69 protein-coding genes and 2 tRNA genes (2 of these 71 cut by a window edge) are annotated in these 52,995 nt (G+C 64.8%); 51 read left to right on the top strand and 20 right to left on the bottom strand.

What is annotated here, in order from left to right; genetic code table 11:
- A protein-coding gene (locus E4191_RS07840) for a protein adenylyltransferase SelO (protein ID WP_135312919.1) crosses the window boundary here: on the bottom strand, positions 1–745 show its 5' portion. It extends 644 nt beyond the left edge of the window; only the first 745 of its 1,389 coding nucleotides appear in the window; the start codon lies at positions 743–745; the stop codon falls past the left edge of the window.
- Between the two features lie 110 nt (positions 746–855).
- Here E4191_RS07840 and obgE point away from each other — a divergent pair, with 110 nt between their 5' ends.
- From obgE to E4191_RS07815, 5 genes are all read left to right on the top strand, one after another.
- A complete protein-coding gene (gene obgE, locus E4191_RS07835; RefSeq protein WP_135312918.1) occupies positions 856–1,887 on the top strand; it encodes a GTPase ObgE in 1,032 nt (343 codons plus the stop codon).
- Entirely contained in the window at positions 1,875–2,999 is a 1,125-nt protein-coding gene (proB, locus tag E4191_RS07830; RefSeq protein WP_135312917.1) for a glutamate 5-kinase, read from the top strand. The genes obgE and proB overlap by 13 nt, the downstream gene beginning before the upstream one ends.
- A 133-nt stretch (positions 3,000–3,132) precedes the next feature.
- The gene (locus E4191_RS07825) at positions 3,133–3,531 is read left to right on the top strand and encodes a DUF1489 family protein (RefSeq protein ID WP_135314378.1); all 399 of its coding nucleotides are present in this window, start codon (positions 3,133–3,135) and stop codon (positions 3,529–3,531) included.
- A gap of 41 nt (positions 3,532–3,572) precedes the next feature.
- Positions 3,573–3,646 (top strand) — tRNA-Gly (locus E4191_RS07820).
- 132 nt (positions 3,647–3,778) lie between these two features.
- Positions 3,779–4,786: a zinc-dependent alcohol dehydrogenase family protein gene (locus tag E4191_RS07815; protein ID WP_135312916.1), complete on the top strand. Its 1,008-nt coding sequence runs from the start codon at positions 3,779–3,781 to the stop codon at positions 4,784–4,786.
- Positions 4,787–4,832: 46 nt separating this feature from the next.
- Here E4191_RS07815 and E4191_RS07810 read toward each other — a convergent pair whose 3' ends face one another.
- A complete protein-coding gene (locus E4191_RS07810; protein ID WP_135312915.1) occupies positions 4,833–5,438 on the bottom strand; it encodes an outer membrane protein in 606 nt (201 codons plus the stop codon).
- A 213-nt stretch (positions 5,439–5,651) separates the two neighbouring features.
- On the opposite strand from E4191_RS07810, the gene E4191_RS07805 reads away from it, so the two are divergent.
- Complete coding sequence (locus E4191_RS07805) at positions 5,652–6,293, top strand: histidine phosphatase family protein (protein WP_135312914.1); 642 nt, start codon at positions 5,652–5,654, stop codon at positions 6,291–6,293.
- Positions 6,294–6,368: 75 nt separating this feature from the next.
- A tRNA-Val gene (locus E4191_RS07800) sits at positions 6,369–6,443 on the top strand.
- An 85-nt stretch (positions 6,444–6,528) separates the two neighbouring features.
- Here the strand turns inward: E4191_RS07800 and E4191_RS07795 are convergent.
- The 14 genes from E4191_RS07795 to E4191_RS07740 form a co-directional block, all read right to left on the bottom strand.
- The gene (locus tag E4191_RS07795) at positions 6,529–7,503 is read right to left on the bottom strand and encodes a tyrosine-type recombinase/integrase (protein WP_407947061.1); all 975 of its coding nucleotides are present in this window, start codon (positions 7,501–7,503) and stop codon (positions 6,529–6,531) included.
- Entirely contained in the window at positions 7,386–7,679 is a 294-nt protein-coding gene (locus E4191_RS24820) for an excisionase family DNA-binding protein (RefSeq protein ID WP_407947055.1), read from the bottom strand. The genes E4191_RS07795 and E4191_RS24820 overlap by 118 nt, the downstream gene beginning before the upstream one ends.
- Before the next feature lie 123 nt (positions 7,680–7,802).
- On the bottom strand, positions 7,803–8,423 hold the full coding sequence (locus E4191_RS07785) for a helix-turn-helix domain-containing protein (RefSeq protein WP_135312911.1): 621 nt from the start codon (positions 8,421–8,423) through the stop codon (positions 7,803–7,805).
- On the bottom strand, positions 8,420–8,881 hold the full coding sequence (locus tag E4191_RS07780) for a hypothetical protein (protein WP_135312910.1): 462 nt from the start codon (positions 8,879–8,881) through the stop codon (positions 8,420–8,422). The genes E4191_RS07785 and E4191_RS07780 overlap by 4 nt, the downstream gene beginning before the upstream one ends.
- Complete coding sequence (locus E4191_RS07775) at positions 8,878–9,513, bottom strand: methyltransferase (protein ID WP_135312909.1); 636 nt, start codon at positions 9,511–9,513, stop codon at positions 8,878–8,880. The genes E4191_RS07780 and E4191_RS07775 overlap by 4 nt, the downstream gene beginning before the upstream one ends.
- A complete protein-coding gene (locus tag E4191_RS07770; protein WP_135312908.1) occupies positions 9,510–9,725 on the bottom strand; it encodes a hypothetical protein in 216 nt (71 codons plus the stop codon). The genes E4191_RS07775 and E4191_RS07770 overlap by 4 nt, the downstream gene beginning before the upstream one ends.
- A 98-nt stretch (positions 9,726–9,823) precedes the next feature.
- Positions 9,824–10,924 (bottom strand): AAA family ATPase, encoded by a 1,101-nt coding sequence (locus E4191_RS07765; RefSeq protein WP_135312907.1) that lies wholly within the window; start codon positions 10,922–10,924, stop codon positions 9,824–9,826.
- Complete coding sequence (locus E4191_RS07760) at positions 10,915–11,955, bottom strand: PD-(D/E)XK nuclease-like domain-containing protein (protein ID WP_135312906.1); 1,041 nt, start codon at positions 11,953–11,955, stop codon at positions 10,915–10,917. Before E4191_RS07760 ends, E4191_RS07765 begins: the two co-directional genes overlap by 10 nt.
- Before the next feature lies 1 nt (position 11,956).
- Positions 11,957–13,042: a hypothetical protein gene (locus tag E4191_RS07755; protein ID WP_135312905.1), complete on the bottom strand. Its 1,086-nt coding sequence runs from the start codon at positions 13,040–13,042 to the stop codon at positions 11,957–11,959.
- 11 nt (positions 13,043–13,053) lie between these two features.
- Positions 13,054–13,362 (bottom strand): hypothetical protein, encoded by a 309-nt coding sequence (locus E4191_RS07750; RefSeq protein WP_135312904.1) that lies wholly within the window; start codon positions 13,360–13,362, stop codon positions 13,054–13,056.
- On the bottom strand, positions 13,359–13,511 hold the full coding sequence (locus E4191_RS23715; protein WP_176562660.1) for a hypothetical protein: 153 nt from the start codon (positions 13,509–13,511) through the stop codon (positions 13,359–13,361). The genes E4191_RS07750 and E4191_RS23715 overlap by 4 nt, the downstream gene beginning before the upstream one ends.
- Complete coding sequence (locus E4191_RS07745) at positions 13,511–13,726, bottom strand: hypothetical protein (RefSeq protein ID WP_135312903.1); 216 nt, start codon at positions 13,724–13,726, stop codon at positions 13,511–13,513. The genes E4191_RS23715 and E4191_RS07745 overlap by 1 nt, the downstream gene beginning before the upstream one ends.
- Positions 13,723–13,890, bottom strand: coding sequence for a hypothetical protein (locus tag E4191_RS23710; RefSeq protein WP_176562659.1), 168 nt, complete (start codon positions 13,888–13,890; stop codon positions 13,723–13,725). The genes E4191_RS07745 and E4191_RS23710 overlap by 4 nt, the downstream gene beginning before the upstream one ends.
- A gap of 281 nt (positions 13,891–14,171) precedes the next feature.
- Positions 14,172–14,444: a helix-turn-helix domain-containing protein gene (locus E4191_RS07740; protein ID WP_135312902.1), complete on the bottom strand. Its 273-nt coding sequence runs from the start codon at positions 14,442–14,444 to the stop codon at positions 14,172–14,174.
- 121 nt (positions 14,445–14,565) lie between these two features.
- Here E4191_RS07740 and E4191_RS07735 point away from each other — a divergent pair, with 121 nt between their 5' ends.
- From E4191_RS07735 to E4191_RS07605, 28 genes are all read left to right on the top strand, one after another.
- Entirely contained in the window at positions 14,566–14,802 is a 237-nt protein-coding gene (locus tag E4191_RS07735) for a hypothetical protein (protein ID WP_135312901.1), read from the top strand.
- Positions 14,803–14,991: 189 nt separating this feature from the next.
- Positions 14,992–15,411 (top strand): hypothetical protein, encoded by a 420-nt coding sequence (locus tag E4191_RS07730; RefSeq protein WP_135312900.1) that lies wholly within the window; start codon positions 14,992–14,994, stop codon positions 15,409–15,411.
- Positions 15,412–15,496: 85 nt separating this feature from the next.
- Entirely contained in the window at positions 15,497–16,012 is a 516-nt protein-coding gene (locus tag E4191_RS07725) for a hypothetical protein (protein ID WP_135312899.1), read from the top strand.
- A complete protein-coding gene (locus E4191_RS07720) occupies positions 16,012–16,464 on the top strand; it encodes a RusA family crossover junction endodeoxyribonuclease (protein ID WP_135312898.1) in 453 nt (150 codons plus the stop codon). Before E4191_RS07725 ends, E4191_RS07720 begins: the two co-directional genes overlap by 1 nt.
- Positions 16,461–17,321, top strand: coding sequence for a YdaU family protein (locus E4191_RS07715; RefSeq protein ID WP_135312897.1), 861 nt, complete (start codon positions 16,461–16,463; stop codon positions 17,319–17,321). The genes E4191_RS07720 and E4191_RS07715 overlap by 4 nt, the downstream gene beginning before the upstream one ends.
- Positions 17,318–17,995, top strand: a complete 678-nt coding sequence (locus E4191_RS07710; RefSeq protein ID WP_135312896.1) for a hypothetical protein — start codon at positions 17,318–17,320, stop codon at positions 17,993–17,995. The genes E4191_RS07715 and E4191_RS07710 overlap by 4 nt, the downstream gene beginning before the upstream one ends.
- Positions 17,996–18,039: 44 nt before the next feature.
- The gene (locus tag E4191_RS07705) at positions 18,040–18,867 is read left to right on the top strand and encodes a hypothetical protein (RefSeq protein ID WP_135312895.1); all 828 of its coding nucleotides are present in this window, start codon (positions 18,040–18,042) and stop codon (positions 18,865–18,867) included.
- Positions 18,860–19,144 (top strand): hypothetical protein, encoded by a 285-nt coding sequence (locus tag E4191_RS07700; RefSeq protein WP_135312894.1) that lies wholly within the window; start codon positions 18,860–18,862, stop codon positions 19,142–19,144. The genes E4191_RS07705 and E4191_RS07700 overlap by 8 nt, the downstream gene beginning before the upstream one ends.
- Positions 19,141–19,836, top strand: coding sequence for a hypothetical protein (locus E4191_RS07695; RefSeq protein ID WP_135312893.1), 696 nt, complete (start codon positions 19,141–19,143; stop codon positions 19,834–19,836). The genes E4191_RS07700 and E4191_RS07695 overlap by 4 nt, the downstream gene beginning before the upstream one ends.
- Before the next feature lie 458 nt (positions 19,837–20,294).
- On the top strand, positions 20,295–21,020 hold the full coding sequence (locus E4191_RS07690) for a flagellar basal-body rod protein FlgG (RefSeq protein ID WP_135312892.1): 726 nt from the start codon (positions 20,295–20,297) through the stop codon (positions 21,018–21,020).
- Between the two features lie 326 nt (positions 21,021–21,346).
- Complete coding sequence (locus tag E4191_RS07685; protein WP_135312891.1) at positions 21,347–21,784, top strand: hypothetical protein; 438 nt, start codon at positions 21,347–21,349, stop codon at positions 21,782–21,784.
- Entirely contained in the window at positions 21,753–23,216 is a 1,464-nt protein-coding gene (terL, locus tag E4191_RS07680; protein ID WP_135312890.1) for a phage terminase large subunit, read from the top strand. The genes E4191_RS07685 and terL overlap by 32 nt, the downstream gene beginning before the upstream one ends.
- Before the next feature lie 10 nt (positions 23,217–23,226).
- Positions 23,227–24,531 (top strand): anti-CBASS protein Acb1 family protein, encoded by a 1,305-nt coding sequence (locus E4191_RS07675; protein WP_135312889.1) that lies wholly within the window; start codon positions 23,227–23,229, stop codon positions 24,529–24,531.
- The gene (locus tag E4191_RS07670) at positions 24,494–25,645 is read left to right on the top strand and encodes a hypothetical protein (protein ID WP_228461646.1); all 1,152 of its coding nucleotides are present in this window, start codon (positions 24,494–24,496) and stop codon (positions 25,643–25,645) included. The genes E4191_RS07675 and E4191_RS07670 overlap by 38 nt, the downstream gene beginning before the upstream one ends.
- Positions 25,646–26,095 (top strand): hypothetical protein, encoded by a 450-nt coding sequence (locus E4191_RS07665; RefSeq protein WP_135312888.1) that lies wholly within the window; start codon positions 25,646–25,648, stop codon positions 26,093–26,095.
- 12 nt (positions 26,096–26,107) lie between these two features.
- Positions 26,108–27,097, top strand: a complete 990-nt coding sequence (locus E4191_RS07660; protein ID WP_135312887.1) for a major capsid protein — start codon at positions 26,108–26,110, stop codon at positions 27,095–27,097.
- Between the two features lie 80 nt (positions 27,098–27,177).
- Positions 27,178–27,564 carry a hypothetical protein gene (locus E4191_RS07655; protein ID WP_135312886.1) on the top strand — a complete coding sequence of 129 codons (387 nt, stop codon included), beginning with the start codon at positions 27,178–27,180 and terminating at the stop codon, positions 27,562–27,564.
- Positions 27,565–27,567: 3 nt separating this feature from the next.
- A complete protein-coding gene (locus E4191_RS07650; RefSeq protein WP_135312885.1) occupies positions 27,568–28,032 on the top strand; it encodes a hypothetical protein in 465 nt (154 codons plus the stop codon).
- Complete coding sequence (locus E4191_RS07645) at positions 28,029–28,409, top strand: hypothetical protein (RefSeq protein ID WP_135312884.1); 381 nt, start codon at positions 28,029–28,031, stop codon at positions 28,407–28,409. Before E4191_RS07650 ends, E4191_RS07645 begins: the two co-directional genes overlap by 4 nt.
- 210 nt (positions 28,410–28,619) lie before the next feature.
- Positions 28,620–29,624: a phage minor head protein gene (locus E4191_RS07640; RefSeq protein WP_135312883.1), complete on the top strand. Its 1,005-nt coding sequence runs from the start codon at positions 28,620–28,622 to the stop codon at positions 29,622–29,624.
- Position 29,625: 1 nt separating this feature from the next.
- Positions 29,626–30,057, top strand: coding sequence for a hypothetical protein (locus E4191_RS23700; RefSeq protein WP_176562657.1), 432 nt, complete (start codon positions 29,626–29,628; stop codon positions 30,055–30,057).
- A complete protein-coding gene (locus E4191_RS07635; RefSeq protein ID WP_176562656.1) occupies positions 30,054–30,434 on the top strand; it encodes a phage tail terminator-like protein in 381 nt (126 codons plus the stop codon). Before E4191_RS23700 ends, E4191_RS07635 begins: the two co-directional genes overlap by 4 nt.
- A gap of 87 nt (positions 30,435–30,521) precedes the next feature.
- Positions 30,522–30,863, top strand: coding sequence for a hypothetical protein (locus E4191_RS07630; RefSeq protein WP_139615467.1), 342 nt, complete (start codon positions 30,522–30,524; stop codon positions 30,861–30,863).
- Between the two features lie 2 nt (positions 30,864–30,865).
- The gene (locus tag E4191_RS07625; RefSeq protein WP_135312880.1) at positions 30,866–31,168 is read left to right on the top strand and encodes a hypothetical protein; all 303 of its coding nucleotides are present in this window, start codon (positions 30,866–30,868) and stop codon (positions 31,166–31,168) included.
- Positions 31,169–31,170: 2 nt separating this feature from the next.
- Complete coding sequence (locus tag E4191_RS07620) at positions 31,171–31,605, top strand: hypothetical protein (protein WP_135312879.1); 435 nt, start codon at positions 31,171–31,173, stop codon at positions 31,603–31,605.
- A gap of 93 nt (positions 31,606–31,698) precedes the next feature.
- The gene (locus E4191_RS07615; protein ID WP_135312878.1) at positions 31,699–32,199 is read left to right on the top strand and encodes a hypothetical protein; all 501 of its coding nucleotides are present in this window, start codon (positions 31,699–31,701) and stop codon (positions 32,197–32,199) included.
- Between the two features lie 98 nt (positions 32,200–32,297).
- Positions 32,298–32,549 carry a hypothetical protein gene (locus tag E4191_RS07610; protein WP_135312877.1) on the top strand — a complete coding sequence of 84 codons (252 nt, stop codon included), beginning with the start codon at positions 32,298–32,300 and terminating at the stop codon, positions 32,547–32,549.
- A gap of 506 nt (positions 32,550–33,055) precedes the next feature.
- Positions 33,056–33,721: a hypothetical protein gene (locus E4191_RS07605; protein ID WP_135312876.1), complete on the top strand. Its 666-nt coding sequence runs from the start codon at positions 33,056–33,058 to the stop codon at positions 33,719–33,721.
- Positions 33,722–33,782: 61 nt separating this feature from the next.
- On the opposite strand, the gene E4191_RS07600 is transcribed toward E4191_RS07605, so the two are convergent.
- A complete protein-coding gene (locus E4191_RS07600; RefSeq protein ID WP_135312875.1) occupies positions 33,783–34,232 on the bottom strand; it encodes a hypothetical protein in 450 nt (149 codons plus the stop codon).
- A 159-nt stretch (positions 34,233–34,391) separates the two neighbouring features.
- Complete coding sequence (locus E4191_RS07595) at positions 34,392–34,913, bottom strand: YbjQ family protein (protein ID WP_331459639.1); 522 nt, start codon at positions 34,911–34,913, stop codon at positions 34,392–34,394.
- Positions 34,914–34,973: 60 nt separating this feature from the next.
- Here E4191_RS07595 and E4191_RS07590 point away from each other — a divergent pair, with 60 nt between their 5' ends.
- The 14 genes from E4191_RS07590 (at position 34,974) to E4191_RS07525 (ending at position 48,529) form a co-directional block, all read left to right on the top strand.
- A complete protein-coding gene (locus tag E4191_RS07590) occupies positions 34,974–39,848 on the top strand; it encodes a hypothetical protein (RefSeq protein ID WP_135312874.1) in 4,875 nt (1,624 codons plus the stop codon).
- A complete protein-coding gene (locus tag E4191_RS07585; RefSeq protein WP_135312873.1) occupies positions 39,845–40,738 on the top strand; it encodes a hypothetical protein in 894 nt (297 codons plus the stop codon). The genes E4191_RS07590 and E4191_RS07585 overlap by 4 nt, the downstream gene beginning before the upstream one ends.
- 47 nt (positions 40,739–40,785) lie before the next feature.
- Entirely contained in the window at positions 40,786–41,478 is a 693-nt protein-coding gene (locus tag E4191_RS07580) for a hypothetical protein (RefSeq protein WP_135312872.1), read from the top strand.
- Complete coding sequence (locus E4191_RS07575; protein WP_135312871.1) at positions 41,478–41,777, top strand: hypothetical protein; 300 nt, start codon at positions 41,478–41,480, stop codon at positions 41,775–41,777. The genes E4191_RS07580 and E4191_RS07575 overlap by 1 nt, the downstream gene beginning before the upstream one ends.
- An 83-nt stretch (positions 41,778–41,860) precedes the next feature.
- A complete protein-coding gene (locus E4191_RS07570) occupies positions 41,861–42,199 on the top strand; it encodes a hypothetical protein (RefSeq protein WP_135312870.1) in 339 nt (112 codons plus the stop codon).
- The gene (locus E4191_RS07565; RefSeq protein ID WP_135312869.1) at positions 42,199–44,403 is read left to right on the top strand and encodes a hypothetical protein; all 2,205 of its coding nucleotides are present in this window, start codon (positions 42,199–42,201) and stop codon (positions 44,401–44,403) included. The genes E4191_RS07570 and E4191_RS07565 overlap by 1 nt, the downstream gene beginning before the upstream one ends.
- Positions 44,403–45,230 carry a hypothetical protein gene (locus E4191_RS07560; RefSeq protein WP_135312868.1) on the top strand — a complete coding sequence of 276 codons (828 nt, stop codon included), beginning with the start codon at positions 44,403–44,405 and terminating at the stop codon, positions 45,228–45,230. Before E4191_RS07565 ends, E4191_RS07560 begins: the two co-directional genes overlap by 1 nt.
- A gap of 88 nt (positions 45,231–45,318) precedes the next feature.
- Positions 45,319–45,561, top strand: a complete 243-nt coding sequence (locus tag E4191_RS07555; protein WP_135312867.1) for a hypothetical protein — start codon at positions 45,319–45,321, stop codon at positions 45,559–45,561.
- The gene (locus tag E4191_RS07550) at positions 45,558–45,737 is read left to right on the top strand and encodes a hypothetical protein (RefSeq protein ID WP_135312866.1); all 180 of its coding nucleotides are present in this window, start codon (positions 45,558–45,560) and stop codon (positions 45,735–45,737) included. The genes E4191_RS07555 and E4191_RS07550 overlap by 4 nt, the downstream gene beginning before the upstream one ends.
- A complete protein-coding gene (locus E4191_RS07545) occupies positions 45,728–46,123 on the top strand; it encodes a hypothetical protein (protein ID WP_135312865.1) in 396 nt (131 codons plus the stop codon). Before E4191_RS07550 ends, E4191_RS07545 begins: the two co-directional genes overlap by 10 nt.
- Positions 46,124–46,452: 329 nt before the next feature.
- On the top strand, positions 46,453–47,289 hold the full coding sequence (locus tag E4191_RS07540) for an N-acetylmuramidase domain-containing protein (protein WP_228461644.1): 837 nt from the start codon (positions 46,453–46,455) through the stop codon (positions 47,287–47,289).
- A 3-nt stretch (positions 47,290–47,292) separates the two neighbouring features.
- Positions 47,293–47,799 carry a hypothetical protein gene (locus E4191_RS07535; protein ID WP_135312864.1) on the top strand — a complete coding sequence of 169 codons (507 nt, stop codon included), beginning with the start codon at positions 47,293–47,295 and terminating at the stop codon, positions 47,797–47,799.
- Between the two features lie 21 nt (positions 47,800–47,820).
- The gene (locus E4191_RS07530) at positions 47,821–48,231 is read left to right on the top strand and encodes a helix-turn-helix domain-containing protein (protein ID WP_176562655.1); all 411 of its coding nucleotides are present in this window, start codon (positions 47,821–47,823) and stop codon (positions 48,229–48,231) included.
- Positions 48,232–48,319: 88 nt separating this feature from the next.
- Positions 48,320–48,529, top strand: a complete 210-nt coding sequence (locus E4191_RS07525; RefSeq protein WP_139615466.1) for a hypothetical protein — start codon at positions 48,320–48,322, stop codon at positions 48,527–48,529.
- 119 nt (positions 48,530–48,648) lie between these two features.
- Here the strand turns inward: E4191_RS07525 and E4191_RS07520 are convergent, their stop codons facing one another.
- Together E4191_RS07520 and E4191_RS07515 are read right to left on the bottom strand one after the other, a co-directional pair.
- Positions 48,649–49,242 (bottom strand): sulfotransferase family 2 domain-containing protein, encoded by a 594-nt coding sequence (locus E4191_RS07520; protein WP_135312862.1) that lies wholly within the window; start codon positions 49,240–49,242, stop codon positions 48,649–48,651.
- Between the two features lie 99 nt (positions 49,243–49,341).
- A complete protein-coding gene (locus E4191_RS07515; RefSeq protein WP_135312861.1) occupies positions 49,342–50,262 on the bottom strand; it encodes a hypothetical protein in 921 nt (306 codons plus the stop codon).
- 501 nt (positions 50,263–50,763) lie between these two features.
- On the opposite strand from E4191_RS07515, the gene E4191_RS07510 reads away from it, so the two are divergent.
- On the top strand, positions 50,764–51,921 hold the full coding sequence (locus E4191_RS07510) for an efflux RND transporter periplasmic adaptor subunit (protein ID WP_176562654.1): 1,158 nt from the start codon (positions 50,764–50,766) through the stop codon (positions 51,919–51,921).
- Positions 51,922–51,946: 25 nt separating this feature from the next.
- Positions 51,947–52,995: the start of an efflux RND transporter permease subunit gene (locus tag E4191_RS07505; RefSeq protein WP_135312859.1), read on the top strand. The gene runs 2,080 nt beyond the window's last position; the window shows 1,049 of its 3,129 coding nt (coding positions 1–1,049); its start codon is at positions 51,947–51,949; the stop codon falls past the right edge of the window.

Here is a 52,995-nt window from a genome sequence, read left to right as displayed (position 1 = left end):
TCGTCTCGCCCGAGATCGCCATGTTGTCGGTGTTCATCACCCCGTGGATGAAGCCGAGCGACATCCACTGCGCGATGGTCTCGGCCTGGGCCGCGACCATCTGGTCCAGCAGCGCCAGCGGGCCGTCGGCCTGCGGGTAATGGCGCGCGATGACATGATCGGTCAGCGCCGCCAGATCCGTCTTGCGGTCGCGCACGGCGAAGAACTGGAAGGTGCCCACGCGGATATGGCTGGCCGCCACCCGGGTCAGCACCGCGCCGGGCAGCCCGCCCTGTTCGCGCCACACTTCCTCTCCGGTGGCGACCGCCGCCAGCGCGCGGGTGGTGGGGACGTCCATCGCGGCCATAAATTCGGACACCAGATATTCGCGCAGCACCGGCCCCATCCAGGCCCGCCCGTCACCGCGCCGCGAGAAGGGTGTGGGCCCCGAGCCCTTCAGCTGGATGTCGAAGCGCGCCCCGTCCGGCGCCGTGATCTCTCCCAGCAGGACCGCGCGCCCGTCGCCCAGCTGCGGGACGAAGCCGCCGAACTGGTGCCCCGCATAGGCCTGCGCCAGGGGGGCGGCGCCCTCGGGGACCGCATTGCCCGACAGCATGCCCACCGTCAGCGCGTCCCGGTCCAGCCCCAGCCTGTCAGCCAGCGGGCCGTTCAGCGCCAGAAGGCGCGGCGCGCTCACCGGGGTGGGGTCCACGCGGGCGAAGAAGCCCTCGGGCATCCGGGCATAGCTGTTGTCGAAACGGATCATCGCGGTCTCCTTTGCCCTTTACATAGGTGCGGGGCGCGGCTTTGCCAGCCCGCCGCCCTTGCGCGACGCCCCGCAAGGGCGTATCGCCGGGCGGCAAAAGGAGCCTGTTCATGAAATTTCTCGACCTCGCCAAAGTCTATATCCGCTCGGGCGGCGGCGGCGCGGGCTGCGTGTCCTTCCGGCGCGAGAAGTTCATCGAATATGGCGGCCCCGATGGCGGCGACGGCGGACGCGGCGGCGATGTCTGGGCCGTGGCGGTCGAGGGGCTGAACACGCTGATCGATTTCCGCTATCAGCAGCATTTCTTCGCGAAATCCGGCCAGCACGGCATGGGCAGCCAGATGACCGGCAAATCCGCCGATGACGTGGAGCTGCGCATCCCCGTGGGCACCGAGATCCTGGACGAGGACGAGGAAACCGTCATCGCCGACCTGACCGAGGTCGGCCAGCGCGTGCTGTTGGCCAAGGGCGGCAACGGGGGCTGGGGCAACCTGCATTTCAAATCCTCGACCAACCGCTCGCCCCGGACCGCCAATCCGGGGCTGGAGGGGGTCGAGCGCACCATCTGGCTGCGGCTGAAGCTGATCGCCGATGCGGGTCTGGTGGGCCTGCCCAATGCGGGCAAGTCGACATTCCTCGCCGCCGTCTCGAATGCGCGGCCCAAGATCGCCGATTATCCCTTCACCACGCTGCACCCGAACCTGGGCGTCGTCGGCGTGGACGGGCGCGAATTCGTGATGGCCGACATTCCGGGCCTGATCGAGGGCGCCTCCGAGGGCCGGGGTCTGGGCGACCAGTTCCTGGGCCATGTCGAACGTTCGAACGTGCTGCTGCATCTGGTGGACGGCACCTCCGAGACGCTGGCCGAGGACGCCCGCACGATCCTGACCGAGCTTGCGGCCTATTCCCCGATCCTGATGGAAAAGCCCCGCGTCACCGCGTTGAACAAGATCGACGCGCTGGACGATGATGTGCTGGAGGAACGCCGCGCCGCGCTGGAGGCCGAGCTGGGCCACCCGGTCCTGCTGATGTCCGGAGTCGCCCGGACCGGCGTGACCGAGGTTCTGCGCGCGCTGTGGACCCAGATCGAGCCGTCGCGCACGCCGCCCCCCGAACAGTCCGAGGCGGCATGGCAGCCCTGATCCCTCAGGCGGCGCCCGATCTGGCCGCCGCGCGCCGGCTGGTCGTCAAGATCGGCTCGGCGCTGCTGGTGGGCCCCGAGGGGCTGCGCGGCGACTGGCTGCGGGGCTTGTGCGACGATGTGGCCGCGTGGCGGGCGCGGGGCTGTGACGTGGTGCTGGTCAGTTCCGGGTCCATCGCGCTTGGGCGGCGGGTGCTGGGCCTGCCGGGCGGTGCGCTGCCGCTGGAACAGGCGCAGGCGGCGGCCGCCGTAGGCCAGATCCGCCTGGCCCGCGCCTATGAGGAGGCTCTGGCCCCGCATGGCGTCATCACCGCGCAGGTGCTGCTGACCCTGGAGGACAGCGCCGACCGCCGCCGCTATCTGAACAGCCGCGCCACGATGCAGACCCTGCTGGGCCTTGGCGTCGTGCCCATCGTGAACGAGAACGACACGGTCGCCACCGACGAGATCCGGTTTGGCGACAACGACCGTCTGGCCGCGCAGATCGCAGTGACTTGCGGCGCCGACCAGCTGCTGCTGCTGTCGGATGTGGACGGGCTTTATACTGCCAACCCCAAGACTGACCCGACCGCCCGCCACCTGCCCCTGATCGCGGCGATCACGCCCGAGATCGAGGCGATGGGCGGCGATCCGGTCTCGGGCCTGTCCAAGGGCGGGATGAAGACCAAGCTGATGGCCGCGCGCACCGCCGTGGCGGGCGGCTGCGCCATGGCCATCGCCGAGGGCTCGGTCCTGCGCCCGCTGACGGCGGTGGCCGAGGGCGCGCGGACCAGCTGGTTCCTGCCCGAGGCCGACCCGCAGCTGGCCCGCAAGCGCTGGATCGCGGCGATGAAGCCCAAGGGCACGGTCGGCATCGATGCGGGGGCCGCGCTGGCCCTGGGGCGCGGCAAGTCGCTACTGCCAGCGGGCGTAACCGGGGTCGAGGGCGCGTTCGGGCGCGGCGATCCGGTGGCCATCGTGGGCCCCGACGGCGGTCGGATGGCGGTCGGGCTGATCCGCTATACCGCCGACGAGGCACGGCTGATCGCGGGCCAGCACTCGGCGCGGATCGAGGCGATCCTGGGTTATCCGGGCCGCGCCGCGCTGGTTCATCGCGACGACATGGTGCTGTGATCCCGACGGGCGGGCCGGCGTCGCGGCCGGATGCCTCCGGCGGGGATATTTACGTGAAGAAGAAGCCGAAGGGCCGGTCTGCCGCGTTGGGCGGGGCAAGGACGGGGCGGGAGGGGTCGTGGTGCTGAACCTGATGAAGCTGTGCGTGGGCGCCGAGGGGCCCGAGGATCTGGCCGTCTGGCAGCGCCGGTTCGGGGACGCCCCCGCGATGCATGTCACCCGCATGTGGCCAAAGCGCGAGACCGAACTGCTGGAGGGCGGCTCGATCTATTGGGTGTTCAAGGGGGTGATGCTGGCCCGCCAGCGGATCCTGGCGCTGGACCGGGTCGAGGGCGCGGACGGAATCCTGCGCTGCGGCCTGGTGCTGGACCGCGATCTAGTGCGGGTGGCGGCGGTGCCGCGACGGCCCTTCCAGGGATGGCGCTATCTGGCCCCGGGCGATGCCCCGCCCGACCTGCCCGAGGGGCGCGCCAGCGAGGAGCCGCTGCCCCCCGCCATCGCCGCCGCCCTGGCGGAGATGGGCCTGCGCTGAGGCTTGACCTGTCCTGCGCCGTGCGGTAGGCGACAGGCAAGGCGGGTGTAGCTCAATGGTAGAGCAGAAGCTTCCCAAGCTTACGACGAGGGTTCGATTCCCTTCACCCGCTCCATCTCCTCGATTTCCAGAACACCGGGCTGCGGTAGGTCGCCCCTGAGCCCCTCTCGTCCGCAGGCCATCGAACCTGTGCGGCTTCGGTGATAGGGTCCGCCGACCGCCCGTTCCGGGCAGGAAAGGATCACCCATGAAAGCCGTCAAGATCGCAAGCCCCGGCGGGCTGGAGCGCCTGCAGGTCGTCGAGATCGCCGATCCGGGCCAGCCGCGCGCCGGAGAGATCCGGGTGCGCCTGCAGGCCTCGTCGCTCAATTTCCACGATTTCGGCGTCGTCTCGGGCCGGATGCCGACCGAGGATGGCCGCATCCCGATGTCGGACGGGGCGGGCGTGGTCGAGGCCGTGGGCGCGGGCGTCACCGAGTTCGGCGTGGGCGATCAGGTCGTCTCGTGCTTTTTCCCGCAATGGGCGGACGGGCCGCCGCCGGTCGCGGATTTCTCGGGCACGCCCGGCGACGGCACCGACGGCTATGCCTGCGAGGTGGCCGTGCGGCCGGTGTCCTGGTTCACCAGGGCGCCCAAGGGCTACAGCCCAGCCGAGGCCGCGACGCTGACCACCGCCGGGCTGACCGCGTGGCGGGCGCTGGTCGTCGATGGCGGGCTGAAGGCGGGCGACACGGTGCTGACCCTGGGCACGGGGGGCGTGTCGATCTTTGCGGTGCAGCTGGCCATCGCCATGGGTGCGCAGGTCATCGCGACCTCGTCCTCGGACGACAAGCTGTCGCGGCTGCGCGAGATGGGCGCGTCCCACACGATCAACTATCGGACCGAACCGGACTGGGGCGCCCGCGTGCGCGAGCTGACCGGGGGCCGGGGCGTGGATCACGTGGTCGAGGTCGGGGGTCCGGGCACCCTGCCGCAGTCGATCACCGCCTGCCGTGTCGGCGGGCATATCTCGCTGATCGGGGTGCTGACGGGCGCCTCGGGCGAGGTGCCGACGGCGGCGCTGATGGCGCGTCAACAGCGCCTGCAGGGGCTGATCGTGGGCAGCCGCGCCATGCAGATGGACTTCGTCCGCGCGCTGGAGGTCACGGGCATCCGCCCGCTGATCGACCGCAGCTTTGCGCTGGACCAGATCGCCGACGCCTTCCGCCACGAGGAATCCGGCGCGCATTTCGGCAAGATCGTGCTGGAGATCTGAAGCTTGGCCGACCGCACCCCCGGGGTTGCGGTCGGCCCTTCGTACCTCAGAAGCGGTAGCTGGCCCGGACCTGCACCAGGTCGGTGTCCAGATCGAGGCCCGAGATGCCGCTCAGGTCGTCCAGGATGTCCTTGAAGGTGTTGCGGGTGTATTCGACGCCGACGGTGAGGCGGTCGGTGACCAGGACATCGGCGCCGATCCCGTAGGTCAGCCCCGTATCGGCCAGGCGGTCGCCCGCGATGTCGCCATGCACGCCCGCGACGCCCAGGGTCAGATAGGGCATGACGCGGCCCGCGTCATAGCCCACCCGCGCGCGCAGGCGCAGCAGGTCCCCCTTCTCGTCGGCGCCTTCGAAATCGACGCTGTTATAGTCCAGATCGCCGCCCAGCACGACGCGGCCCATGTCCCGCTGATAGCCGACATGCAGGCCGTAGGCATCGAAATCGGCATCTCCCAAGGGGCCGTCCAGGGTCAGGTCGCCGCTGCCCTCGCCATATTGCAGGCCCGCATAGAAGCCCGACCAGTCGGTGCCCGCCGACGCGGAGCCCATCGGCCCGACGGCCACGGGCCCGAATCCCGGCGCGGTATAGCCGCCGGCGGCGGCCCCGGAGGCGGCAAAGATGGCGGCGACGGCAAGGTTGCAAAGTTTCATCTTCGATCTCCAAGAATTGAAAGTGAACTATGCGGTTCTCTTTGACGGCAAGCAATCGACGGCGATTGACGGCTGCCGACATGTTGCAAAACAGGTACGCCGGACGCAGTTGCAACCCTGCCGTGTGATGCGGGGGTCAGGAGCGGGGCATTGGCCTGCCCGCGCGGCGCTTCTATGATCGCGGGCGCGGCGGGACGGCCGGGCAGGGGGATCATGGGCGACGGGACGGACAAGGATCGACGGGGCGGCCTGCCGGACCTGTATCTGATGCGCCATGGCGAGACGGTCTGGAACGCCGAGGGGCGGCTACAGGGCGCCCTGCATGCGCCGCTGACGGCGCGGGGCCTGCGGCAGGCCGGATGGCAGGCCGCGCTGGTGGCCGGGGTGGCGGGGCGGCGCCTGTCCAGCCCGCAGGAAAGGGCGCGGCAGACCGCGCGGCTGGTCTTCGGCACGCAGCCGTTCCGCACCGAGCCGCTGCTGTCCGAGATCGGCATCGGGACCTTTGCCGGGCGCCTGCTGGCCGACCTGGAACGCGAACGGCCCGAGGTCTTCGCCGGCCCGCCGCTGGCCTGGTACGACCGCTGCCCGGGGGGCGAGGGGCTGGCGGCGCTGGCGGCGCGCTGCGGGCGGTTCCTGGGTCCGCTGGCCGGGACCTCCGTGCCGGTGCTGATCGTCAGCCACGGGATCACGCTGCGGATGCTGCGGGCGGCGGCGCTGGACATGAGCCCCGACCGATGCCCCCCCGCCCGATGGCCCCCGGACAAATGGGCCGAGGGCGAGATGCGGCAGGGCGCGGTGCATGTCGTCTCGAACGGCGCCTGCCGGACCCTGCGCCACCCCCGGGATCGCGACTGAGGGCGGCATTTTCGTCTTGCCAAACGCAGCCCCGGTCGGTCTTATGCGCCGCGTGTTCCCAAGCGGAAGACACAGGGCCCGTTAGCTCAGTGGTAGAGCGTCCCGTTTACACCGGGCCGGTCGGCAGTTCGAATCTGTCACGGGCCACCACTATTCCTCAGCAATTCAGCGAATATGGCAGCCATCGACTAAACGCTCCATTATTCATTGAACCTTGGGCGGATCACTTGGACCGCTAGAAATCCAAAACCCTCGAAGCTGCGCGCAGGTGTGAGGGGCTGAACCGGGCGTAGGTCTTGAAGGTGATCGAGCTGTTGCTGTGGCCCAGGTACTGCGCGACCTCATCCATCGACGTACCCGCCTCGACCATCATAACGGCGGCGCTGTGGCGCAGGGTGTGAATCGTCACGTCCTTCAGGCCGACGGATCGGACGGCCACGCCGAATCCCTTGCGGATCGATTGGACGGGCTTGCCGTTCCACTCGATCACATGGTCTGTCATGCCTTGGCCCTTCGCCTCGACCAGCGCCGCCAGCAGCGTGTCATTGATCGGCACCACAGCGCGACCCTTGCGCGGGCCGGTGCCCTCTGTGCGCAGGTTGATGACGCGCCGCTCAAGATCTACCCGATCCCATGTCAGGTCGAGGATGGCGCCCACGCGGGCGGCGGTGGACAGCATCAGGCGGATCGCCAGGATGATATGCGGCTGCGCTTCGGCGCGGATCAGTGCGCCGGCCTCGGCACGTGTCAGGTGCCGTTCGCGTGGTGCGGGCTTCTGCGGCAGCTCGATGAACGGCGCCCGCTCTATGAGCCCTTTTTTCACAGCCCAATTCACCACGATCCGCAGATGGCCCAGCTCGGTCCAGACGGTGCCCTGCTTGATGCCTGCAAGGCGGCGCCGGGCGTCATAGTCGCGGCAATGTTCGACGGTGATCTGGTCCGGCCGCAGCGCGCCGAAGAACGGCATCATGGCCTTGACCGTCGAGCTCATCGACTTGACGATAGCCCGGCCCTCGCGCTCGTTCAGATATAGCTTCCACAGGGCCTCGACAGTCTCGCCAGATGTTGTGATCGTTTCCCGGCGATAGACATCTATGGCCTCTGCTTCGGCTTCCTTTCGGCTGAGTGCTTCAAGACGAAATCGCTTCCGCCGACCATCATCTGATTTCCAGCTGACGACGAAACGGCCTTTGAGCCGTCCGATGCTGATTTGCCGCATTCGATATCCTCTACTGCCTGCGCGGGGATGCGGATACTGCGACCAACTCTGAAGCTGGGCAATTCGCCGCGATGTGTCATTTGTCGGATGGTCTCTGAGCTGACGCCCCACCGCTCGGCGAGGGTCTCGGGCGAGTAGGGCCCGCGGATTGTTTCATGGCGTCCCATTAGCCACCTCCATTTCTTGCAGGGCATGGCCGCCCCATTGATCGGCGCAGGCCTGAGCCACACCCTCGAACGTCCTGCTGCGCATCTTCCACCGATCCGGGCCGGGCGGCGCGCGGTGGACGGTCATCGCTGCGCTGCCCCATCTGCTATCGGCCATTTCCGGTTGCTCCATGTCGTTCCGTTAACGAGTCGGGTGACCGTTGACCGATCCACGCCGAACACCTCAGCAATCTCTCGCCGGGTCACTCCCATCCTGTGCATTTCCAGCACTTCAGCGCGGGCAGCGCGGTTCAGCTTCATTCGCGAAGTCCCGTATCGGCGCGTCCCGTGTTCGATCTTATCGGCCTCATTGTCCGCATAGGTGCCCCACGCGAGATTGCCGGCCGAGTTGTGCGACCTGTCTCCATCGCGATGCCGAACAAGCGGCAGCCCTTGCGGGTTTGGCAGGAATTCTTTCGCAACAAGTCGGTGGACAGTGGTCGTCGTGCGTCGCTCCCGATTGCAGAGAGTGACTATTCTGTAGCCGCCTATGTGTGGCCGGGGCTTCATCACAATGGGCGCGCCTGATTGGAAGCTGATGACCCGGCCTAGATTTGTGACAAGGTAGAGCGGATAGTCTCCTATCTGTTTTGCGTCCTCGGCCGGAAGCAGGTCGCAGGACCAGACGTCGTGCCCACGGGCGGCGAAGGCCCGGCGCATGACGCTCGACGTCTCGCAGGCAATCAGGATGCGTAAGACGGTCATGCTGCGGCCTTTCTGGCTGGGTTCATATTCATCACCGCGCCGATCAGCGCGTTCATGTCGCCGCGCAGGATCCAGGCGCTGACCGTTCCGATGGGGACACCTAAGGCCCGGTCCAGCGCCGAGCGGGACGGCCATTCCTGCATGCCGACGCAGACCGGCTTGCATCGCCCCTTGCTGGGCCCGCCGCGCTTGCCTCCGAGGCGGTCAAGGTTGCCGTAGCGGTTCAGGTGATACGTGATCGCGCCCTTGGTCCGCCCGGCAGCGCGGGCAGCCTCCTGCTGTGTCGTGAAGACCTCAGTCCCGACCTTGCAGGCGTTCCCGGGGCTCAGGATGCCCTTCCGGCGCCGCTCGGTCTTGCAGGTCTCGGTATTGGCCCGGGTGCAGGGGTCACACCGGCAGCCGCGGCACTTGTAGGCATAGATCGTGCCGTGCTTGATGGGTTGGGGGCGCGGGCTCATGCCGCCACCTGATAATCGCTCGCCCGTTCCAGCTTCGATCGGCAGGGCTCGATCCAGTCGAAGATGGTGCAGCGCGGCGGAGAGCACTTGTCCCATACAAGCCAGCAGTAGGCGGTGGCAGTGCTGCCGCCTGGCACTAGACGGCCCTTGTGCATCACGACCCGCTCGCTGAACTGCAGAATGTCAGTAGGAGGCGTGATGCAGAACAGCCTATCATGCCTGCCGATCCCCTCCAGAAAGGCTGAACGAACAATGACAGCGACGCCAAGTTCAGAGGTGGCCAGCGCCCTCGAGATGAACTGCTCGGCGAGGCGAAAGGGCGGGTTTGTGATTGTCCAGTCCACGCGCTCGGGATTCGGGCCGAACAGATAGTCTTGCTGCGGGAAGCCGGCGCCGTAGTCGTGGATGTCCGCGGCCTCGACGCTGGCGAAGAACTCACGAAGCGGCCTGAACATGTGCCCACGGTTCGCAGCAGGCTCGCGACAGCTCATATCACTGAGCACACGACCAGTTGCTTCGCGCAGCCAGTGACACAAAGCCCGCGTGGCCCATGGTGGCGTCGGGAAATCGTCCAGGCTGTCATGCGGTTCGGACCGCCGCTGCATTACAGCGGTGCTGATGTTCTGGCTCATGCCGTCACCGCCGCCAGCTCATAGCCGCGCATGAACGCCGCGATCTCACCCAGCCCGTAATCCGCCCCCATCCGCATTGGGTCGGTCCCGGCGCAGTAGAAGTAATCGCCGAGGCGGGTGGCTTTCACCGGTTCGCGGTGGATCAGGTTCGCATCGGCGGGGTGCAAGATGACAACGACATCCTCGGGGATGTTCTCGAAGTCGTGGCGCATGTCTCGATCCTCGTGATGATGGGAAAAGGGCGGGGCCGGAATGGTGCATTGGCCCCGCCAGGTGCTGCCGTCACAGGCGACGGACGGCAGGGTGGGGGTCAGGCCGCAGCGCCGCTCAATGCGGCTATGGCTGCCTCGTACTCGGCGCGCTGCTCGGGGGTCATGCTGTCGGACGGTTCGTCGGGGTCAGCCTTGGGCACGTCGGCGAACGGGTCGTCGTCCGCAGCCTTCGCGTCGGCGTCCGCGGCCTCGGCCATGTCCTGCAGCTCGGCCAGGATCGTCTTGGCAATGGCTGCCTTCTGCGGGTTCGCCTGCCACCAGGAGCGCATCGCTGCGCGGCCCTTGCGCGCCTCGTCCCGCGCCTCGTCCAGGGCTGCCTTCTGCTCTTGGGCGTTGCCTTGGCCTCGGGCCCATTCGGCCATCTTGCGGCCCGTCTCGGTCCCCATCGGCTGGCGCGGGTCGAGGAGGGCCTTGAACTGGTCTGCCACTTTGATGCGGTGCACCGGGCAGCCGGGCGCGGAGGGGTCGAGGATCACCATCGTGGTCATCTCGAACATCAGGTCGCCGTCGCTCGCCGGATCCCACGGCACGTCATCGCGGCGGGTCTTGGTCTTGCGGGCGTTCTTGGCGTTGGCCCCGAAGCCGCTCTGCATGACCGGCTTGGCGCGGGTGCAGATGATGATGTTGCACTTTGCCCGCACGATCCGGTCGATCAGGCGGCGGTACCGCGGCTTGACCTCGGCCCACGCCAGCTGGCTGCGCTTGTCCGCCAGCTCGCTCTTGCCGCCGGTCAGTCGCTCCAGCGTGGTCGCGTGCAGGTCCAGTACCCCACCGACACCCTCCCAGGCATGCGAGAAGCTGTCCAGGATCAGCACCGGCAGCTTGGCTTCCTCGGCGGCGTCAATGACCTCGATCCAGCGTTCCGGCCCGAAGCCGACCAGGTCGCCCATTTCATCCAGGGCGGTGAAATCGAAGTGCATCATCTCGGGGAAAGCCGCCTTGTAGTGCAGGGCACGGCGGTTCTCGGTGTCGACGTACCCGATGGGCGCCCCGGCCTTCCCCGTAACGGTCTCAGCGATGCCCCGCGCCATCAGAAGCGCAGTGTAGGTCTTGCCCGTGCCCGATCCGCCGCTGAGGCCGATCGACAGGGTCAGGGGGTCGTGGATCTGCGTGACGGGAATGAAGCGGATCAGGCCCATGGGTTCACCTCGTGATTGTCAGGGGATTGTGCCGCATAGGCTGCGGCAAGGATGTCGCGGCCCGTATCGCGCTTGATCTGGGCCTCGTGGCTTTCACGCTCCAGCCAGCGCTCGATGGCCCAGGCAGGCAGGTCGACGCGATGGACGCCAAGGGGATAGCCCGGCCACTGGCCCGCCCGCAGGCAGAGCCCCCACATCTCGCGGGCCCGGGCGATCTTCTTGCGGGCGATCAGCAGGGTGTCGGCGCCCAGCTCGACCACGCAGACCTCGTGCGGGGCGCTCTTTTCCTGGAAGACGAACCGGAACACCCGATCCTCGCCCGTGGCGGCCTGCCAGACCTGCCGGTAATGCTCGGCCTGCACGTCATAGCCATAGTTCAGGATGGCCTTCTGGCAGGCTTCGGGGCTGGCGTTTTCGCAGGTCTTGAAGTCGTAGATCGGCAGGCGCGCATCCAGCGGCACGTTGTCGATCATAGCCCGGCACCAGACGCCATCGATCTGGGCGACGGCCACCATCTCCGATCGGGCAGGATCGAGGTCGATCTGCAGCGCCGTCAGCTTGTCATGAGCCTTGGCGCGCATGGCGTGGGTCTGGTCGACCTCGTCATCCTTGAGGGGCGTCTGACCCGAGGCACGGGCGTCCTCGATGAAGGCTTTGGCCTCCTTCGTGCTGGCCGCGCCGTTGCTGGCCAGCATGGCCTTGGGGATGGCGACATAGTCTCCGCCAGCGCCCAGGATCGCGCGGTGCGCGGCCCTGCCGATGTCGAAGGTCTTCTTGTTCATCGGCTCCCAGTCCGGGTTCAGCCGCGGGCTGGCCGTCCAGGCATGCAGCGGGGATTGCGCCAGCATGACCTTGGCCAGCGTCGAGGACAGGGACGCCTCGGGGCAGGGGTCGCGGTGGTAGTCCTCGCCGTCGACCTGGTGGACGCCAGCGCCGAGACGGAACTGTTCGCCGCGCTCCGGCTCAGGGGTTGCTGCACCCTTGCCCGCGTCGGGCTTGGGCGAGTCGTCAAAGGGCCATGCGCCATCCATGTCAGAACCTCACGGTGCAGTTCGGGACGCCGCCGGCCACCAGGGCCTCGGCAATCGCTTCGGGGGTCAGGGGCTGGGGCAGGGCTGCCAGGGCCGCGGCGATCTCGCGCTTGACCCGGTTACGGATGCGGGCGCTTTCCTCGCGCTTTCGCTGCGCTTCGGCCTCGGCGCGCTGCTCGGCGGCGATCCGGTCACGCTCACGCTGGGCGGCCTCTTCCTCGCGGCGCTTGGCGTCGGCCAGCTCGCGCTGGTGGCGGGCCTCGGCTTCGGCGGCAGCCTTCTCGGCGGCTTCCCTGCGGGCCTGCTCGATCCGGTCGGCCTCGGCCTTCTGGCGCGCCGCCTCTTCCTCCGCCTGGCGCGCAGCCCGCGCCGCCGCGTCCTTGCGGTCCAGCTCGGCACGCTCGGCGGCCAGTCTTTCGGCCTCGACCCGCTCGCGCTCGATCCGGGCGGCTTCATCCGCTGCCGCCCGTTCGGCCGCCTCCTTGCGCAGCTTCTCCAGCTCGGCAGCCTCGGTTTCGCGAACCTGCGCCGCGCTGAACATGTTGCGTAGCGCCTGCATGGTGGCAGTACGCGCGGCCTCGGCAACATCCCGGTCCCCACCGAAGTCCGGCGGCAGGGTGATGTCCCGGATCTTGCCCGCCTTCGCCACGATCGCCGCGGACGTCTCGTGCCCGGTCATGCCGTGGTTCGTCAGCTGGTCGAGGATCAGCAGATCGCGCGCCTGGCGCTCGGCCTCGGCCACCTCCCATGCGACCAGCGGGGCCCGGGCCTCGTCGCGCAGCGCGTCCAGCCGGTCGCGGATGTTCTTGCGCGCTGCGTCGACCAGGTTGATCTGCTTGCGGGCGTCCTCGTTCAGCGCCTTGCCAGCCTCGTCCAGCGCGGTCTTGGACCGGCTGACCTTGTAGGCCAGCGACTTGATCGCCTCGCGGCCCTTGTTGGTGCTGGTGTCGGGCACATGGGCGCGCACCTCGGTCTCGATCATGGCAATCAGCGGGTCGATCTTGGCGCCGTCCTTGAACAGGGCAGCAAGATCGGTTCCGGCAGGCAGCATCAGCCCCGTGCCGGGGGTGGGGGTCATATCGTTCATTTTGGGGTTCCTTACTCGGCGGCGAGTTTCAGGGCGGGGTTGTCTTCGATCCGGCGCACGGTGGGCCAATCCAGATCGCGGGCGATGCAGACCTCCTGCAGCTCGTGTTCGAAGCTGTCGGTGACATCAGTCGTGCGGGCGGGCCGCCCGTCGGCGGTGGTGATCTGCCAGACCGCGACCGGCTCGCCTGCATCGGTCGCGCAGGTGAAATGGTCGTAGGCCTCGTCGCGGCTCGGGGTGATGTCCGGGCTGCCGATACCGAGCGTGCCATAGTCGCGTACGACCAGGTAAAGGATCGGGGGCAGAGGGGTGCGGTTCATGTCACCACCCCCGCAGCGATCAGCGTCAGGAACAGCACCCAAGTCACAATCTGCCAGGCGCGCATCTTCCACGAGAGCGGCTTGTAGTGGTCGCTGAGGGGCGTGGGGACGCTGCGGTCGGCTGGCCCCCAAACGTTGATCTTGCTCATCAGCGGGCCTCCACTATCCGCGCCGCGCACTCCGCAGCGGTGGTCAGCCCATCACACATGGCGGGCCAGTCGCTGCGGGACAGGCCGTCAATGATTGCAAGGGTAATGAACCACGCCAGAGCAAGCACGATGGCCAAGCCTGCAAAGGCCCCGATGATGGTACGGCGGATCAGGCGCCCTCGAACGATGTCGAGGTGAATGTCGCGGGTGCTCACAGCAGCACCCACGCGATGACTGCCCATCCGAGCGCCCCACCGATCAGCATGTAGACCAGCATCTTCTGGCTGCCGGTGGCGTGGGTCCCGGCATCGGGATCGTGGCCGGCGCAGGCTTCGAGTGTCGCTTGACGGGGCAGCGAAGGGGAAAGTTCTGAGGACATGTTGGACCCACCTATGCTTGTGTGGAGGCGCTTTGCCTATGTCCTGACTTTCCATAAACGAAAGTCACCTGTCAACACAAAACTTTCCCGAATGGAAACTTACACGCTATAAGGGTGCGAGAGGGCAAAAGCGCTTTGACAGCGGGGCGCCCGAACGTCTAGGTTGCGATTAGAACAAAAAGAGAACAGTTTGCACACAGACCTTGAAGAAATGGTCCTCAGCCTGTCGCTGCGGGAGAAGGAAAGCCTCCTGGTCGCCCTGGAGGCATATGTCGGTGATCCTAACCGCCTCGCTTCAGCAGGCGCTCTAGAGCGGTCTTTTCATCGTCACTTAATCTGGCCAAATGCTGGAGAATACGCATGTCCGTATCCGTGGCCTCGTCGTCAGGGAGAACGTAGCCGAAGTGCCGCCATATCGCAGACGCCTCCTCGGCGCTGAGCTTGCGGTTGCCGCTCAGCACCTTCGACATCTGCACATCGGTCAGCCCTGCCGCTGCCCCTACGTCCTTCTGGGTCACCCCTCGTCGGACAATTTCTGCTTTGAGCCATTCCATACGCATCCCTTTTTGATATTTCCGAATCCGAAAGACGGACATTGCTAAGATAGCAAGTTGCCGCTTGACTTCGCACTTTCTATTTTGGAAAGTGAACATAAGTACAAGCGAGGTCGTGCCGATGGAACCTGCCAGGGAAATCATCAAAAAATGCGGCGGCGCAAAGCGCGTTGCCGAAGTCACCGGCTGTTCGGTGAACTGGGTTTATCGATGGGTCACCTCCGCAGACAGCGGCGGGACCGGCGGGCGCGTACCGGAGAAGCCGCGTCGACGCCTCCTCGAGGCAGCTCGCGCCGGTCAGGTCGAACTGTCCCCGTCCGACTTTGAGCCCGGATGGAGTGTCGAGGCAGCCGAATGAACCCGGCCGTGACATTCCGCAGTCCTGCTCTTGTCGTCTGCACGGCTCTGCGGCTTCGCCGATCGTCTTCAAAGGTGAGGCTGATGCCACGCCAAACACTCCACTCGCAAATCCATCAGCCCCACCCAGGCTCAGATGCCACGGGTCCGGCGGCCAAAAAAGGAAACGCGGTTTCCAGAGGATTCTCAGATGTCTGAACGAGGGATTATCCGCGCCTTCATGGCCAACCTGATCGAGAAGGCCGGAGGCTTCGATGCCGCCGCTGCCATGATCGGCGCCCGCCTTGGCCATGACATCTCCAAGGGATCCATCTCCAAGCGGCAGTCTGGACAGCTGGACTGGCCGCTGATCGAGATCATGGCCCTCGAGGATGCCGTCGGGGAGCGCCCCGTACGGCGCTGGCTGACGCAGACGCTGCCCGAGGTCGAGGACGCTGCCTGCTTCATGCAGTCGGCAGGCGAGCTGGCGGCAGAAGGCGGCGAGGCCGTCATGGCGCTGACGCAGCTGGCCATGGGCAAGGGCTGCCGGGCCACTGCGCGCAAACAGATCGCCGACGTCATCGACAGTGCGAAGCGGACCGCTGCGGTGCTGACCCGCGAGGACACCTGACACCCCATAGCCGCGCGGAGCTGCCAGCTCTGCACGTCTCACGCGGCCGCGGCGATCAGCGGCTCTCAGAACCGGAACCACACCCATGAACGCACACGCCGAAATCCACCACGACATGGAAGGGCAGGAGGATGCCCTGCAGCTCGACACCCTCCGGGGCGACATCCGCGACGCGATGCTGAGCCGGATCCGCCACATGAAGACCAGCTGGGCCCTCTGCACCGAGGCGGAGCAGGCGGAGATCGCAAACGGGCTGGAGCTGGCTGCCAAGAACCTCGTCCGCGGCGTGGTGCGCCAGCTGACCGCCCATGAGTTCCCGCATGCCGTCGTCACCCTCGGCGAGGTCAAGATCGGCGGCAGCAAGGGGATCGAGGCCAAGATCACCTGCCAGAACATCGAGCTGAACCGGAACGTCCTCGGGGATCACGTCGGCCAGATGGTCCAGGTCGTGATGATCGACAGCGAAAAGTTCATGGGCGAGCGGGAGGGCGCGGACATCCAGCCGGATCAGGGCGACATGTTTGGCACCAAGCCCGAAGACGAAGATGGTGACGACGAGGGCGAGCGGCCCGGCCTTCCGAAGCCGTCGGACTTCGACTGATGGTGCAGTTCACCATCCCGGGAAAGCCCTTCGCCAAACAAAGGCCGCGGGCGACGGTCGCCGCCGGCCGGGCGCGGGTGTACACGCCCGAAGAGACCGTCGGTTTTGAACGCAAGGTCGCGGAAATCGCGCGGCCACTCTTCCCGGCCCCAATTGAGGGGCCGGTCAAACTGCGCATCGTGGCGGTCTTTGCCATCCCACAATCGTGGAGCAAGCGCAGGCAGTCCGAGGCCGAAGGCCAGCATCACACGCAAAAACCTGACTGCGACAATATCGAAAAAGCCTGCGCTGACGGCCTCAGCCGGATCGCTTGGGCCGACGACTGTCAGGTGGCAGACGCGCGGTGCGTAAAGCGATGGGGGCGGTACGCGGAGACTTATGTCCAGGTTGAGGCAATCCCGCGCACCGACCGCGAGCTGCGCGACCTGATCGTGGGCGGGGGTGCCGAGTGAGCTTCAATGCCAAAGCATCGCGCTCAAAACGCCCTTGCCCTATCTGGGTCGATGCTTTCCAGCGCGATACGCAGCATCTGGAGGCCGACGAGATCGGCGCCTACTTTCTTATTCTGATGGCGATGTGGACGCGCGAAAGCTGCGACTTTCCAGACGATGACAACCGCCTTGCCCGTGTCAGCCGCGTCTCGCCGCGCCTTTGGAAATCCCGCATCGGGCCGGTCATCAGGGAGTTCCTGACGGTCGAGGATGGGGTCGTCATTTCTAAGAGGTTACGGCAAGAAGCCACTTATGTCGAACGTCAGGTTAAGCAACAGTCCGACCGCAAAACCGGCGAAAAATCCGATAAGCCACTGAATTGTAATGATGTGGACCAATCCGCGGATTATACCGTGGACGAACCGCGGCACCATCCTTCCCAACAACCCAACAACCTACATAAAGAAAGCAGCAGCAGCAGCAGCAGCGCGCGTGAGGCCGATGGCCCGCCTGAAAAAGCTGCTGATGGGCTGCCTGAGCGGGAGGGAATAATCCCCCGGCTCACCCATGCCCTCGGCTTCGATCATCACGGCCAGATCCCAAAGTACTGGATCACGACTGAGGCCGGAATGATCGTCAGTCGATGGCGCACAGACCTCGCCCTGACCGACGACGAGATCGTCACCGTGGCGAAGGATAGCGCCAGAGCCCACGGCTCGCCCGCCAAGGGCCCCAAGGTCCTGAACGAGGCCATGGCCGGATACGCCGCCGAAAAGCGCGCCCCTCCACTCCGCCCGTCAGACAATCCCCGCCCCGCCGATGACCGCCCGAAGGGCCACGGCATCCAGGCCAACATTCCGGAGAAGTACCGCCAATGACCAGCCAAGTCGCCGCTGCCGATCTGTCGATGCGCTTCAACAACTGGCTCAACCGGTTCAGCCCCCCGCGCCAGATCGCCAACAACCCTCAGGCTATGCAGGACGATGCGGACGGCCTCCTGCGTATCATCCTCGACCACACCCCGGGTGAGGGCTGGCAAGACTGGTACCACGACGCGATCCGCCGCCTCGAGGCCGGCATGACGACCCGCGCCTGGCCGGCGCCCGGCGAGGTGGTCAAGGCCTGCCGCGCTGCCGAGGCCCCGCGCCCGAGTGGCGCGCTGAGCGGGGCAGGGGAGGCCCAGGTCATCGGCATGATGATCAACTGGCTTGGCAAGTTCGGGCGTCAGATGCCGGGCTACGGCAATGCCCTGCGAACCCGGGAACTGATCCGTCGCGGTGCGCTTCGCGATGTGGCAGAGGCGCGCGACAGGGGGTTTGCACTGTTCCCCGACGAGGAGCAGGCGCTGCTCGAGGACCGGCGCGCCCGCCGCGCGGCAGGCGAGACGATTGAGCAGATCATCGGCACCAGCGAATGGAACCGGCACGTCCGCATATTGGCGCGCATCTGGGACTGCTCAGAGTTCGAGGCCCACGAACGGGCGGGCGCTGGTCCGGCAAGCCGGGATCCGGATCTGAGCGGCAACTTCGTCGGTGAAAGGCTCAGCGCATGACCCCCCAAGGAAAACCCGCAAACCCCAGCACAAGGACCCCTGCCATGAGCATCCACTTCACCAGCATGACCGTCACGCAGCTCGCAGACCGCGCCCACAAGCTGATGGACGAGGGAAGCGCCTTGGCGCGGCTGGCTGCAGCACTGGCCGAGTTCGAGGACGCCACCGGGCGCAAGCTGTTCCTCAGCGATGCCGGCCAAGGCACGAGCTATGTGGGGCAGGGGGGATGTGGCAGCCCTGACCGCGGGCCGGAGATCGTATTCGCGCCCCGCAAGCCGAACGCGTTCGATGCGGCGGTCAAGCTGGCCTCAGGTGGAGCACTGCCGACGGATGCGGATGAGGCGGCCACGTCTGACCAAGACCTGACGGTCTCGGCGATGCCGGGGGAGGTCGACACCCCTGTCGATCCTGTGGCCAAGGCCGCCCCGGTGTCGGAACCGATCAAGAAAGAAAGCCCAGCAATTGCTGCGCCCGTGGCCGCTAAACCGGCCATCGATCAAAAGGCGATCAAGAAAGCCGCGCCGGCGCCGGGGGGTAATACAAAGAAAATCGATATTGCTCCCACCAAGCCCGCCACCGAACGCCCGTGGGGCGCCCTGAACCTAGCCGAGCGCCGGATCGTCAAGCACCTCGAGGGCCTGAGCGGTCAGTTCACCCCCGCCGATGACCTGCGCTTGGTGGAGCTGCTGACCAGCGGGCACAAGGCAAGCATCGCAGCTGCCATCATGGATATGTCGCTCAACCAAGTTATGGAACGCTGGCAGGCCCTCATGTGCCCGGACGTGCTCGGCCAGAACGGCAAGCCTTCGATCGACGGGCAGAAGCATCTGCTGGTGGCACTGCGGTACCGGAAGGACAATGCAGATGCGTGATGGGTTTTTGGACGGTATAAAATCAGGGCGGGGCGAGCCTGGCATTAGCACCACCGTCCAGATCGTGCGGGAAGCGATCGCGATCATCACGCGAGGCAAGCCATTCAACGTCGAAGCCATGGAAGGTCTGCCGATCTGGCGGACCAATGCCGAGCGGTCAGCCGTGCCGGCGGTGATCAGCATCTACGGTATCGACCTGAAGAACGGCATGGCGATCATGCCCTCCAACAGGGCTGATGCCCCCGCGGATGCGCGAGAAAGGCATGGCACCGCATGAGCCTCCACCAGCCCATCACAGCCGCCTCGCGCATTACCCGGTCCATGTCGGTGCAGGACGCCCTCGCTTGGGCCTTCCTGACCGAAAAGGCCGTCCTCGATTTTGACCAGTACGGCGCGCACGAGTTCGACCGCCCGGGTGTAGACACGATCTGGATCATGGCCGAGCGGCACAAGGTCGGTGTGAACGTCGACGGGGGAGGGACCAGTGATCCCCACCCCGACGCCCAGATCATCGCTGCGGCGGTGGAGGCGCTGCCTGATGCCCTTGGCGGTCGGAAGATGGCCACTCAGATCGCCGAGCTTGCCCGGGCCCGTAGCGCGCCGGATTGGGGGCAGGGGGAGCGGCTGGCCATCACACCATGCGGTTGGGATTGGGATAATGACCAGGGGTGCTTCGTCGCGGGCGTGTCGCGGACCGGAAGCCTGTGGGTCTGGCGCGACCGGCACCGGAACAAGCGCGAACACAAGGGCGACGTCTGTGCGATCAGCTACACTGGCACCGCCAGCATGGCCGCCGCCAAGCGCAGGAATTACCTGGCATGGTGCGGGGCGCTGCTGGACCTATGGGCTGTGCTGCGACGCGACGGGGTGCTCGACACGATAACGATCACCGATGTGCTGCCGCCGCTGGCCCCTTGGCGTGAGGTAGGAGGCATGGTCATGTCGCAGGGTAAAGTCAGGTTTCCATGACGCTTATCGGATCAGTAAAAGCTGATCATACATGCGCTGGGTATGAGCCAACTGCGCTTGCGCCTCACTCAGTGCCGCCCGAGCGTCGAGCAGCTGCGCGTGCGCTCGTCTGGCTTCCTCTTCATGGCTGAGCACATTGAGACGAGCCTCGGCCAAGGCACGAGCCAGACGCTGGCAGCGGGCGATATGAAGGTCACAGCTCATGGGCCGCTCAACTTGGTACGGCCAGATCTGTTCCAAGCGCGGAAAGTCGCTAGACAATAATTTTAGTTGACGTGCGTAATGAAAACTTGCATTGCTGCAGTGAGACGAACTGCGCCCGGATAGATCCGAGGCGCTTTTTTCATGGCCGCAGCACATCGTAAAACAAAAGCCGGCGTGAGTTGGGACGATTCTATTTGCTTTCAAGTCTAAGCTTTTGCATCTCTAACACGTTCGTGAGTTAGGAGATTGAAGCGTTGGCTAGCATTGATCAGCAGAAAATTCGTTCAGGTGACCAGTCCGACGGCCTCGCATGGCTCGGGCTGCGACTGCGCCCTCCGGGTGGACCAAAACAAAAGGCTCTAGCGGCCGCTGCCGGGGTTGCACTGCTACTGGGAGGCTTCATTGCAGACGAAGCTCTTGACAAAATCTCAGACGCGATTTTTCCAGATGCGGCGGTAATTAGAGCGGAAGCGCTACAAAATAACATCGCGAAGAAGGTTGACAACATTGAAAGCTTGAGCGGGAAAATCACGTCTCAGCTTGTTGGAATGGATGCAAAGGCGTCAGCCGCAATCCAGCGTGATACTGCTGAGTTGATGTTGGCGATTCAAAATCTTCGTCCAGAATTAAGGGCCGTCGAAAGCATGAGCGCGGGCACCTTACGGAGATTTGCGGACGCCAAACAGAGAGAATTGACGTCTGCTGGTTACAGCACAGACCCGGATTTTGTCGTACCTGACGGCGGAGGCGCTACTGTATGTCGCGATGGATACGTGTTTGGAGCGAAACGGGTCGACACCACCGCTGGCCCGCGCGTCCAGCTTAATCTCGCAGGGCCTGCAGGTAAGAGTAACCCAGTCCATGCAGAGTCTGGCGAAGGTATCTCAGTAGATACCGGCAACGGCTTGGTTCAGGTCGTCCTACAAGATAGCAACGTCGACGGATCTGGAATGCTAGGGTTTTCCGTAAATTGTCCCTGAGCCGCGAATGGTCCACCTAGTTCCCAAGACCTGTTTGCAATAACCGAAATGCACCCGTTTCGCTTGTGCGAGGCGGGTTTTTCTATCCCTATCCGCCGTGGTCCTCCCTCGGCGGGGAGGGTGCGGTCCCGGCTCCTACGCTGCGCGGACCCCCTCCGAAACTCACGAGGCCAGCATGCGCGTCTGCAAGAAGTGCCAGGGCAAGGGAGCCGTCCGACCGGCCCCGTATCCGTCCCGACGTGATCTGCCGTGCTTCTGGTTCAACGAAGGCGCACGCACCTGCCCGGCATGCGACGGCACGGGCGAGGCAGACGATGGGGGCCACGATGGCAGACCGGAGTGAAGGCGGCCCGGGTGGGCGGCCGGCGAAGACCCTGACCTATGAGCAGGAAGTGCAGCTGGAGGCCCTTGCCTCAGTGCTTACGGCCGAACAGATCGCGGACCGCTTTGGCATGGCCCGGTCGACGCTGTTCAAGATCATGGCCGAGGACCCGGAGATCCGCGCCCGGTTCGACATGGGCAAAGCCAAGGCCATCGAGGAGATCGGCGGGAAGCTGATGGAAAAGGCCCGCAAGGGCGACACGGCCTCGATCATCTTCTTCCTCAAAACACAGGCAGGGTGGCGCGAGACCAGCAAGGTGGAACTGACCGGCCCGCAGGGTGGCCCGGTCCAGACGCTCGACGTTTCAAAGCTCTCCGACGCCGCCCTGGCGGAAATGCTGGCGGTGGCTGATGCTCAGAAAGAGGACATTTCCGGCGATTGATCTGATCGCCCTGGAGCGGGAGGCATGCCGCCGCTCGCTCGCTACCTTCGCCAAGCGTGCGTGGCACGTGCTGGAGCCCGCTACCGCGCTCAAGTGGGGCTGGGCGCTGGACGCCATCTGCGCGCATCTAGAGGCCGTCACCCGGGGCGAGATCACCCGCCTGCTGATGAATGTGCCACCGGGCACCATGAAGTCGCTGCTGACTGGGGTGATCTGGCCCGCTTGGGAGTGGGGCCCGCAGGGGATGCCGCAGAAGCGGTTCCTGGCGACGGCTCACAAGCAGGATCTCGCGATCCGGGACAACGTGAAGTGCCGCCGGCTGATTCAGTCGGAGTGGTACCAGACCCGCTGGCCGGTGCCGCTGGTCCACGACCAGAACATGAAGACGAAGTTCGAGACGGTGCAGACAGGCTTTCGCGAGGCCATGGCTTTCACCAGCATGACCGGCGCCCGTGGGGATCGCGTCATCCTCGATGACCCGCTAGCGGCTGACGACGCGAACAGTGACGCCGCGCTGCTGGCGGCCGAGCTGTCGTTCCTCGAGGCGCTGCCCACCCGGATCAACAACGACCGGTCGGCCATCGTCGTCATTATGCAGCGCCTGCACGAGCGCGATACCTCGGGGCTGATCCTGTCGAAGGGGCTGCCGTACACGCATCTGTGCCTGCCGATGCGGTTCGAAGCCGAGCGGCGGTGCGAGACTTCGATCGGCTTCCGGGATCCGCGCGAAACGGAAGGCGAGCTGCTGTTCGCCGACCGCTTCCCAGTGGAGCAGGTGAAGGAGCTGGAGCGGACCCTTGGCAGCTATGCCACGGCGGGCCAGCTGCAGCAGCGGCCCGTTCCCCGCGGCGGCGGACTGTTCAAAAAGAGCTGGTTCGGCACCGTCAAGGCACTGCCCACCAGCTGCCGGTTCGTCCGGGCCTGGGACTTAGCTGCGACCGAGGACAAAGAAGCCGCTGCAACGGCAGGAGTGCTGATCGCGCGAGCCCCTGATGGGCGGTTCATCGTCGTGGACGCGACGCGAGAGCAGTTGGGACCGATGGGTGTTGAGAGGCTGATGAAGGCGACGGCCGAGCAGGACCAGGCGACATACGGTTTAGTTCGCGGTTCATATCCGCAAGACCCCGGGCAGGCGGGCAAGGCGCAGGCGCAGCACATAATGCGCCATGTCCTGACCGGCTTCGACTATCACTTTTCGCCCGAGACCGGAGACAAAGAGACCCGCGCTCTGCCACTCGCAGCGCAGGCCGAGGCGGGCAACGTGTTCCTGCTGGAGGGGCCATGGAATGACGGCTTCCTTGACGAGGTGGCGGCCTTCCCGATGGGCAAATGGAAAGATCAGGTGGACGCGGCAAGTCGCGCCTTCACCGAGCTGACCACTGAAGAGCGGGCCCAGGTCGCGATGTTCCTGAAGAAACGACACCGCAGCTAGGGAGCCGCGAATGAGCATGATCGCGAACGCCCTGCGGCGGATCGAAAGCCTGTTCCCGGGCTATTTCCCGGAGGCCAAGCATAACCACTACAAGGACTTCGGTTATCCCGACCATGTCGGCTTCATGCAGCTGTACCAGATGTACCTGCGCAACGGGCTGGCGCGGGCCGGGGTCGAAAAGACCATCTTGAAGACCTGGGAGGACATGCCCGAGCTTTGGGAGACCGAAGAGGCGAAAGAGAGCCAGGTCGAGGCCGACATCCGCCAGCGCTTCGCCGATCTGCGGGTCTGGCAGCGCTTGGCCGATGCGGACCGCATGTCGCTGGTGGGCGGCTATTCCGGCGCGATCTTGCGGCTGGCTGACAGCAAGCGGTTCAGCGAGCCGGTGGGCACGGTGCCGGGCGGACTGGCCGGGCTGGTCGAGATCATCCCGGCATGGGCCGGGCAGCTGACCGTAGCGCAGTGGGATACGGACGAGACGTCCGAGAACTACGGCCAGCCGACCATGTACCAGTTCATCGAGGCATCGGTCGGGCAGGGGAACGATCAGCAGCTGAAGACGCGGTCGTTCATGCTGCACCCCGACCGCGTGGTCCTCTGGTCCCGCGACGGCACGGTTCACGCCCGGTCGATCCTCGAGCCGGGGTTCAACGACCTCATGACGCTGGAGAAGGTCAGCGGCGCCGGCGGCGAGGGATTCTGGAAGAACGCCAAGTCGGCGCCGGTCTTGTCGATGTCGCCAGAGGCCAAGCTGCGCGACATGGCCGAGGCCATGAATGTCCCGGTCGGCGAGGTGGTCGACAGGATGGATGAGCAGGTCGGCGACTGGCAAAAAGGCTTCGACAAACTGCTGCTGCTACAAGGCATCGAGGCCAAGACCCTCGGCATCACGCTGCCCAGCCCCGAGCACTTCTTCGCCATCGCGCTGTCGTCCTTCGCGGCCTCGATCGGCATCCCGCAAAAGATCCTCGTGGGCAACCAGACCGGCGAGCGGGCCAGCACCGAGGACGCGATGGACTGGGCCCGCACCAACGCGGCCCGCCGCAAGGATTCAGTGATCCCGAACATTCTGGCGCTGACGAACCGGCTGGAGGGCTTCGGCATCCTGCCCGAGCGCGACTGGCATCTGCACTGGTCCGACCTGACCGAAAGCGGGATGGCCGAGAAGATCGAGCGTGCCGGGAAGATGGCCGAAATCAACGCCAAGATGCCGATGGAGCCGGTCTATTCGGTCGGCGAAATCCGCATGGTCACGGGGCACGAGGGCGAAGGCCCCGATGCGCTGGACGACGTCGAAGGAGACGATGATGCATAAGCAGGTCCGCGTGAATGTCCGCTCGAACGCCAACGTCAAGGCGGTCCGCAGCGAGAAGCGCAATGGGCGCGACGTGCTGGTCGTGCCGTCGGCCACGCTGCCCGACAACGTGGTCATGAACGGGATCCGCTATCCCGCCGACGAGATCGCCAAGTCCTTCGCCGGGCTTAACCGCACCCCGGCGCCTCTCGGCCACCCGACCGTCAACGGCAAGTTCGTCAGTGCGTCGGACCCCGAGGGCATCAACGTCGGCTACATCGGCGCCTGGAACGAGAACGCGCGCCAGGAGGGCGGCCGGGTGCTGCTCGACAAGGTGATCGACATCGAGGTCGCGGGGCGCACCGAAGGCGGCAAGGCGGTGCTGGCCGCGATCAATGCCGGTGACCCGATCCACACCTCGACCGGGCTGCTGTGCCGCCTCGAGCCGGTGGCGAACGGCGAGGGCTTCAAGCATGACGCCCGCGACATCTACTGGGACCATGACGCGCTGCTCCTTAACGAGGAAGGCGCCGCCACCCCTGATCAGGGCGTGGGCATCTTCGTCAATTCGAAGGGCGAGGACATCGAGGTCATCAACTCGGCGATCGATGACGCCGAGCGCGAACTGGATTGGGCAGGCCTCCGCCTGCTCGAAGCTGCTGACCGGCTGGAAAGAGCCACGGTCTGGGAGCGAATGAAGGCCGCAATTCTGGGGGCACTGCCTGCCGAGCGGGAATCTACACAAAACAGAAAGGACGACGACATGACTGTCACGAAAGAGCAGTTTGACGGCCTTTCCGCGAAGGTGAACACCCTCTCGGAAACGCTGGACAAGCTGGACATCGCCGGGGCCGTGGCCAACGCCATCAAGCCGCTGACCGACAATCTGGCCGAGATGCAAACCAACCAGAAGGCGAAAGACGACGCCGAGCTGGCCGGTCACGTCGCGGCCATCGTCAAGGCGAACATCCTGGACGAGGACTCGGCCAAGGAGCTGACCCTGAATGCCGCCCGCAAGCTGGCCGAGCGCGCCAAGCCGGGCAAGGCCTTTGGCCTGAGCGGCGCCCCCCTCACCACGAACGCGGATGACGAGTTCTCGGGCGTCGATCTGAACGCCGGCATGGAGGCCAAGTAAATGGCAGGCAACGTCATCTATCGCGGCCCGGTCACGACCGGCTGGCAGCCGCGCACCATCAGCGACAAGACCGTGGCGGGGGCCTATCTGCCCGGCACCTTTGTCGAGGCCGGGGCCACCACCCTGATCCAGCTGACCACCGCGCTGGCCAAGCTGCCCATGATCCTGACGAACATGGAGTTCAAGGACCAGGACATCGACACGGCCTATGCGTCCGGCGACACCGGCGTGGCCTATCACCTCGAGCCGGGCCAGATCTATCAGGCCCGCCTTGCCGCCGCGACCTATGCGAAGGGCGCCCCCCTGACCATCGGCGCTGCCGGGCGCCTGACCGCCGCCACCGCCGCCACGCCCGTTGTGGCATTCTTCGATGACACCCCCGGCGCATACAGTGCGGGTGCCTTGGCCGATGTGATCATCGCCAACACCTACACCGTCCCGGCCGCGTAAGGAGCGCAGGACATGCTTCGTTTTACTCCCGAACAGATGGAGTTCGTTCTGGCCAATCGCCGCCAGTTCAACGAGCGCCAGACCGCCCTCGCCAACGCGCACGGGCAGACGATCATCGGCAACGCGCTGCCCCTGCCCAAGGATGTCTGGGGCGCCTGGGACCGCGAGGGCATCGAGGTCCAGCGCGACGTTCTGGCCGTGTTCAACGACCTGGCCGCCTCGGTCTCCACCCCGATGCCGATCGGCAAGCTGATCCACCACTTCCAGACGATCAGCGACAGCGGCTCGGTCAACGTGTCGCTGGACGGTCGGTCCAAGGCCCGGACCGATCAGCCCAAGTTCGAATACCACGGCACCCCGCTGCCGATCCTCGACAGCACGTTCAGCTACGGCTGGCGTCAGGTCGAGGCGGCGCGCACCGAGGGCTTCCAACTGGATCCCGCCGCGCGCAGCAACTCGATGCGCAAGGTGGCCGAGGCACTGGAGCTGCAGACCCTGAACGGCAACCCCGGCATCGTTGTCGGCGGCGACCAGCTGTACGGCCTGCGCAACCACCCGAGCCGCAACACCCGGTCGACCACCAACGACCTGAACGCCTGCACCGGGCCGGAATGGCTGGCCGACGTCAATGCCACCCTGGCGCTGCTCTTCGCCGACAACTTCTACAGCCCGGCCACGCTCTATGTAAACTGGCTGGACTGGCGCTATGCGACCTCGACGGACTACTCGACCCAGTACGCCGGCAAGACCATCGCGCAGCGCATCATGGAAGACAGCGGCGTATCAGCGGTCGTGCCCTCGTCCCGCGTGGCGCCGGATGAGATCATCGCGGTGATCAAGGACCGCCGCGTGGTGCAGGTGCTGAGCGGCATGCCGATGACCACCCGCGCGCAATTCCGGGCGAACATGGAAGACGAGTACAATTTCGTCACGATGGCCGCCGCTGCCGTCGAGATCAAGTTCGACGCCGAGGGCCAGTGCGGCATCGCCCACTCGACCTGATTGCTTGATGGTCTGAGCGAGGGGCTGGGTCACATCGGCCCCTTTCATGAGATCGTCAGCCAGAAACCGAGGAGCACCCCATGAAAATCGAGATCACCAAGCGCGGCGTCTATGACGGCGAGGGCAAGCAGATCCCCGTCGGCACCCAGGTCACCGTCAAGGGCGACACCGTGCCGGGCTATCTGCTGAACAAGGGCCGGGTCATCGGCGAGACCGAGGGCAAGACGCCCGTGACCAACCCGGCGCAGGACGCGCAGGCCAGCCAGTCTGGTCCCGATCGGCAGGAGCTGCTGAAGATGGCGGCCACGGTCATCGATCCCGCGGGCTTCCTCGCGGACGGGCGCCCCGACGTCCGCGCCATCAATGCCGAGCTGATCGACGATGCCGCCCCCTTCACGGCGGAAGAGCGGGACACGCTGTGGCCGGGCATCGCTGCCGCCGTGGCTGCTGACCGTCAGGCGGGCTGACCGATGCCCCTCGTCGTCGGCGACCTGACCGTCGACCCGACGGCGCAGTCATTCATCAGCCTGTCGGACGCTGTCGGCTATCTGGAGATTGAGGCGGCTGGCCAGCTGCCCGGGTCTCGGATCGTCCAATGGATCACGGCGGACTCTTCGGCCCAGCAAAGCTCTCTGATCACCGCTTCCCGCTGGCTTGCCGGCGCGTACGAGTGGCGACCCTTGGCGGCGATGGACCTGACCCGCGTCGGGTTCGTGGCCGCCCGGCTCGCGGCCGAGACGGTGGGGCGCGGCATATTCATGGGGCAGGATGCGACCGGGATCGCGAGCCGGGAAAAGGTGGGCAGCATCGACATCACCTATCGCGACGACATCACTGCGGACGCCGCCGGGCTGGTGCTGCCATGGCTGCGTCCGTCGCTGCGCGGGCTGATCGTGCAGCCCTGCGCCGGCCTTGGCCTGTGGGCCATCGGATGACCTTCGATTATACCCGCCTCCGCGCAACTGCCGATCGGCTGATCGGGCGCTTCGGTAAGCCCGCCACCCTGACCCGCAGCACCGCGCCGGCAGGCGCCCCTCAATACCCGTGGGACGAGGTCACCCCTTCACAGCCCGTGACCCAGTCCTTCACCGTGACCGTGGTCGAGGACAAGGCCACCGTCCGCTACAGCCGGGCCGACGAAGGGGCGCTGATCCCGCGCAGCGTTCGCGTGCTGACCATCGCAACGGACGGCGAAGCGCCCCGCATGGGAGACCGGATCATCCTGGCGGATAGGCCGCATGAGATCGTGCTGGTTTCGCCGCTGCAGCCCGGGGCCACGCTGCTCTTGCACGAGGCCGAAATATCCGCATAGCCTGCCCGGATGATCCAATATCGGTACATCTGTCTGGCTGGCTGCATCGAGCGCGGCGACGCTGCTGGCGCTCAGCTGATCCTGGCCCTGCCGAACAGCTTCTTCGCACCGTATGACGATCTGCTACGCGCGGCGTGGCTTGCGCGTGCCGCTGACAGGGCGACAGGCCTGACGTAATGCCCCGCTTGGGGCTCTTGCATTGGATCCCCCATGGCCCGCACTCCGACCCGCGCACAGGCGGCGGCCTTCGATGCGCTGCTGGCTACGGCTGATGCCGATGTCCGCGCCGCTTTTCTCGCAGCGGTCTATGCCGCGCGGGGCAGGGTCGATCTAGGGGGGCTGATTGCCCTGCTGGAGGCCAATGACGTCGCGGGTGCCGTGGAGATGCTGCGCTTCGATCAAGCCGTCCTGTGGCCGCTAGAGGAAGCCGTGCGGCGGTCCTACCTGTCCGGCGGTGCGGCGGTGGATGGCTTCGCGCCCTCCGGGATCGAGGGGCGCTTTGGTTTCAACGCCCGCCACCCGCGCGCGGAGGCCGACATCGCCAGGATCGGCGGCGACCTGATCGGGCAGATCGAGCAGCAACAGGTCGAGGCCGTGCGCGCTGTGATCCTCGACGGCATGGAGAACAACCGGGGCAGCCGCCCCGTGGCGCTGGACATCACCGGGCGCCTGAGCCGAGCAACCGGGCGGCGAGAAGGCGGGATCATCGGGCTGACAGGCGATCAGGCGGATTGGGTGATCAACGCCCGCCGCGATCTGGAAGGGCTAGACCGCAGCTATTTCCAGCGCGCGCTTCGCGACAAGCGGTTCGACGGCACGGTCCGCAAGGCCATCGAGGCAGGCAAGCCGCTGGCCGCCGCTGACGTGGATCGCATCACTGGGCGCTACAAGGACCGGGTGCTAGACTATCGCGGCAAGCTGATCGCGAGGAACGAGGCCCACACCGCGCAGGCGGCGGGGCGGCACGAGGCATATCGGCAGATGCTGGACCGGCCCGACATCGAGGCGGTGACCTGCAGATGGATCCACGGGTTCAGCCGGGAAGCGCGGCCGGACCATAAGCGCATGGATGGCGAGGTCCGCAGCTTCGGCGAGGGCTTCGTGATGGATGATGGGACGGTCATGCAATACCCGCACGATCCCGCCGGCGGCGTGAGGCACAGCGCTTCCTGCCGCTGCACGGCGTTCTACCGCGCGATCCCCCGGAGGTCCTGACATGGCGACATTCGCTGCTGACCTCAGAGCGCTGGTCGATCTGGCCAAAGAAGACCTGCGCTATGTGGCGATGATGTCCATTCAGGACGTGCTGGAGGGCGCACAGACCACGCAGCGGGGCATCACCCAAGGGGCCGAGGCCTTCGAGGTCGGCAAGATCCCGGTCGGCCTGACATCGGATCTGGTCAACAGCCTGACCGTGGAGGGTTCGACCGGCCCGGACGCCTATGTCACGGCCATCGTGGGGATGGCCCATGGCGACGTGATGACCTTCGAATGGACCGTGCCGTACGCCGCTCGGATCGAGTTCGGCTTCACCGGCACGGACGAACTCGGGCGCAATTACGATGTCCCTGGCCGCTTCTTCATAGGCACCAATGCCGCCAAATTCCCGCAGTTCGTGGAAGCCCGCGCCGCCGAGGTCCGCAAGTGACACCGAACGAGATCCAGAACCTGATCGGCGCGCGCCTGGCATCGATGCCTGACGCCTTGCGCATCGTGGTCCCGAACGAAACCCAGACCGCCCCCGCAAAGCCGTACCTGATCCTCCAGACCCGCAGCCGCGGCGACCAGGACCCGGCCCTGGCCGGCGGGGCCGAATACAGCGAGGGCAGCTTCGTCATCATGGTGGTGACCGACCTGAACGCCCGCACTGCCCGGGCCGACGATCTGGCCTATGCCGTCAAGGCGCAGTTTCCCAAGGCCCTGCGGCTCGCGCCCGGGCTCGCCATCCGACTGTCGTCCGTCTTGGGCGGCTATCCCGACGACGTGTCTTGGCGTGTCCCCGTCCAGGTGGACTGGGGTCCGTAACCGATCCCCGCCTCGGGGGCCTCTGGGCGACAGAGGCAATCACCATCAACCGCCCTTGGAAGGGCTTAACCAGCGAGAGGGGCTTTCATGGCCACTATTGTTAAGACCTCCGTGGGAGGTCCCGGTGCGCGGGCAGTCACGGAAGTCACGCTCACTGCCACGAACGACATGGCCTACGAGGCAGGCACGGGGCAGGTTCTGATCCTGCGCAACCCCACGGCAGGGTCGATCAGCTGCGTGCTGGACGGCGCAGACGGAACCACCATGAACTTCCCCGGCGCCCCGGCCATCAGCGTTGCGGCGGGCTACTCCACACCCGTGCCCGCCGGCGCCGTCCGGGCCATCCCGCTCGACACCGTGTCCGCATATCTGCAGGGCGCCATCAACATCACCGGCACCGGCCTCGTCGCCGTGCTCCTGGGGGTCTGATCATGTCCAGCATCACGAACAAGACCCGTGAGGCGGTGACCCTGCCGACCGGCCACACCGTCGCACGCGGCGCTGGCTTGGAAACCACGAACGCGGTCCTGCGCAGCCCCGATAACATCCGCCGCCTGGCCACCCTGATCGCGGCCGGGATGGTCACGGTCGAATATGACCCCGACCCTGTCGAGGACGCCCCCGAGGCCACCTCGTCGGTGATCGACGCCCCGGACCGCAAGCCGTCCCCGCAAATCCCGCTCACCCCCACCGCATGGGCCACCGCGCCCGCTGACAAACCGAAGGAAGCCTGATCATGGCACTCATCACCTATATCGGCGCGCTCGTCTCCGTCTCCGCCGGTCCCCCCGCAACCGTCGATGCCGCTGGCTTTGCCGCCAAGACCTATTCCACGGTCGGCAAGATCACCGAATGGGGCGAGACTGGCGACCAGTCTGAGGACGTGACCGAAACCACGCTGGAAGGCCGGACCTATCACGCCAACGGCGCGCTGGACGGCGGCTCGATCCCCTTCACCTTCCTGATCGACGGTGTCGACGCAGGGCAGACCCTGCTGCGCACCGCGAACAACACCAACGACGAGGTCTCGGCCCGGATCACCGATCCCGACGGCCAGATCATCTACTACCACGGCAAGGTCGCAAACCTCCGTGACCGCGCCCGCAACGCGTCCACGATCAAGGGCCTGACTGGAGAGTTCCGCGTCAACTCGGCCACCGTGCGCGTCTGATCCGGCCTGCTTCGGCAGATCGGTAAAGGGCGGCGGTTTCGGGTGTGGGCCGCCGCCCGCCATTGTCACACACCCCATGAAAAGGACACACCCATGGATTTTCTCAAGCAATACGATGCCCGCGGCGCCGCCGAGACGGCCCGCCCCCTGGAACTGCGCGATCAGACGACTGGCGACGTGATCAAGAATGGTGGCAAACCCTGCATCGTCATGGTCAAGGGCGCCTCCAGCCGCGCCGTGCAGGCCGAGCTGCGCCGCGACGAACTGGAGCGGGCCAAGAAGGCCAAGGCAGCCGCCAAGACCGGCTCGCAGGTCGACACGAACACCGCCCAGGACATGCACGAGGCGACCGTAAAGGCCGCGCTGCGCCTGATCGTCGGATTCGAGAACATGCAGACCGAGGGCGAGGACGGCAAGGCCCGCGACCTGACCGTCGAGGATGCGCCCGCGCTGCTCGATCTGAACTTCATCAGCATGGCGCACCTGATGCGCGAGAAGGATGCCGAGGGCTGGACAAAGCCCAGCTTCGCTCAGCAGGTGCTGGACTTCGCTCAGGATGATGCCGATTTTTTGGCGGCGTCCACGAAAGCCTAGTCCTCTACGCCCGGCAGCTGGCATTCCTGAATGGGACGCCGAAAAGCTGGAAGGAGACCCGGCTGCAATATGCCCGCAAGAAAGGCCGCGATATCGAGATGCCCCCCATCAACGCGGGGGCATATCTGATCGACGCCATGTGGCGGCTCGGCCCGGTCCGCGGTGATATGAACGGCGCGCGGGGGGTCGACTGGACCGAGTTGGACGCCTTCGCGCGGCTCACCCGGGCCATCACCGAGCCTTGGGAGGCCGAGGCGCTGCATGCCATGTGCGATGCCTATGCCGCTGAGCAGGCCGAGGCAGAGGATTCGCTGCGGGAGCCGCCGTTTGCCGGGTCGTGGTGGGTGTGAAGGGTCACTCTTGTCGGATCGTAGTGCAAGAAGGACCAATCGAATCTTTTGACCAAATCATGCATCGTATTGGCAATGCGCCAGTGGAGCGCAGGGAGGAAAAGCAATGGCGCGTTCGTCCGAGAAGTCCAGTGGCGCAGTCGGCACTAGTGGTCGGCGCAACAAGCTTCTGAACTATCTGCTGAAACGGCGGAGCCGTTTGCTAAAAGAAGCAGTTGAGGTATCGAGTGACGTCCAGAAAGCAGAACGGGACATCCGGCGAGGAGCAAGAAGAACGGAACACAAATTCCGTCTTTGATTTCCTTTACCATGACGGGCGGCGGATCGCTTCGTTCCTAGCGCAGTTTGATCCATCTGGCAGCTTAACGCAGTTGTCCCTAGGCCAGCACGCTGAGCAGACGACCAGCGACGTTAGCCGGCTCGAGGGTAGCGCTAGTGCCCTAGGCCTTGCGAAAGGATTAATCTCCTCGACGGCCGACGTTCGGAAGCGGACTCAAGACGACGTGATGCGAGTTTATGATCCCACGTGGGCAAACGCGCGCGAGTTTCTTAACGTGGTGGATGAAGCTGGCTTGATTCATAGAGATGTGTCCAGTGCATCAGTTGGCCAGATCGTTCTATGCCAAGGATCCTTATCGGTCAAAAATCTCCAGCTTCTTACAAGCATTTGGAGTTCCCCGTCCGCTAAGAAAATGATGGCAGACGGCATTAAGCAGAATTCCGTCCCCCCCTTAGGGCGAAACGCACAGAAAGATCCTACCATAAAGGCTATGCATGACGCTGCAGTTTTGGCGGCCCAAAACATGCGTCATGGTCTAGAGCTTTTTATGGATTTGATCCCAACTTTCCCGCACACGGTTCAGGCAACTATCTCGGGCGATAAGGACGTTTGGTGTAGCCTTCTGCCCGAAGGGCTGACGTTCGATCCATCCAACATCACCTTAAAATTCTCGGAGCATTTGCCGGGTACATGGTCTGCAATTGGCATACTGGACGCACTACCTGATGAGCAACCGGACAGCGGAATCAAACAGGTCGATTACATGAATGGCGCCGCCATGGCTAAATTGGGTGACACCATCGCGCCTATGATCAGGATGTTCTTGGGTCGCCCTTATGAAGCTTATGGGATTACACCTCTCTTGGTATTTAGGGAGATAAGTGCACGCTGATTTCAAGGATAGCCCTAGAGTACATATCCGCCCTCTGGTGCAGCGGCGGCCATTAAGCAAATCAGAAGCCTCCGTTAGAGCGAGCCTCAACAGGAGGGTTGTCATCGGCGGCTGGTTTGGTAACAATTGTTACTGGCGGAATGAACGGGATCGAGAATTTCACGCTGTTAGTTGAACGGCTCTCTCGGGAATGCTTTCCATCGAGATTTACGTCCGCAGCCACAACTGAGATCCTTCCGCCCGCGCTCCCAGACGATGTGTTTTCAATCATCACAGCAATATCGAATTTGAGGTTCTGAACTTCGCTTTTTGAGATGTTTCCTACAGAACCCCATACTGGGTTAATCGCGCCGGTGATTTCGCCATTTTGCAGCTCTGTTATTGCTTCTTGAACGCCTGTCTGCACTTGGATGATAGTATCTCGAATGAAATCCTTCAGCTCCATTGTATAAATTTGGCGATCCGACTGCGGGGGCTTTTTAGTGAAAAACTCAATAAGTTTTTTTCTCATACAGGCTTTCCTAATTGGTACTGAGGCCAAAAGACTAGAATCATGATTTCTCCGGTTGAAGACGAGAGCGTCCAATCCCTGCTTACTGATCAGGGCGGTCAGACGGAGGTGGACAGGAAAGCGCGGGTGAGGTCATGGCGGATCTAGTCGGGCGTTAGCTTATCCATCATATGCCTGGATGAAGACCGCGGTTCCTGATCCGACCAGCATGACCATCGTGCCAGAGCCGGACAGGTCCACGTAATCCAGATCAACGCCAATCACTGCATTGGCGCCGATGGCGTGAGCCTCGCGCCGAAGTTCTTGGAGAACGGTTCTCCGAGCGTCCCGCATGGTCGATTGAACTGCTTCGGATCTGCCTCCGACGATGTTCCGAACCCCGGCAAACAGGTCTTTAAAGGCGTTCATGCCAAAGGCGCATTCGGCGGTCACAATATCGATGCGGCGTGTGACGATAAGATCCGTCGCCGCCTCAGTTGTCAGAACCACAGCCGCGATAGCCTTGGCGTCCTGCTCGTCTGATGCCTTCTGTTCAGCAGCGATTATGGCCGCTTCGTCCTTGCCATGGGTCCCCTCCAGTTTGCGCTGTGCAAAATAGCGATTGTTGCAGTCAGCGCAGCGTCCGTTGACCTGCTTGAAATAACTGACCTGAATTTTGCAGTCAGCACATTCTGCCATCATCGCCTCCCATTGCCTCGCACAACCATGCGGGGAAATTGATCATGCGCCAAGGATATTGCAATGCCCGAAGCCGCCCGCCTGGTCCTCATCGCTGACTCGTCCAGCCTGCGGGACGGCGAGACGGCTCTGGACAGCCTCGCCCGCACCGGAGGCAAGGTCGAGGGCACGCTGAAGATCAGCGCCAAGGGCATCGAGCAGGCCATGGCGCGGATCGCGACTGTCATGGGCGGCCTCGACACAACCATGCTGGCCCTGCAGCGGTCGGTAACGCAGTCGATGGGGCGCGCCTCGCAAGAGGTTTCACGGGGCGCACGGTCGTTCGATGAACTGCGGCGGTCGATTGATCCGGCCTATGCGGCCAGTGAGCGGTTCGCGGACGTTCAGCAACAGCTTGCCGGGCACGTTGCCACCGGCGCAGCCAGTCAGGCACAGGCAAACTCCGTGCTGGAGATCGCCCGCAGCCGCTATCTGGGCGTTGCCACGGCGGCTGAGGCGGCGGAGCAGGCACAGCGGGAGATGGCGGCGGCAGTGGCTCAGACCACCGGCAGCTACGAGGCCCTGCGCAACACTCTCGATCCGGTCTATGCCTCGTCCAAGCGATACGAGGCGGCTGTCGAGACCGCCAACACCGCCCTGCGCGCCAAGATCATCACCGAGGGAGAACATGCCCGCGTGCTGCAGATGGCGCAGACCCGGTATCTCGCGCTGACCCCGGCCGTGGCAGGGGCAACTAGCGGCCTTGCACGCTTCACCCCGCAGATCACGAACGCATCGTTTCAGATCCAAGACTTTGCGGTTCAGGTCGCGTCGGGCCAGTCGGCACTGACGGCTTTCACCCAGCAGTTCCCGCAGCTGGCCGGTGCCCTGGGCGCTTCGGGCCAACTGGCCTTGCTCGGCGCGGGCCTTGGCACGGTCGTTGCAGTCGGTGCCGCTCTTCTGCCCCTTTTCATGAGCATGGGGAACGCCGCGAAGGCAGCCGAGGATGCTGTATCCGACCTCAACAGCGCCTTCAGCGCCTATAAGTCGGCCATCGATGGCACCAACCTATCAGTGGACGATCTGACGACAAAGTTCGGGTCTAACGCAGAGGCGGCGCGCGTTCTCTACACGGTCATGCGCGACCTTGCGGAGCTGGAACTTGCGCAGGCCATGGGCGCGGCCGTGGCAGCCGCAACCAGTCAGTTCGGCGGCCTTGAGGCTCAGCTCGAGAGGATCAATTCGCTTTCGCAGGCTAGCATTGGCGACTTCGGCGGGATGTCTGCCGCATCTGGCCGGCTGGCTGTGGCCATCGGCGAACTGTCCACGCAATACGGCCTGGGCTACGGCCAAGCGGTCGAGCTAAACCGGGCTATGCAGGCGCTTGAGAACGCCAAGGGACCGCAGGAGCAAGCCCGCGCTGCGGCTGCGCTAGTAGAGGAGCTTAGGGACGCTCAGCGTGCAGGCGCGACCATCCCGCCCGAGATCATGGCGACTGCGCAGCAGCTGGCGCAGGCGTCGATGCTCGGCCTGCAGCTAGGCGGCAATTTGAACGATGTAGCGGGCGCTGCTGCAAATGCCGCCGCCGCCGCCCGCGATCTGGCATCTGCGCTGGCCGCGGCTGCGGGCTTCTCCATGAACATCGACAACCAGATCGACGTTATCGGCGCGCGCATTGCAGCGCAGAAAGCTGGCGCCGATGCCGCTATCGCGGGTCAGGTCCGATCGATGCAGCTTGAGGCAGCTGCAAGCCGGGACCGTCAGATTGCGGCGGGCGTGGATCAGTACAACGCCGAGGCCCTGTATCAGCTTGATCTGGACCGCATTGCTCAGCTGGGCGAGATGACGGCTGAGGAGAAGGCGCTGGCCAAGGCCACCAATGAGGCGGCGAAGGGCAGCAAGAAAGCATCGAGCGAGGCCGGAAGCGCTGCGAAGAAGGCTGCCACCGAGGCCGAGAAGCTGAACGACACCCTTGATCAGACTGCCCAACGCTGGCGCGAAACCCTCGACCCGATGGCCAGGTACCGCCGCGAGTCCGAGGAACTGGCGAAGCTGACCGGGCGGCTGTCCAGCGACGAGATGGCCAAGGCGCAGCGGAACCTGAATATCGAGCTGGCCGACAGCCTGCCGCTGGTCGGCGAGTTCACCGACACGATGACCGAGGGCCTGCTGAACGGCTTCAAGGGCACCCTGTCCAGCATCGGCGACATGATGAAGCGCTGGCTGGCCAACATGATCGCCATGGCGGCCAAGAACCGCATCATGCTGTCGATGGGCTTCGGCGGTGGTGCAGCCGGCATGGCAGGCGGCGCAATGGCGGGGCAGGCAGGCGGGGCGCTAGCCACCGGCGGCGTAATGGCAGGTATCGGCGCGCTCGGCGGCGGCATCATGTCCGGCCTGTCAGGCGGTATCTCGGCGCTTGGCGGCGGGCTTGGAAGCGCGATGCAGTACACGCAGTTCATGGCGGCCGGGGCGACGTCGGGCATGGCTGGGTTGGGTGCGGCGATCGGGGCTATCGCACTTCCCGTTGCGGCGCTGGTCGGGGTGTTCTCCTTCTTCCGGAAATCGACCAAGGAACTCGACAGCGGCCTGCGCCTGACTGTCGACGGCATGGACACGCTGGCGGAGAGCTTCAGCCGGACGGAAACGCGCAGGTTCTGGGGCCTGTCGAAGCGGACCCGTACCAGCTACGACCGCGCCGACGAGGAGACGCAGGACGCGCTGTCAAAGATCGTGGGCACGATCCAGACCGGCGTGCTGGATGCCGCCGCTGCCCTTGGCGTTGGGTCTGACGCGTTCGCGGGCTTTGCGCACGAGATCCGGATTAGCACCAAGGGCATGACCGACGAGGAAGCGCAGGCGGCCATTCAGGATGCCCTCGGCACCCTGGGCGACGAGTTCGCTGCCATGGTCCCGGGCCTCAAGGGGCTGGCCAAGGATGGCGAGACGACCACCGAGGCCCTGCAGCGCCTCTCCAGCGCCCTGCTGGGGGTGAACGCGATCATGGACACCCTTGGGCATTCGTTCCTGGCCGTGGGCATCACGGGGGCGGATATGGCCTCCAAGATCGCGGATGCCTTTGGCGGGATGGATGCCATGGCCTCGGCCACGCAGAGCTTCTACCAGACCTTCTACAGCGATGCGGAGCGGCTTGCCATGACCACCCGCCAGACGACCGAGGCGCTGGCCCGGCTCGGGATCGCCATGCCGCGCACCCGCGACCAGTACCGCCAGATGGTTGCGGCGCTGGACCTGACGACTGCGAAGGGCCGCGAGGCCTATGCCATGCTGATCGGGCTGTCGGACTCGTTAGACATGATCCTGCCCACCATCAGCGCTTTGACGGCAGAGCTGGCTGCGCTGCAGGATGCGGTGCAGACCGGTCTGGATGGGACGATCAGCGCTGCCCAGGACGCCGCCAAGGCCAATGCGACGGCTGCGGCGAACTGGTACAAGGCTGCCGGGTCGATCCGCGAGTATATCGACAAGCTGCGCGGCACCGCCTCGGCGCTGTTTAACCCGGCGCAAGCGCTGCGCTATAACCGTCAGCAGTACAACCAGACGTACAGGCAGGCCCTGAATGGCGACCTGACGGCGGCGCAGAACGTGGGCGGGGCGGCTGACCGCTACCTGTCCTCTGTCATGGACACCGCCCGCACCCGGGAGGAGGCAGCACTGGCGCAGGCCCGCGTGCTGTCGCAGCTTGGGTTCCTCCAGGGGGTGGCGGATGTTGAGGGCGCGCGGCATGACGTGATCGCCGGGCTGATCGGGCGGCAGGTCGAGCTGCTCGAACAGGCGCGCGACTTCCTCGCCAACGGCGGGGTGATGACCGCAGAGATGATCGCCACCCTGCGTTCGGGGCTGGGATCTATCAATGGCGCCATCGCGGCAGCGCAGCGGATTAGCGTCGCCGCTATCATGCGCCGCCTGAACGTCACGGTCGATGTGATCGCAGATGCCGACATCCCGCCCTATGTGCGGAACCTGCTGTCGAATGCCACCAACGGCATTCGGGGCTTCGTGGACTTCATCGTTCGCTCGGACCTGTCGCCGGATCAGAAGTGGCTGGCGCTGCAGCGGTCGTCCACGCATCTGAACACGGTCAACTTCCTGGCTCGGAACCAGATGTCGCCGGAATACACCCGGTTGGCGCTGAGGGAGGGAAGCAACTACCGCCTCGCTGTGACGTCGCATGTCGCCTCGGGCTCGGCGCTCAACACCCGCCAGCTGCAGCAGCTGTTCACAGGGAATGCCTCGGGCACGATCACCTTGGGCGGGTCGTTCCGCTTCGATCCGTCGGCGGGCTTCGCGACCTGGTACGAGACGGCCAGCCGAAGCGCCATCTCGACGCCCATGGCAGCACTGCGCACGGCTATGGGCAACCTGCAGGCCGCGCTCACAGCACTGCGGTCCGCGATCCTTACGCCAGCACCCGCGCCGGTCGTCAGCCGTCCTGCGCCGACGCCCGCACCTAGCCCGGCTGCTCCGCCACCTTCGGGGGCAGTGGGGCGACTGAGCCTGAGCGACTATCGGTTCAGGCAGACGGTTCAGAACAGTTCTGGCGGACCGGAATACTATACGACTATCACCGGTCCGAATGGTGGGACGCGCAGGATTGACGGAACGGCCAATCAGGCGCGGTTCTGGGTCGCCAACCGTAACTATCCGCGGTTCGAGCGCGGTGGCCAGCATGTCGGCGGCCTGCGGATTGTCGGCGAGAAAGGCCCTGAGCTGGAGGCCACCGGTCCGAGCCGGATCTTCAGCAACAGCCAGAGCCGGTCAATGCTGGACAACAGCGAAGTTGTGCAGGAGCTGCGCGCCGTCCGCGCTGAACTGGCGGAGATGCAGGCCCATGCCCGACGGACGGCTGAAAGCACGAGGGACACCTTCAAGACGCTGCGGGAGATCAATTCCGTGGGCGTCAAGATCGACCCTGTCCAGAACAAGGTGAGCGCGTGAAGATCATCGAGCCTTATACGGTGTTGCCCGCGATGATGCTGGCCAGCAACGTGCCGGAGACCGACTTTCCCCAATGGGTCTCCGGCACGACATATACGAACGGGGCCCGGGTCATCAGGTCGAACGCCATCTGGGAAAGCGTCCAGGCAAGCAATGTTGGGCACGATCCGGACACGGACGCGCTCTCCGAATGGTGGTTCCGCATCGGCGCCACGAACCGCTGGCGGGCCTTCGACAATCGCCTCGGAGGGGTCACCAGGCAGCCGGGCAACATCACCTATACGATCCGCCCGCCTCGAACCCTTAACAGCATTGCCTTCTTCGGCCTCGATGCCCAAAGCGTCAGGGTCAGGGTCACCACCCCAGGCAGCGTGCTCATCTCCGACCAGGCATTCGAGCTGGCCTCGCGCGACCAGGTGGGCACGTTCTGGGAATACATCTACACCCCGTTCACGGTGCGCTCGGACCTGATCCTGACAGGGCTGTCGCTGCCGTCCGGCTCATCCGTCGAGATCACGGTCGCCTCTACCGGATCGGCCGAGGTCGGGGAGATCATGATCGGCAATCAGATCGACATCGGCATCTCGCTCATGGGGTCGACCCTGGGCGTCGTGGACTATTCCAGGAAGGACCGCGACGAGTTCGGGGGCGTGTTCATCGTGCCCCGACCCGTCAGTGAAACCGTGCGGTTCCGCTTTTCGGTGCCGTCCGGGGGCGAGTCCCGGGTGCAGCAGATCATCCGCCGCATCACGTCCAAGGTCTGCGTGTTCTATGCCCTCGACGGCGAAGACGACTTCGGAATGACCATTGCGGGCATTCTGCGCGACTACGAGCTGACGGTGGGCGCAGGCAAATCCTTTGGCACCATCGACGCGGAAAGCCTCGTCTAAAGCATCACCCAAATTCACAGGAGCGCCCGTCACGCGGGTGATTTTGCATGGCAATAACCCCACCACCCACTCCACCGAATACCGGCAACCCGGCCCAGTTGGAGGAACGGGCAGATGCGTTCTTCGGCTGGTTCCCGAGCTTCGTTGCGGACTTCAATGATGACCTGCCGCTGCTCAGGGGAAAGACCTGGGCCACACGGACCGGATCGGCCAATGCGATTACGCTGACGGCGGGTGTCGTATCGCAGACCGTGGGCACGCAGGTGCGGTTCCGAGCGGCGGGAACAAATACCGGCGCGGCTACCATCAACCTCGATGGGCTGGGCGCGGTGGCCTGCCGGACGATCACAGGGATTGCGCTGCCAGCGGGATACATCCGCACGGACACCGAGACCGTCGCGACATATGACGGCACATTCTGGGTGCTGGATCGGCAGATCGAACGAGGTGAGAACTCAAACGGGGAATTTGTGCGATTTGCGGATGGCACACAAATTTGCACAGAACTTTTGGTATCGACGGGAAGCATCAATACAGTTTGGACTTTTCCAGCATCGTTCGGCGTCCGAGCTGACGCAATTTCAGCGACAGCAGTAACCACAGCAGGAAATGCGCGTATTGTTACTTTTGCCGGAATTGGCGGGCCGACAAGCGTTTCTGCACAATTGAGGACTTTAAGCGACGCGGCAGCTGAAAACGGATCGTTGGCTTGGGTCGTCGCGACGGGCCGGTGGTACTGATGCGCATCTCGTTTTCCCCCGTCCGCATGGACAAGCTGCTCCAGGTCGAAGTGTCGGGCGATGTCCTGACGGTCAATGGCATCGACTACGACTTTTCCCCCTTACAGGAGGGAGACGTGATGCCAGCAGAGACTGTCGGATGCGAATGGCTGGTGTCCGACGTCACCCGCATGGAAGGGCATGTATCACTCACGCTGATCCTGCCGCATGGCACGGGCGCATCAGAGGCTGCGCGCTTCCCCCAGCCGATCATTGCGACAGACGGGCCGGTTCCCTTGCCGGGGATTCCGGCGGCCTGAGGGCGCGCGGGCCAAACGCCCAACGACCGAACAACCCTGACCCGCCCCGGCATTCCGGGGCTTTTTGCTGTGGAGCGCACCGCATGGCGACAACCGACTACATCCTCGGCGAGAGCGGCACGCTCGGCTTCCCGATCGACCAGTTCGACGGCACCCCGATGCCGCTGAACGACCTCGGCCTGCGGCTGGTGATCTACCTCCCCGGCGCAGAACTGATCATCCCCGGCCGCGCCGAGAGCGGGGAGCTTGCGACGGACGATGGCCAGGTCATCAACCACCCCTCGATCATGGCCTTCGATCTGACCCCCGAAAACATGGCCGTCCGCCCCCGCCCTTATCGCTGCGCGCTGCAGACCGATGACGGGACCGGCTGGCAGACGCTGCCCGGCGAAGAAGACATCATCAACGTAAGGATGCCCTGATGACTCGATATGCAGTTTGGCGCGGGCGCGATGGGCGGATCGATCCTGAGGACCGGGCCCGCTTCGATGTGGCTGTCCAGACCAGCGACACCATCGCTGCGCGGATTGGCGAGGTGGAGGCGGCCCGCGACGTGGCCGGGGATCACGCCGAGGAGGCGGGGGCGCAGGCCGACATCGCCACCGATGCGGTGGTGATCACCCTGGCGCAGGCCGATGCCGCCGAGATCTCGGCCGGGCTGGCCGATCAGCGCGCCGGGGCGGCCCAGACATCCGCCACAACTGCGCTCGGGTTTCGCAATGAGACCGCGGCCATGGCCTCGGCGGCGGCCACCGGCGCACGGTTCTTCGAAACCATTGCCCTGGGCCGGGCGGCGGTCGCGGATGGCGCCACGTTCGGGGTGCGGCTGGTCGGCCCTGATGGGGTGATCCGCCCAAACATCTACCGCCGCGACAGCGCCACCACGCAGACGCTTGTGGTCACCTTGCCCAATTCCACCGAGGTGGACAGCGCCAAGCTGCGCACGGAAGAAACCCGCGCCGAGCTGCAGAAGGTGGCCGGCGTCGACAATACTAGCTTTGCCGGGGAAAACCCGTTCGAGCTGACTGACTCCGAGGGCAACCGCTTCCTGGTCGTCGATCCTGATTTCTCGCTGTCAATGTTCGGTGGCGCCAAGCTCGACGTGCGCGCGCAGACCTGGCCCTTTGCCTTCACCGACATGGAGGGCAACGTCTTCGCCGGTTACCGCGACGGCCGCTGGTACTTCGACGGGCAAACGGGCGACCAGGGCGGGTCTTGGCTCGATGCCCTGGACGCCCGCAACCGGGATCGCAGCCAAGAGATCACCGAGCAGATCCGATACGGGGTGCAGCTGCCCGTGACCGATAGCAGTGTCATCGTGATGCTGGGCCAGTCTTTGGCGCGCGGTCAGGAAACGTGGCCGAGCCTGTCCAAGGATCCGGTGCCAGGGGCGGTGATGATCGGCGGCAATGCCGACTCGACCTCGATCAGCGGAACCTACACCCATGTCGGGGCCTATGAGCTGAACCCGCTGGTCGCCAACACCCGATCGGGCGGATCCAACCTGACCGGGGCGCAGGAAGCCGCGCTGGCGCCGGGCGCCACCAACTTCGGGGAAATCCCGGTGATCGGGATGGTGAATGGCCTGAAGCGCTGGCTGAACCGCAAGGCTCTGCGCGCCAATGATGGCCGGCAGTTGATCGCCTTGAGCGTGGCAGTCTCGGGCCGGACCGTGGAACAGCTGAGCAAGACACCGCCCGAAGGGACCGGCGATCATTACGGCTTCTTTACTGATGGCGTCGACAAGGCCCTCGGCCTCGCGCCTGACGCGGTGGTGCCCGTGGTGGGCTTTGCACAAGGTGAATATAACTATGTGTCCACCCACGGCGGCGATACCACCCGCGCCGGATACCTGGCCCGGCTGGCGGCCTATTTCACGGATGTGGCGGCGGACATTCTGACGGCGGTGCCCAATCAGACCGAGCCGCCGCTGATCGTCAGCTACCAGACCGGCGCCGCTTATACGCGCGATGTCGATGCCAACGGCCAGCCCGGCCTGGCCATCGGCATGGCCCAGCTGGACCTGGCGCTGGCGGGTGGGAATGTGGTGCTGGCCTGCCCGGCCTATCCCTTCACCGACAAGGGCGGGCATCTCGACAGCAACGGCTCGCGCTGGATGGGGCACTACATGGCCAAGGCTGCGCGAGAGATCTGGGAGGGCCGGAATTTCCAGCCCGTCCGGCCGCTGCAGGTCACGGTCGAGGGGTCGGAGGTCTATATCCACTATCATGTGCCGGTGGCGCCCCTGGTCTTCGACACGCCCTATGTCTCGAATTCCGGGCCGGTGGATTATCCGACCAAGGGGTTCCGGGTGACCTCTGCGGATGGGCTTTCCGCCTCGACGATCCAGGCGGTAACCATCGAGCGGCCGACGATCATCAAGATTACCCTGGCCGCGCCGCCGCCCGCGGGTGCGCTGCTTTGGTATGCGCCGCAGGCCTCGATGCAGGGCAATGGCTGCGTGCGCGACAGCGATCCGGCCCTGGCCTCCGACCTTTACGAATATGTCCCCGAGCGGGGCATGTATCCGGCCGCCAATATCCCCCGCCTGATCGGCAAGCCTTACCCGCTGCACAACTGGTCGATCGCCTTCTGCATCCCCGTCACCTATTCGGAGTTCCTCTAATGCGCATCATGGTCCCTGGCATCGACGCCTCGCAATCTGGTTTGGGGCGCGCAACGCCCACGGTCCGCGGCATGCCGGCCGACGATCTCGCGGCTCTCTACCTGTTCGAGAGCGGGCAGGAGGGCGAGATCGTCACGACCTTCCTTGATTCGTCGGGCAACGATCGGCATGGCGCTCTGCATGGCGCCTATGCGGGCGGCGTCAAGCGACCCTGGGGGCTCGAGATCACCGGCCCGCATGGGATGGTGATTGCCACCGGGGTTCCGATCACGGCCACCACCACGATCCTCTTGGCGATCGAGTCGCTGGTGCCGGGCGGTCAGCCCGCGCTTTATCAGTCCTTCTATTCCCCCAGCACCAACAACCTTCTGACCGATCCCACGGCGGCCACCTTTGGGGCTGTGTCCCCGATGATCAATTTCGACGGATCGGTGGCCTCGGGCAACTTCGCCCTATTTGAGGGGGTCACGGGCTTGCCCACATTGGGCACCGCGCGCCTGCCGATCACGGGCGGGCCAAGCAATAATCAGCCGACATCCCTGGCCCTGAAAATCGACGCCCCGGCCAACACGCTGGAGCTGCTGGCGCAGAGGGGGACGCCGCGGGTGGTCACGCGCGCCGGGGTCGGTGCCCATTATGGTGATGGCGAGGGAAATGCCATGCTGGGCATGTGGTGGCACGGTGGCGCCCGTCCGTCTGTGACGCCGGTGGCGCGTCTGTTCGGGGCGGCGATCTATCACCGAGTCCTCGACGGCGCCGAACTGCAGATGGCGATGGCCGCACTGCGCCGCCCGGCCGAAAACGCCGGGATCGTGTTCGCGCTTTGATCGCGCTGCTGCGCACGCCCAAGGCGCAGGGCGATCCCTATGACTGGGCAGCGGCGGAGATCGCTCTGACGTGCCGGAGGCTGCAGCCATGACCCTCGCAGACTTCATCGCCGAGGTCGGTGGCGGCCTCGCTGGCGTCGTCATCGTCGTCCAGGGCTGGGCCAACTGGATCCAGTACAAGCGCAATGGTGAGCTGCAGGACAAGATGCTGGCCATGGCCGAGGCCATGATCCGCGAAAGTCGGGATCTGGTCACCGACACCAACAAGACCACGAGCGCCAATACCGAGATCATGGGCCGCGCGGTCCGGCTTCTGGAGGATCGGCGATGATGGGGCGGCTCTTAAGACAGCTGACCGGACACGGGCGACGGGCCGAGAAGGCCGACACACTCATCCGCGACCACATGGCCGAGACTGCGCCACAGAAGCGCGCGATCAAGGCACGGGTGGCCGCGATCGAGCGCCTCGTGCAGCAACTCGAAAAGGACACCCAGACATGGCCCTGACCATCGGCTTGATCGCCGTCATAAACGCGCTCGGCTATTGCGCCGTGATCTGGGCCTTCCGGGCCAGCTTCCGGGAACTGCGCACCGCCACCTGGTGGTTCGCCACCGGCTTCATGATCCTCGCCGGCGCTATCATCCTGCGAGGGCTCTATTGGGACGTGGCCCTGCCGCTGATGCGCCTCTGGGTGCCAGGCTTTGCGGCGAAATGGTCCGATGTCACCGGCGGTCGACTGATCAACATCGTCTTCGGGCTGATGAAGATGGCCGCGTTCTTCTGCGCTTTAAAGTGTCGCCAGATGCTGATCCCCGAGCCGGAGCGGCACCGCTGGCCGGTCTACAAGGCATGGATGCACCCGACGCGGATCCGGTTTCTGCCCTGGCGATAGGAGAGATGACAGCAAGCCCGACCGAATGAAAAGTGGCCCCCGGGAGATCGGGGGCCACCAGCGGTTTGAACCACCCACCTAATCTAGGCTGAGTGTGGTGCGCCCACCGTTCGTCAAACCCATTTAGTCATCACTGTCCTGGCTCGTTTCGTCGACTTGATGAGCTGTGGCTCAACCGGCGCGAACTCTTTTGCCACAAGTAGCAACCTAAAGTTAGGAATCGCTACCGGTCGAGTCTCGATCTTTCTCTCAATAAGCTCGCTCAAAAAAACACGATCCACTGACGCTTTCGAGCAACACCCAGCCCCGCCGTTGCGCGGGGCTTTTTCATGGAGAAACGCATGTACCCATCAGGGTTCAAGGGTCGCGCGCAGCGGCTCGCTGATCTGGATATTGCCACAGTCGGCCGGCGCATCGGCGTCGGAGAGGACGAGGTCCGCGCAGTCATCGAGGTCGAGACCGCGGGCGGCGGCTTTGACCCGCAGGGGCGGCCCAAGATGCTGTTCGAACCGCATGTCTTTTGGCGCGAGCTAGGGCCGGGCCAGAAGCGGGTGGCGGCCGAGGCTCAGGGGCTGGCCTATCCCCGGTGGGGCACCATTAAGTACCCCGCCGACAGCTATCCGCGCTTTGAGCGCGCGCTGCAGGTTAGCGCCTCAGCCGCGCTGCGATCGGCGAGCTGGGGCCTCGGGCAGGTGATGGGGTTCAACCATCGCGCGGCAGGCTTCGCCAGTCCCGGCGACATGGTCGCGGCCTTCTGCGACAGCGAGGCGGCCGGGCTGGAGGCCATGATCGCCTTCATCGAAAGCGAGGGCCTGGACGACGACCTGCGCCGCCACGACTGGTCCGGCTTCGCCCGTGGCTACAACGGCGCCGGATATGCGCAACACGGATATCACACCCGCCTAGCCGCCGCATTTGCGCGCTGGCAGGCGATCCCGGACTATCTGGCCCCCGCGCATCCCAAGATCGGCCTTGGCTCCCGAGGCGCTGCTGTTCGGGAGGCGCAGGAACGGCTGCTGGCGCTCGGCCACGATCCGCGCGGCGTCGACGGCATCTTCGGGCCGGGCACGCGCGCGGCCACCATCGCCTTCCAGAAATCCGAACGCCTCACGGCGGACGGCATCATCGGCCCCATCTCGTGGGCCGCCCTCATCGAAAAGGACTGACCTATGACCACGATCCTGATGCTTCTGGCGCTTGTCGCCATTGCTGCCTTTCTCATGCCCTCGCTGTGGCGATTGGCCCGCGCCGCTACCGTCTCTGGCGCGATGCTGCTGCTTCTCGTGATGCTGGCAGCGGCACAGGAACTGCCCGGTTCCGGCCTGATCGCCGCTGTCCTACCCCAGCTGCTGGAGATCCTCGCCGTCTTGTTGATGGCCGCCCTGACCGGGGCCGCAGCGTGGGCCAAGCGCAAGTTCGGCATCGATATCGAGGCCAAGCACCGCGACGCCCTTCACTCCGCCCTGATGACCGGCGCCCGGCTTGCTGCAGCGCGACAGATGACTGGCGCAGCGGCGACAGCCTTGGTGTTGGACTACGCCCGCCAGTCCGTGCCCGACGCGCTGGCCAAGCTCTCTCCGCCCGCCTCTGTTCTCAAGGATCTCGCCGAGGCGAAGGTGCAGGAGGTCGTTCAGGACAAGCTGACCGGGCCGCTGGGCAAGTTCGACACGCGCTAGTCCGCCATGGCCCCCGAGGACATGACCGAGGCGCAGCTTCGCAAGCACTACCGCGACCTGCTGCGCGCCAAGCCGTCACCGGTTAAGACGCTGCGAAACGCGATCCAGGATATGCGCCCACTGGACGCGTTGGAATACGTGCTGGCGATCTATGAGGATGTGGCCGGGGGTGAAGACGAGGTGGCAGAGGCATCTCGCGCGCACAAGCTCACAGCAGCGCAGGCGGCGGTGTTTGTGCTGCTCCGGCGGCACCTGGGCGAAGTGGTATCGCTGGAGGCGCTGGCGGCCATTCAGGAAGCCGCCCGCCCCAATCAAGAGGCGTGCGGCAGTGATGTGACCCGGGCGCGGATGACTGAACTGAGGAAGCGCCTGGCGGGCCGGTACCGGATCGAGAACGTGCGCGGGGCAGGGTATGTGCTGCAGGAGGCTTAGGAGCTGCTGATCTGATGTGGCAGGTCACAGCGTACCGCCCCTTGCTGATACGTTCCCTATCCGTTCTAACGGGCGAAAAGGAGCACCTATGCGCATCCATGAGCCATACTTCCCGCCAGACCGCGCCCTGTTCATCATCTGGTGCAACCCTCGGTTCGGGCAACGGCACTCTATCGCGGCGGGAACGTTCGAGGCGGTGCATGCTGCTTGGGAGGCGGTGCAGGACCATTATCCGAATGACCGGCTGACCTGGCAGCAGGGCGCGCGGATCTTGCAGGAGAGAGGGCCGCCACTATAATCGGCTATTTTGTACCTGACCGGGTAAATGATCCAAGGTGGTCGGGCGTTCCTAGGCGCCTAATACGACAGGGGACCATCTGCGCCCGAGTCGTCATAAGCCGATCCGAATTTTACAAATCACCGTGCCGACTCATAAAGCTCAAATTCTCTGGGCCTCTCCTTTTCAAGTAGTTGAATGTCGGACGGATGTATGACTTTTACTATCTCCGGTGACTTGTTAAGAACTTTGTTGGGTGAAACATTAACTCCAATTTTACTTGATAAAAATCGGTTTGCTTCATCCTGATTGCCATACTTAAATAGATTATCTACAACAAAGGGAGCCTCGTTAGAAGTTACCAGGGTGCTCTGAGTGCCGATTTTCGCAAATTCTGGAGGGTTGGGAGTTAGGTATTCTCTAATAAATGTTGAAAAATCAATATTTGCGGTTGAAGACGGCCTGTTCGCAATTCCCGGACGGGCTCGATAAGAGTACCAGCTCCACAGCCAGTCAGCCGGATGCCGAATGAAAGCAAAGTATTCAAACTTGGTTTCTTGATTTGCAATTAACGGAAGGACTTTCTTGGTGAACTTTCTCACACCCATATGCTTCAGATTCTGTGGGTGCTTAAATACGATATCGGCATTACCTTGCAAATGATCAATATAGCTGTGCGTCCCTGTTTTTGGAACTGAAAGCATTACTAATTCTTGGCGTATAAATACCATCATGGGATATATCCTTAGTTCAAAGAGAGGCAAGGATAAGGCTTTGCCTACCGTTTTATCAAAATTGTGCGAACCGGTTTACTTTGTCGCCCACCTTGCCATCTAGCAGTTCTCGCAATTGCGAAACCATGGTTTCGACATTTCCCGGACTGCGCCAGCTAACCTCAAGTCGCTCTCTCGGGTTAACACGACTGCGTCGAGTGCAGCCAAAAGGCAAGCCAGTGACCGTGCCCGAACATGAGGTTCGGCGCTTTCATATCGCCGCGCGACGTTTCCGATCATGATGTTGTTGGTAGGCTCAATCGTCGCAAACACACTAAAGAAGGCCAAGCGGAGAAGCCATCCATCTTCAGCGTGCCGCGCCAGCTGGCGATAGACTGAGATGAAAGCATCCGGCAAAGCCTCGTTTGCGATCGGCAGGGTTTGGGTTTTTACGTGGGTGGGCAAACCGAGGACCGCTTGAAACTCAGCCAGCATCGCCGGGCCCATTTCAGCAGTTACGGTTCGGTCGGCGCCCGTTTCGGCCTGCATCACAGACGACATGGTGGGCAAGTCGATCATCTGACGTACCGCCTTGTCGTTCTTGAACTCCTCAAAATCGGGCACATCCAAAATCTTCCCACGCGCCACGGGATTGATGATGCGTTGCTTCCATAGGGACGCGAGCCAACGTTCAGGATCGCGGCGCACCATGAACAGCGTGATGTCGAAATCCGAGAGGATAGTCCTGAAGGCATGCCATGTCTGCGCCGCGAGCAGGCTCCGGTTCACCATGACACCTTCACAGGACAAGATCAGAGTGTGCGCGTTGCCGGCCTGGAACAGCTGGATTTCATCTTCCAGCCGGCTCAAATCGCCTTGCTTCAACGCCTTCATTAACCATTGATGTTTCGGATCATGGGGCGTGTCCACTGTGGCGTAGTGGATCCCATTTTCTGCCAGTACACCGCGATTTTCATAGCACCAAGACTGTAACGCGGAGGTCGCAGTCTTTGGTGGCCCGGGATGTAGGATCAGGCGCACGTGCTATCTTTCGTCACAATTAACAACTCTTCCAAAAATCATCGAAACTACGTTCGCCACAAGGCTGGATGTATCCATCATTGATCAATGCTGGCTGCCATACCGCAGTGCTGGGGCCACATCGCATCTCGCTCACGACGGGAACAGCGTGTCCAGTAGGAATATTGGGCAACAGAGGCAGCGCGCATTCGGAGTTCTAGGAGCTGCCCAACGACTATTCGTTCCACGGTTCACCGAACCCGCATCACCGTGTCTAGGTATGTATTGTTGGACTTTCTGGTTCAACTTTTGTTGCTCCATTTGAAGGATTACAGTAAGTTGGCGAGGGGGCTCGTAGTTTACACCGGGCCGGTCGGCAGTTCGAATCTGTCACGGGCCACCATCATGTGACCGCGCCGGACGCCATGCCGCAACCGGCACGGTTGACCTGCCGCAGCGCAGCAATCATCTATGGACCAACTCCGGGACCGGCCCGGATCCGAACCCACCGTCAGGATGAGAATGGCGCGCATACTGTCCTCCTCGACCTTCGTCTTTCTGGCGATCCTGGGCTTTCTGGCCTTCTGGATCGGCGGCGGCATGCTGAACCGCCAGCCCCCCGAGGAGGCAGCCCCCCTCGAGGTGCCCGTTCCCAATGTCGCGGCCAGCCTCAGCACCGCCGAGGTGATCCGCCCCCGCACGGTGCTGTTCGGCAATGTCGTGCCCGACCAGACCTCGATCCTGCGCGCCCGCACCGCCGGCATCGTCGAGGAGGTCGTGCGCCAGGGCCATCAGGCGCAGGCGGGGGACCAGCTGGCGCTGCTGTCGGCCGACGATCGCGAGGCCGGGGTGGCCCGGGCCGAGGCCGCCGTCGGATCGGCCGAGCGCGACTACGAGGCCGCGCGCCAGCTGCGCGAGCGGGGCGTCACCTCGGAGGCCGAGGTGCAGTCGCGCTTCGCCCAGCTGGAATCGGCCCGCGCCGACCTGCGCGCGGCCGAGCTGGAACTGCAGAACACCCGGCTGCCCGCGCCGATCACCGGCACCGTCAGCAATGTGCTGGCCGATCTGGGCAGCTTCGTCGATGCCGGGGGCGAGGTGCTGGAGATCGTGCGCAACGATCCCCTGATCGCCGAGGTCGAGGTGCGCCAGACCGAGATCACCTCGATCCACCTGGACCAGCGCGCCGACGTCACCTTCCAGGGCGGGCGCCAGACCGAGGGGCGCGTGCGCTTCATCGCCCCCGTCGCCACCGCCGAGACGCGCACCTTCCGCGTCGAGGTCGAGATCCCCAATCCCGGCAACGAGATCCCCGCAGGCCTCAGCGCCCAGATCTCTCTGCCGATGGACGAGATCCGGGCCCATCGCCTGTCCCCGGCGCTGATCCGTCTGGACGATGCCGGCCGCATCGGGCTGTTCACCGTGGCCGAGGACGGCATCACGCTGGAGTTCCATCCCATCGACATCGTGCAGGCCCGCGCCGAGGCGATCTGGGTCACCGGGCTGGACGAGACCGCGCGGGTCGTCACCATCTCGCAGGGCGCGCTGATCGACGGCCAGCAGGCCCGCATCTCGGAGACGCCCGAGGCGTTCCGGGGCGTGCTGGGCGGGGGAGAGCTGCCGCAGGTCCCCGATGCCGCCGCCCCGGACGATGCCGCGGCGCTGCTGGGGGCGATCGAATGACGCCCCGCGGCGCGGGATCCGCCCGATGAACGGGATCATCGCCGCCGGATTCTCGCGGGCACGGACGGTCATCCTGATCATGGTGGCGCTGATCGGCGCCGGGGCGATGGCCTATGTGACCATCCCCAAGGAATCGATGCCCGAGGTCGACATCCCGATCTTCATCGTCAACGTCACCTATAGCGGCGTCAGCGCCGAGGATGCGGCGACCCTGCTGGCCGAACCCATCGAGCGGCAGGTGAACGCGCTGGACGGGCTGCGCCGGATGGAGACGGTGGCCAGCGAGGGCTTCGCCTCGGTCACGCTGGAATTCGAGCCGGGCTTCGATCAGGACAGCGCGCTGCAATCGGTCAAGGACGCGGTGGACGATGCCAGCCCCGACATCCCGGCCGAGGCCGACGGTCCCTTCGTGCGCGAAATCGACATGGCGACCTTTCCGATCCTGACGGTGGCCCTGTCCGGCCAGGTGCCCGAGCGCGAGCTGATCCGCCTCGGCCGCGCGCTGAGCGACCGGATCGAGACGGTGAGCGGCGTGCTGCAGGCCGACCTGACCGGCGAGCGCGAGGACCAGCTGGAGATCCTGATCGACCCGCTGGCGCTGGAGACCTACGGCATCTCTCCGGGCGAGCTGTCGCAGGCGGTGCGCGCCAACAACCAGCTGATCGCGGCGGGGTCCTTCGACACCGGGGCCGGGCGGCTTGGCGTGTCGATCCCCGGCACCGTCGTGCAGCTGGACGAGATGATGTCGATCCCGGTGCTGGTGGACGGCGCCACCGTTCTGCGCGTGCAGGATCTGGCCGAGGTGCGCCAGACCTTCAAGGACCCGACCAGCTTCGCCCGCATCGACGGGCGCCCGGCGCTGGCCATCGACGTGCGCAAGTCGGCGGGCGCCAACATCATCGACACGGTCGAGGCGGTGCGGGCCATCGTCGACAAGACCCGCGCCGACTGGCCCGACCAGGTCGATGTGGTCTTCATGAACGACCAGTCGCAGGAGATGCGCGACCTGCTGTCGGACCTGCAGAACAACGTGATCGCCGCCGTGGTGCTGGTCATGCTGGTCACCGTCCTGTT

Origin of the sequence: Paracoccus liaowanqingii (assembly GCF_004683865.2) — a bacterium.
Taxonomy (GTDB): domain Bacteria; phylum Pseudomonadota; class Alphaproteobacteria; order Rhodobacterales; family Rhodobacteraceae; genus Paracoccus; species Paracoccus liaowanqingii.
The sequence above is the reverse complement of the archived record's forward strand: the minus strand, read 5'-3'. Positions and strand labels throughout refer to the sequence as shown.

What these genes read in the sequence shown, in the direction of transcription:
- E4191_RS07720 (WP_135312898.1), top strand. Translation starts at nt 16,012, where the DNA reads ATGGTGCAGTTCACCATCCCGGGAAAGCCCTTCGCCAAACAAAGGCCG.
- E4191_RS24820 (WP_407947055.1), bottom strand. Translation starts at nt 7,679, where the DNA reads ATGGGACGCCATGAAACAATCCGCGGGCCCTACTCGCCCGAGACCCTC.
- E4191_RS07755 (WP_135312905.1), bottom strand. Translation starts at nt 13,042, where the DNA reads ATGAACGATATGACCCCCACCCCCGGCACGGGGCTGATGCTGCCTGCC.
- E4191_RS07535 (WP_135312864.1), top strand. Translation starts at nt 47,293, where the DNA reads ATGACCACGATCCTGATGCTTCTGGCGCTTGTCGCCATTGCTGCCTTT.
- E4191_RS07685 (WP_135312891.1), top strand. Translation starts at nt 21,347, where the DNA reads ATGGCAGACCGGAGTGAAGGCGGCCCGGGTGGGCGGCCGGCGAAGACC.
- E4191_RS07590 (WP_135312874.1), top strand. Translation starts at nt 34,974, where the DNA reads ATGCCCGAAGCCGCCCGCCTGGTCCTCATCGCTGACTCGTCCAGCCTG.
- E4191_RS07675 (WP_135312889.1), top strand. Translation starts at nt 23,227, where the DNA reads ATGAGCATGATCGCGAACGCCCTGCGGCGGATCGAAAGCCTGTTCCCG.
- E4191_RS07630 (WP_139615467.1), top strand. Translation starts at nt 30,522, where the DNA reads ATGGCCACTATTGTTAAGACCTCCGTGGGAGGTCCCGGTGCGCGGGCA.
- E4191_RS07810 (WP_135312915.1), bottom strand. Translation starts at nt 5,438, where the DNA reads ATGAAACTTTGCAACCTTGCCGTCGCCGCCATCTTTGCCGCCTCCGGG.
- E4191_RS07645 (WP_135312884.1), top strand. Translation starts at nt 28,029, where the DNA reads ATGACCTTCGATTATACCCGCCTCCGCGCAACTGCCGATCGGCTGATC.
- E4191_RS23700 (WP_176562657.1), top strand. Translation starts at nt 29,626, where the DNA reads ATGGCGACATTCGCTGCTGACCTCAGAGCGCTGGTCGATCTGGCCAAA.
- E4191_RS07520 (WP_135312862.1), bottom strand. Translation starts at nt 49,242, where the DNA reads ATGATGGTATTTATACGCCAAGAATTAGTAATGCTTTCAGTTCCAAAA.
- E4191_RS07770 (WP_135312908.1), bottom strand. Translation starts at nt 9,725, where the DNA reads ATGCGCCACGACTTCGAGAACATCCCCGAGGATGTCGTTGTCATCTTG.
- E4191_RS07575 (WP_135312871.1), top strand. Translation starts at nt 41,478, where the DNA reads ATGCGCATCTCGTTTTCCCCCGTCCGCATGGACAAGCTGCTCCAGGTC.
- E4191_RS07595 (WP_331459639.1), bottom strand. Translation starts at nt 34,913, where the DNA reads ATGATGGCAGAATGTGCTGACTGCAAAATTCAGGTCAGTTATTTCAAG.
- E4191_RS07605 (WP_135312876.1), top strand. Translation starts at nt 33,056, where the DNA reads ATGCGAGTTTATGATCCCACGTGGGCAAACGCGCGCGAGTTTCTTAAC.
- E4191_RS23710 (WP_176562659.1), bottom strand. Translation starts at nt 13,890, where the DNA reads ATGTCCTCAGAACTTTCCCCTTCGCTGCCCCGTCAAGCGACACTCGAA.
- E4191_RS07570 (WP_135312870.1), top strand. Translation starts at nt 41,861, where the DNA reads ATGGCGACAACCGACTACATCCTCGGCGAGAGCGGCACGCTCGGCTTC.
- E4191_RS07640 (WP_135312883.1), top strand. Translation starts at nt 28,620, where the DNA reads ATGGCCCGCACTCCGACCCGCGCACAGGCGGCGGCCTTCGATGCGCTG.
- E4191_RS07765 (WP_135312907.1), bottom strand. Translation starts at nt 10,924, where the DNA reads ATGGGCCTGATCCGCTTCATTCCCGTCACGCAGATCCACGACCCCCTG.
- E4191_RS07510 (WP_176562654.1), top strand. Translation starts at nt 50,764, where the DNA reads ATGGCGCGCATACTGTCCTCCTCGACCTTCGTCTTTCTGGCGATCCTG.
- E4191_RS07730 (WP_135312900.1), top strand. Translation starts at nt 14,992, where the DNA reads ATGTCTGAACGAGGGATTATCCGCGCCTTCATGGCCAACCTGATCGAG.
- E4191_RS07815 (WP_135312916.1), top strand. Translation starts at nt 3,779, where the DNA reads ATGAAAGCCGTCAAGATCGCAAGCCCCGGCGGGCTGGAGCGCCTGCAG.
- E4191_RS07735 (WP_135312901.1), top strand. Translation starts at nt 14,566, where the DNA reads ATGGAACCTGCCAGGGAAATCATCAAAAAATGCGGCGGCGCAAAGCGC.
- E4191_RS07780 (WP_135312910.1), bottom strand. Translation starts at nt 8,881, where the DNA reads ATGAGCCCGCGCCCCCAACCCATCAAGCACGGCACGATCTATGCCTAC.
- E4191_RS07560 (WP_135312868.1), top strand. Translation starts at nt 44,403, where the DNA reads ATGCGCATCATGGTCCCTGGCATCGACGCCTCGCAATCTGGTTTGGGG.
- E4191_RS07725 (WP_135312899.1), top strand. Translation starts at nt 15,497, where the DNA reads ATGAACGCACACGCCGAAATCCACCACGACATGGAAGGGCAGGAGGAT.
- E4191_RS07710 (WP_135312896.1), top strand. Translation starts at nt 17,318, where the DNA reads ATGACCAGCCAAGTCGCCGCTGCCGATCTGTCGATGCGCTTCAACAAC.
- E4191_RS07665 (WP_135312888.1), top strand. Translation starts at nt 25,646, where the DNA reads ATGGCAGGCAACGTCATCTATCGCGGCCCGGTCACGACCGGCTGGCAG.
- E4191_RS07625 (WP_135312880.1), top strand. Translation starts at nt 30,866, where the DNA reads ATGTCCAGCATCACGAACAAGACCCGTGAGGCGGTGACCCTGCCGACC.
- E4191_RS07825 (WP_135314378.1), top strand. Translation starts at nt 3,133, where the DNA reads ATGAAGCTGTGCGTGGGCGCCGAGGGGCCCGAGGATCTGGCCGTCTGG.
- E4191_RS07700 (WP_135312894.1), top strand. Translation starts at nt 18,860, where the DNA reads ATGCGTGATGGGTTTTTGGACGGTATAAAATCAGGGCGGGGCGAGCCT.
- obgE (WP_135312918.1), top strand. Translation starts at nt 856, where the DNA reads ATGAAATTTCTCGACCTCGCCAAAGTCTATATCCGCTCGGGCGGCGGC.
- E4191_RS07805 (WP_135312914.1), top strand. Translation starts at nt 5,652, where the DNA reads ATGGGCGACGGGACGGACAAGGATCGACGGGGCGGCCTGCCGGACCTG.
- E4191_RS07565 (WP_135312869.1), top strand. Translation starts at nt 42,199, where the DNA reads ATGACTCGATATGCAGTTTGGCGCGGGCGCGATGGGCGGATCGATCCT.
- E4191_RS07525 (WP_139615466.1), top strand. Translation starts at nt 48,320, where the DNA reads ATGCGCATCCATGAGCCATACTTCCCGCCAGACCGCGCCCTGTTCATC.
- E4191_RS07555 (WP_135312867.1), top strand. Translation starts at nt 45,319, where the DNA reads ATGACCCTCGCAGACTTCATCGCCGAGGTCGGTGGCGGCCTCGCTGGC.
- E4191_RS07530 (WP_176562655.1), top strand. Translation starts at nt 47,821, where the DNA reads ATGACCGAGGCGCAGCTTCGCAAGCACTACCGCGACCTGCTGCGCGCC.
- E4191_RS07750 (WP_135312904.1), bottom strand. Translation starts at nt 13,362, where the DNA reads ATGAACCGCACCCCTCTGCCCCCGATCCTTTACCTGGTCGTACGCGAC.
- proB (WP_135312917.1), top strand. Translation starts at nt 1,875, where the DNA reads ATGGCAGCCCTGATCCCTCAGGCGGCGCCCGATCTGGCCGCCGCGCGC.
- E4191_RS07740 (WP_135312902.1), bottom strand. Translation starts at nt 14,444, where the DNA reads ATGGAATGGCTCAAAGCAGAAATTGTCCGACGAGGGGTGACCCAGAAG.
- E4191_RS23715 (WP_176562660.1), bottom strand. Translation starts at nt 13,511, where the DNA reads ATGAGCAAGATCAACGTTTGGGGGCCAGCCGACCGCAGCGTCCCCACG.
- E4191_RS07660 (WP_135312887.1), top strand. Translation starts at nt 26,108, where the DNA reads ATGCTTCGTTTTACTCCCGAACAGATGGAGTTCGTTCTGGCCAATCGC.
- E4191_RS07550 (WP_135312866.1), top strand. Translation starts at nt 45,558, where the DNA reads ATGATGGGGCGGCTCTTAAGACAGCTGACCGGACACGGGCGACGGGCC.
- E4191_RS07695 (WP_135312893.1), top strand. Translation starts at nt 19,141, where the DNA reads ATGAGCCTCCACCAGCCCATCACAGCCGCCTCGCGCATTACCCGGTCC.
- E4191_RS07600 (WP_135312875.1), bottom strand. Translation starts at nt 34,232, where the DNA reads ATGAGAAAAAAACTTATTGAGTTTTTCACTAAAAAGCCCCCGCAGTCG.
- E4191_RS07760 (WP_135312906.1), bottom strand. Translation starts at nt 11,955, where the DNA reads ATGGATGGCGCATGGCCCTTTGACGACTCGCCCAAGCCCGACGCGGGC.
- E4191_RS07705 (WP_135312895.1), top strand. Translation starts at nt 18,040, where the DNA reads ATGAGCATCCACTTCACCAGCATGACCGTCACGCAGCTCGCAGACCGC.
- E4191_RS07670 (WP_228461646.1), top strand. Translation starts at nt 24,494, where the DNA reads ATGCGCTGGACGACGTCGAAGGAGACGATGATGCATAAGCAGGTCCGC.
- E4191_RS07545 (WP_135312865.1), top strand. Translation starts at nt 45,728, where the DNA reads ATGGCCCTGACCATCGGCTTGATCGCCGTCATAAACGCGCTCGGCTAT.
- E4191_RS07775 (WP_135312909.1), bottom strand. Translation starts at nt 9,513, where the DNA reads ATGAGCCAGAACATCAGCACCGCTGTAATGCAGCGGCGGTCCGAACCG.
- E4191_RS07610 (WP_135312877.1), top strand. Translation starts at nt 32,298, where the DNA reads ATGCCCCCCATCAACGCGGGGGCATATCTGATCGACGCCATGTGGCGG.
- E4191_RS07650 (WP_135312885.1), top strand. Translation starts at nt 27,568, where the DNA reads ATGCCCCTCGTCGTCGGCGACCTGACCGTCGACCCGACGGCGCAGTCA.
- E4191_RS07580 (WP_135312872.1), top strand. Translation starts at nt 40,786, where the DNA reads ATGGCAATAACCCCACCACCCACTCCACCGAATACCGGCAACCCGGCC.
- E4191_RS07655 (WP_135312886.1), top strand. Translation starts at nt 27,178, where the DNA reads ATGAAAATCGAGATCACCAAGCGCGGCGTCTATGACGGCGAGGGCAAG.
- E4191_RS07785 (WP_135312911.1), bottom strand. Translation starts at nt 8,423, where the DNA reads ATGACCGTCTTACGCATCCTGATTGCCTGCGAGACGTCGAGCGTCATG.
- E4191_RS07540 (WP_228461644.1), top strand. Translation starts at nt 46,453, where the DNA reads ATGGAGAAACGCATGTACCCATCAGGGTTCAAGGGTCGCGCGCAGCGG.
- E4191_RS07620 (WP_135312879.1), top strand. Translation starts at nt 31,171, where the DNA reads ATGGCACTCATCACCTATATCGGCGCGCTCGTCTCCGTCTCCGCCGGT.
- terL (WP_135312890.1), top strand. Translation starts at nt 21,753, where the DNA reads ATGCTCAGAAAGAGGACATTTCCGGCGATTGATCTGATCGCCCTGGAG.
- E4191_RS07615 (WP_135312878.1), top strand. Translation starts at nt 31,699, where the DNA reads ATGGATTTTCTCAAGCAATACGATGCCCGCGGCGCCGCCGAGACGGCC.